Source organism: Streptomyces sp. NPDC005566, from assembly GCF_040605575.1.
Lineage (GTDB): Bacteria > Actinomycetota > Actinomycetes > Streptomycetales > Streptomycetaceae > Streptomyces.
This window is the reverse complement of record NZ_JBEXDB010000024.1, coordinates 56873-108273: the sequence shown is the minus strand read 5'-3', so window position 1 is coordinate 108273 and position 51401 is coordinate 56873. Positions and strand designations below refer to the sequence as shown.

Here is a 51401-nt window from a genome sequence, read left to right as displayed (position 1 = left end):
GGCTCCATCACTACAATCACCACCGCCCCCACACCGCAACCGGCGGCAAACCGCCCATCACCAGATTGACCAACGTCCCTGGGCAGTACACCTAGGCGTGGATGTCCGGACAAACAGGGGAGCGTGAGTACCTGATTTCAGCCGAGCCGGTCGTGCATCTAATCTGACTGCATCCAGTGGCTCGTGGCTACGACGGGGGAGAACAAAGATGGTCAGGCGCAGGCTCAGGTCGGGCACCGTGGTGCTCGGTGGTATGGGGGTGCTCGCGGCGACGCTCACCTCCTGCAGTTCGGAACCGGACCGGCGGTGCGTCGACCGGGTGACCCAGGAAATACTGCCGAGTTACGAGTGCAGCGACAAGAACGGCAGCGGTTCGTACTACTACGGCGGCAGCAGTTCCCACAACAAGGTCTCCGGCGGCAGTTTCAACAAGTCCGCGGTCGAGCGCGACGGATTCGGATCCTCCGGCTCCGGCGGCGGCTGAGCCGTCATGGAGCGCCGCACCATCGAGCCGCGTCCCGGCTGGCAGGAGACCGTGGAGGAGCAGGGACTGATCTACCCCCTGACCCGCTACCCGGACGGATCCCTGCGCCCCTACTGGGACGAGAGCGCCTACTACGTCTTCTCGCTGCCGGAGGTCGAGGCGCTCGAAGAGGTCGTGGAGGAGCTGCACACGATGTGCCTGGCCGCCGCCGGGCACATCGTCGACCAGGACCGCTTCGCCGATCTGGGCATCACCGACCGCCGGCTGGCGGGACTGATCGCCGAGTCATGGCGTCGCCGCGCCGAACTCCCCTCCCTGTACGGCCGGTTCGACCTGCGTTACGACGGGACCGGTCCGGCGAAGATGCTGGAGTACAACGCCGATACCCCGACCTCGTTGGTGGAGGCCGCCAGCTCCCAGTGGTTCTGGATGGAGGACCGCTTCCCGGGGGCCGACCAGTGGAACTCCCTTCACGAGCGTCTCGTCGACGGATGGAAGCGGCAGGCCCCACTGCTGCCGCCCGGGCCGCTGTACTTTGCCCACTCCGACGGCGACGAACTGGGCGAGGACCTGATGACGGTCGCCTATCTGCGCGAGACCGCCGCGCAGGCGGGCATCGAGACCGAGGCACTCTCCGTCGAACAGATCGGCTGGGACCGGCTGGCCGGCCGGTTCGTGGACGAGCGGCTCCGCTTCATCCGCAGTTGCTTCAAGCTCTACCCGTGGGAGTGGCTGGCGACCGACCGGTTCGGGCCGCATGTCCTGGACACCCTCGACAACGGGGGCGGAACCGGCACCACCTGCTGGATCGAGCCCGCCTGGAAGATGCTCCTCTCCAACAAGGCCCTGTTGGCCGTCCTGTGGGAGCTGTATCCCGGTCACCCCAACCTGCTGCCCTCCTATCTCGACGGACCCCGCGAGCTGGCCGGGCCCGGTGCAGCGGGCTATGTCGCCAAGCCCTTGCTCGGCCGGGAGGGCGCCGGAGTCACCATCCACGAGCCGGGCAGCGAGCCGGTGCTGCGCGACGAACCCTGCTGCTACCAGGAACTGGCGCCGCTGGCCGACTTCGCGGGCAACCGCGTAGTCCTCGGCGCCTGGGTCGTCGAAAACGAGGCGGCCGGGCTCGGGATCCGCGAATCGGCAGGGCTGGTCACGGACGAATACGCCCGCTTCCTGCCCCACGTCATCCTCTGAGAGTCCACGGGCAGCTGCCCGGGCCGCGTCGCCCGGAGCCCTGCCCGGGTGGCCAGCGCTCCGGGAGGCCGGACCCCCTGTTGTCGAGCCTCCCCGCGCCGGGCCCGGAGGTCCGGTTCCCGGGGGCCGGCCCCCGGGCGTCCGGACGTGGTGCAGCCGGCCCTTCCGGACGGGCGGGCCCCGGCCGGCTCGGTCAGGTGCTCAGGACACCTCCGCCCTCAGGCACTCAGCACTCCGCGGAGCTGGTCCAGGCCCCAGTTCAGATCCTCCTTGCTGATCACCAGAGGAGGGGCGATCCGGATCGTCGAACCATGGGTGTCCTTGACCAGCACCCCGCGATCCATCAGCTTCTCCGAGATCTCCCTGCCCGTCCCGAGACCCGGGGAGATATCGACCCCCGCCCATAGACCGCGGCCCCGGACGGCTTCCACCGCCCCCTCGCCGGCCAGCAGCCCCAGCTCGTGGTGGAGGTGGTCACCCAACTCCGCCGCCCGCTGCTGGAACTCACCGGTGCGCAGCATCGCCACCACCTCCAGCCCGACCGCGCAGGCCAGAGGGTTCCCGCCGAACGTCGATCCGTGCTCGCCCGGCCGGTAGACACCGAGCACCGCGGCCGACGAGACCACGGCTGACACCGGAACGACACCACCACCCAGCGCCTTGCCCAGCACATACATGTCGGGAACCACGCCCTCGTGCTCACACGCGAAGGTCTTCCCGGTACGGCCGAGCCCCGACTGGATCTCGTCCGCGATGAACAGGACGTTCCGCTCCCGGGTCAGCTCCCGGACCCCCGGCAGATAGCCCGGCGGCGGCACCAGCACCCCGGCCTCACCCTGGATCGGCTCGATCAGCACCGCCACGGTGTTCTCGGTCATCGCCTCACTGAGCGCGGTCAGGTCCCCGTACGGCACGATCTCGAACCCCGGCGTGTACGGGCCGAAGTCCGCCCGCGCCTCCGCGTCCGTGGAGAAGCTGACGATCGTGGTCGTCCTGCCGTGGAAGTTGCCGGCGGCAACGATGATCTTCGCCATGCCGTCCGGGACACCCTTGACGCGATACCCCCACTTGCGCGCGGTCTTCACCGCCGTCTCCACCGCCTCCGCTCCGGTGTTCATGGGCAGCACCATCTCCATGCCGCACAGCTCGGCGAGCTGCGTACAGAAGTCGGCGAACCGGTCGTGGTGGAAGGCGCGCGAGGTCAGCGTCACGCGCTCCAGCTGGGCCTTGGCCGCGTCGATGAGGCGCCTGTTGCCGTGTCCGAAGTTGAGGGCGGAGTAACCGGCGAGCATGTCGAGGTAGCGGCGGCCCTCGACATCGGTCATCCAGGCTCCGTCCGCGGAGGCGACGACGACCGGCAACGGGTGGTAGTTGTGTGCGCTGTGCGCCTCGGCGGAGGCGATGGCAGTTTCCGTGGTCGACACGGGATCTCCGTTCGTCGTGCGGCGTGGGCGGGGTGTGCCCACTTTGTATCGTCGGTCGGATCCGGCACGAGGAAACCTCTCCTGTGCGGCGCGCCTCCGAGCCCCGGTGCACCGCCTCCTGTCGCTTCCCCCTCGCCGCTCAGCGGTCGAGCAGCTCCTGGCGCCGCCCCGGCTCCCGCCTCCCACCCTTCGAACGCAGGACCGGCGCAAGCACCGCGCCGACCGCGAGCCCGGGTATCGCCCACCACCAGTGGTCGAGGCGCTCGTACGGCCCCGCATCCCCTGCTACGGCCGCAGCAGCGGTCGTCCGGCCGGAGGAGGGCGCGTCATCCGGCCGGGCCTCTACGGAGGGCGCCTGGGCGCTCTCGACGTCCCAGGGGCGGGGATACAGCGCGGGCCCCCCCTTCTCCGGGCTTGTCCGGCCCATCAGGCCCAGGTCGCCCAGGAGGGCCACCAGTTTCCTGGGCTCGGCGGCGCGGTGCCAGAGACCCCTATAGGTGGCCGGCACCTGCGCGGCCGTGTGTATCCAGACGGTGTCGGGGTCGGACCCGGGGAACACCCGGTCCGTCCGGGTCGGCTGCAGGTCGAGCGCCATCCATGTCACGTTGATCTGCCGGGTCGCCACGGAGCCGTCCAGCGACGGAGGCTGGAGACGGTCGCCCTTGTCCGGCGGGCCCAGCAGACGGGACAACCGGCCGAATTTCGGATCCGATACGTAGAGGGCGGCAGCCTCGCCGCTCGACGGCGAGGTGACCAGCACGCTCGTCCGCCCGCCCGCCACCGCGCCGGGCGCGAGCAGCACGCCCAGCCCGAGGACCGTCACCAGAACGGCAAGACGCCGCACCCACCCCCGCCGCTCCTGTCGTTTTCGCATGTCGTCCCCGTCCCCCTGCCTGTGTCCGGTGCGGACCCTCCGGACCGGACACATCTGATACACCGCCGGGCCCTTGGAGGTTCCGTCCGGAAGCCGGCTTCTTTCCGGTCCGCCCAGAGATCAGAGAGTGGACTCGGCGACGGCGCGCGCCCGCTCCTGCGAGTCCACGCCTTCCAGCCGCAGCGTCATCTGCCCGCCCCGGACCCACAACAGCGTCGGTCCTGCGGTCCGTTCGGACCGGACCCACCGCAGGCCGTCCTTCCCGACCATCCCGAACGTCAATTCATGAGGCTGCGCAAACCACAGCGCCTTCGTTCCAGGGCCTTCTTCGTCCGTGCCCAGCTCCAGCCACTGCGGCTGTACGCGGACCTGCTTGGTGACGTACGGATCGAGACCGGACGCGAACTCATCGAGCCGAATGGTCCGCCCCCGCTCGTGCCAGCACAGCGTGACCATCCACCGGCTCTCCGGCAGGCCCGTCACGGCCACCGCGTCCGGTGGACCGAGCTCTCGGGGGACCACCGGCCGGAAGCCCGCCTGCCGGGCCGCCTCGGAGATCGGCACCGACGCGGTGCAGTCCGGGGCATCCCGCTCCTCGGCCGCATCCGGCGCGCCGGTGCTGCCCGCCTCCGGTGTCCGCGACGCGCCGGCCGGGCCCGGGGGCTCCGCCGACGGTGCGTACCGCACCTGGACCCCGCCGAAGTCGAACCACTCCACGACCGCCGCCCTGACGGGAGGCGTGAGGACCAGCACGACGAGCAGACCCGAGAGGGCAGCGGTCAGTATCCGTGCGTGCCTGCGGGCCCACGCCCCGGTCCGCTGCCGCAGCCCCGGAGGCTCGCGCACAGGTGTGGGCACCGCCTCGGCGACGATCTGCGACAGCACCCGCTCGGCCATCGTGCTGCCATCGGTCGCCGGCGCGTCCAGGCTGCGGCCCAGGGCCAGCAGCTCCGCCCGCAGTCGCGCCCGGTCGTCATCGCGCTCCGACCCCGGGCGCACCGGACCGTCCATCTCAGCCATCCCTCCCACCTCCCTCCGGTCCCGGATCCGGGCCCAACTGCCCGCCGAGCCGCTGTTCCAGCTTCTTCAGCCCGCGGTTCAGGCGGGACTTCACCGTCCCGCGCGGCCAGCCCAGCGCCTGCGCGGTCTCCGCCTCGTCCATCTCGAGCAGATAGCGGCAGGTCACCACCTGCCGCTGCTCCTCGGTGAGCCCTTCCAGCGCGGCCGACAGCAGGGTCCGCCGCTCCTCCGCCAGCGCCGCCACCGCTGGATCCGCCGAGTCGGGTATCAACGGAGCAGCCCCCTGATATCTGGCCTCGCGCCCAGCCACCGCCCGCGCCCGCCCCGCCGACCTGACTGTGTTTCTCGTCTCATTCACCACGATCCGCAGCAGCCACGGACGGAAGGACGCGCCGTCCCGGAAACGCCCGAGCGCTTGGTAGGCCTTGAAGAAGGCGGACTGCACCACGTCCTCAGCCTCGGCTCCCGCGCCGAAGGCGACAGCCGCCCGCAGCGCGACACCTGTGTGGGCGCGCACGAGCTGCGCGTATGCCTCCGCCTCGCCGGCGCGCACACGAGCGATCACCGCAGCCTCGCCGTCGGCCGTGTCCCCCGCCGGCTCCCCGGACTGATCCCCGGCACGCCCGACGACACCGCTCCCGGCCCTGTCGTCGACGGTGCGGCCCCCCTCCGGCCCTGGCTGCAGGGCCCCCTCCCGCGTCCTCACACCTTTCATACACCGGTTGCCGGAGATCGGTTCCACACCTGAGACAATGAGTTCATGGCCTCTGATCGACCTCGTGTGCTCTCCGGAATCCAGCCCACCGCAGGCTCGTTCCACCTCGGCAACTACCTCGGCGCGGTCCGCCAGTGGGTGGCGCTCCAGGAATCCCACGACGCGTTCTACATGGTGGTGGACCTGCACGCGATCACCGTGCCGCAGGACCCCGCGGAGCTGCGTGGGAACACCCGGCTCGCCGTCGCCCAGCTGCTCGCGGCCGGCGTCGACCCGGATCGCTGCACGCTCTTCGTCCAGAGCCATGTGCCCGAGCACGCCCAGCTCGGCTGGATCATGAACTGCCTCACCGGCTTCGGCGAGGCGTCCCGCATGACGCAGTTCAAGGACAAGTCCGCCAAGCAGGGTGCCGACCGGGCGACCGTGGGCCTCTTCACCTACCCGGTGCTCCAGGTGGCCGACATCCTGCTCTACCAGGCCAACCAGGTCCCGGTCGGCGAGGACCAGCGTCAGCACATCGAGCTCACCCGTGACCTGGCCGAGCGTTTCAACGGCCGCTTCGGGCAGACGTTCACCATCCCGGCGCCGTACATCCTGAAGGAGACGGCGAAGATCTTCGACCTCCAGGACCCGGCGGTCAAGATGAGCAAGTCGGCGTCCACGCCGAAGGGCCTGATCAACCTGCTGGACGAACCGAAGGTCACCGCGAAGAAGGTCAGGAGCGCGGTCACCGACACGGACACCGTCATCCGCTTCGACGCGGAGAAGAAGCCCGGCGTCAGCAACCTCCTGACCATCTACTCCACCCTCACCGGAACCGCCGTCGCGGATCTCGAACGGAAGTATGAGGGTCAGGGCTACGGCGCGCTGAAGACGGACCTCGCGGAGGTCATGGTGGAGTTCGTCACCCCGTTCCGGACCCGCACCCAGGAATATCTGGACGACCCGGAGACGCTGGACTCCATCCTGGCAAAGGGAGCGGAGAAGGCCAGGGCCGTCGCCGCCGAGACGCTGGCGCAGACGTACGACCGGATGGGCCTTCTGCCGGCGAAGCACTGAGTCCAAGGACCCTGGCGAGATCACGGCCCGCGGGTCACACTGGCGTCGACACGACCGAAAACCGACCATCGACGATTGAGGAGAACGATGTGGGGACCGTAACGCTTGGCGTTTCGATCGCGGTCCCGGAGCCCTACGGCAGCCTGCTCCAGGAGCGGCGCGCGAGCTTCGGGGACCCTGCCGCGTACGGCATTCCCACCCACGTCACCCTCCTCCCGCCGACGCAGGCCGAGGGGGCCGACCTGTCGGCGATCGAGGCGCATCTCGCCCAGATCGCCACGGCCGGCCGCCCCTTCCCGATGAGGCTGTCCGGAACGGGTACCTTCCGCCCGCTGTCACCGGTCGTCTTCGTCCAGGTCGTCGAAGGCGCCTCGGCCTGCTCCTGGCTCCAGAAGCGGGTCCGGGAGCCCTCGGGGCCGCTGGTGCGCGAGCTCCAGTTCCCGTACCACCCGCATGTGACCGTGGCCCACGGCATCGCTGAGGACGCGATGGACCGCGCGTACGAGGAGCTCGCCTCGTACGAGGCGGCGTGGACCTGCGGTTCCTTCGCGCTGTACGAGCAGGGCGCGGACAGCGTCTGGCGCAAGATCCACGAGTTCCCGTTCGGGGCCGGCGGCGGCACACCCGCCGTGCCGGCCCAGGGCGGCTACTCCGTGGACCAGCCGTCCCTGCAGCCCTGACCAGTCGGCCGGGGCCACCGTCCCCGCGGCCCGGACCGCCCGCCCAGGGTCTTTCGTCCGGATCAGGCTGGACCAGGGAGCGGTGCCAGGGCACGCGAGCCCAGCAAGATCCGGACGAGAGGCCCTATACCGGCAGCCGCCGGAACAGCGGGCGCGGAACGTGCCGCAGCGCCGACATCACCACCCGCAGGGCGCCGGGCACCCACACCGTTTCCGAGCGCCGCCGCAGCCCCGTCACGATCGCGTCGGCGACCGCGCCCGGCGTCGTCGCGAGCGGCGTCTCCTGACGGCCTTCCGTCATCTTCGACCGTACGAAGCCGGGGCGTACGACCATCACATGCACCCCCGTACCGTGCAGCGCGTCCCCGAGTCCCTGCGCGAAGGCGTCCAGGCCCGCCTTGCTGGAGCCGTAGATGAAGTCGGCGCGCCGGGCGCGCTCGCCCGCCACCGAGGAGAGCACCACCAGCGATCCGTGGCCCTGCGCCTGGAGTGCGCCGGCGCACACCAGGCCGGCGGAAACCGCCCCCGTGTAGTTGGTCTGGGCGACCCGGACCGCGGAGAGCGGATCCTCCTCGTCGCGCGCCTGGTCGCCGAGGATGCCGAAAGTCAGCAGCACCGTGTCGATGTCGCCTTCGGTGAAGAGTTTTCCGAGCACCTCCTCGTGCGATTCGGTGTCGAGCGCGTCGAAGGCGACGGTACGCACGTCCGCCCCCAGCTCACGCAGCTCCGTGGCGGCCCGCTCCAGAGCGGGTGAAGGCCGGCCGGCCAGCCGGACCGTGCGGGTGCGGCGGGAGATCAGGCGGCGCGCGGTGGCCAGACCGATCTCCGAGGTGCCGCCGAGGACGAGCAGGGACTGCGGGGCACCGAAGGCGTCCTTCACGAGAAATCTCCTAGCAACGGCAGAGTGGACGGCGGAGCGAACGGCAGGGCGAACGGCAGGGGGGGCGGCGGAAACGGACTGCGGAGACGGACTGCGGCATACGTGCAGGCGGGCAGTCGGACAGACGTGCCATCGGGCAGCCGTGCCATCGGGTAGCCGTGCCATCGGACGGACGGTCAGAGCGCGAGACGGCGCGACAGATCCGACCGGAAGGCCCCCCGCGGGTCCAGCTCCGCCCGCAGGGTGCGGAATTCGGGCAGCCGCGGGTACATCGTGGCCAGCATGTCCGGCTGCAGCCGTGCGTCCTTGGCCAGGCAGACCCGGCCACCGGCCGCCGCAACCTCGTCGTCGAGACCGTCCAGGAGGCGCGCCAGGCCGGGCAGCCCGGCGGGCAGGCCGAAGGAGAGCGTCCAGCCTGGCGCGGGGAACGACAGCCAGCCCGGACCGGCTTCGCCGAACCGCCCGAGCACGGCGTGGAACGCGGGGCACCGGCGCGCGGAGATCCGCCCGACGATGCGGTGCAGGGTCTCCTCCTGGCCGTATCCGACGGCGAACTGGTAGTGCACGGAACCGCCGCGTCCGTAGAGGCGGTTCCAGTGCGGGACGGCGTCCATGGGGTGGAAGAAGGCGGAGAGCTTCTGCAGCTCCCCGGAACGGAACACGGGTGCGCTGCGGTAGCGGAGTTCGTTGAAGAGCGCTGCGGAGGTCCGCCCGAGCAGTCCCTCCGGCACGAGGGCGGGCGGCGTGGCGGACAGCTGTCCCGGGCGGAACGGCAGCGGTGTGCGCCGGGCGCGCGCCGGGAGCGCATCGAGCGGTGCGTGCTCCCCTCGTGTGAGGACGGCGCGCCCTCTCGCCTTCCCCCGCGCCAGAAGATCGATCCAGGCCGTCGCATAGGGCGCGCTGTGCCCGGAGGACGCGAGACGGGCCAGTGCCTCGTCCAGATCGGCGGCCCGCTCGGTGTCGACCGTCATGAACGAGGTCGCGACGCGGCGGAACCGGAGTGTCGCGGAAAGGACGACCCCGGTCAGGCCCAGGCCGCCCGCGGTCGCGTCGAACAGCTCGGTGCCGGGCAGCACCGTCCGAACCTCGCCGTCGGCGGTCAGCAGTTCCAGCGCGCGCACATGCCGCGTGAAGGAGCCGGCGGCCGGGTGGTTGCTCCCGTGGACGTCGGCGCCGATCGCCCCGCCGACGGTGACGTAGCGGGTCCGGGGGGTGACCGGCACGAACCAGCCGAGCGGCAGCAGGACGGTCATCAGCCGGTGCAGACTCACCCCGGCATCGCAGACCACCGTGCCGGTGTCGGCGTCGAACGAGCGGATCCGGTCCAACGCGGTCATGTCGACGACGGAGCCGCCCGCGTTCTGGGCCGCGTCGCCGTGGGCGCGGCCCAGCCCGCGGGCGACGACACCGCGGGGCCCGCAGCCGCGCACGGCGGCGACGGCCTCTTCGTAGGTACGGGGGCGAAACCGCAGAGCGGTCGTCGGGGCGGTGCGGCCCCAGCCGGTCATGGACACCGTGTCGACAGACATGAGGGTGACCGTATCGCCCGAGAAAACCCATTTGAGGGATTTGTTACAGCACTCACCGAAATGGGTGATTGATGGCTCCAGGGGACCCCGGCACCGGTTTTCTCCGCCCAGAGGGGTACGCGTACGTCATGGACTGGCTGAAAAATCTCCCCGTCATCGGGCCGCTCGTCGCACGGCTGATGATGACGCACGCCTGGCGCTCCTACGAGACGCTGGATCGGGTCCACTGGACGAGGCTCGCCGCGGCCATCACCTTCATCAGTTTCCTCGCGCTCTTCCCGCTCATCGCGGTCGGCGCGGCGATCGGTGCCGCGCTGCTCTCCGACGAGCAGCTGGACAAGATCAAGGACAAGGTGGCCGAGCAGGTGCCGGGTATCTCGGACCAGCTCGGCATCGACAATCTGGTGGCCCACGCGGGCACCGTCGGGCTCGTCGCCGGTGCGCTGCTGCTCTTCACCGGCATCGGCTGGGTCGGCGCGATGCGGGACTGTCTGCGCGCCGTCTGGGAGAAGGACGACGTGGACGAGGGCAATCCGGTCATCCGCAAACTCAAGGACGCCGGCCTGCTGTTCGGCCTCGGTGGTGCGGCGCTCGTGACACTCGCCGCCTCGACCGTCGGTTCGACCGCCATCGGCTGGACGGCCGATCTGCTGGGCATCCCCGAGGGCGGCGCCGGCGGCATCCTGCTCCAGGTGGCCGCCGTGACGGTCGCGGTGTTCGCCGACTTCCTGCTGCTGATCTACTTGCTGACCCTGCTGCCCGGCGTGGAGCCGCCGCGCCGTCGGCTGATCGTCGCGGGGCTTGTCGGTGCGGTCGGCTTCGAGCTGCTCAAGCTGCTGCTGGGCAGCTACATGAAGGGCGTCGCGGCCAAGAGCATGTACGGCGCCTTCGGTGTGCCGGTCGCACTGCTCCTCTGGATCAACTTCACCGCGAAGCTGCTCCTGCTCTGCGCCGCCTGGACGGCGACGCCGAGCAAGGAGGAGGGCGCTACCGGTTCCGTCAGCGACGGGGGAGGCGACGCACCAGATCGGGCAGCGGCCAGCGCCGGTTGACCAGGAACACGCCGGCCCCGAGGACCACCAGCAGCCCACCGACGATCGACAGGGCCGTCCACACCCCGCTGGTGCCGGTGGCGGCGGTGGTCGCCGCATGCTTCCTCCCGGACCCGGTCCCGGTCCCGGCCCCCGGCCCGTCCTTGCCGGCGTCCGTGGCGCCTTCCTGCTGCGCGCCCTTGCCGGTTCCGGTGGCGGCGGACTTCGGAGGGACCAGCTCGCCGACCGGGGTCACTTTGCCGCTCGACGCGAAGCCCCAGTCGAGAAGGCTTGCGGCCTCCTTGTAGACGGCGTGGCTCTCCTCCGACGACGGGTTCATGACGGTGACGAGCAGTACCTTGCCGTTGCGCTCGGCGACTCCGGTGAAGGTGTTGCCCGCGTGCGAGGTGTAGCCGTTCTTGACGCCCGCGATGCCCTTGTACGGTTCCACGCCGATGTCACCGGTGATCAGCCGGTTGGTGTTCTGGATCTCGAAGGACTTCCGCTTCTTGCCCTTCTTCTGCTCCCCGGGGAACTCGGCGGTCGCCGTCGCGCTGTACTCCCGGAAGTCGGCCTTCTGGAGACCGCTGCGGGCGAACAGCGTCAGGTCGTACGCGCTGGAGACCTGCTTCGGGGAGTCGTAGCCGTCCGGCGAGACGACCGTTGTGTCGAGCGCCTGGAGTTCCTCGGCGTGTCGCTGCATGGCCGCGACCGTCGCCGGCACACCGCCGTACATCGAGGACAGCACATGCACCGCGTCGTTGCCGGAGCGCAGGAACACACCGAGCCACAGGTCGTGGACCGTGTAGGCGTGGTCCTCCTTGATGCCCACCAGGCTGCTGCCCTGACCGACACCGGCGAGCTCCTCCTCCGTCACCATGTGCGTCATGGTCTTCGGCTGGAGTGCGGGCAGGACCGTGTCGGCGAAGAGCATCTTCAGGGTGGAGGCGGGCGGCAGCCGCCAGTGGGAGTTGTGGGCCGCGAGCACCTGGCCGTTCTCCGCGTCCGCGACGATCCACGAGCGGGCGGTGAGGTCCTTGGGCAGGACCGGTGCGCCGCCGCCCAGGTTGACCTGGGTGCCGACCTCCCCGAGCTGCTTGCCGCCGACCGTCGACAGCGGACCGGTCGGCTTGGGCTGTTTGTCGTCGGTCTTGTCCTTATCGGCCGCGACCGCGGGACTGACGACACATACGGACAGCAACGCGGCGGAGAGGACCGTCAATACGGTCTTTTTCAGAGCAGGCACGGTCGGAAACGTACATGGCGAAGCTGAGGATGGGGACCCGGATGGTCTGACCCGCCGTGCAGACCGCCGAGACAGCCCACCCCGGGCGACCGGGCCGGAGGGCGGCGGCGATATTGGATCCATGAAGCTCAGCCGCCCCGTCTCCTGGTTCCTGCTCGCGTTCGGGGTGTGGAGCTGGTTCATCTGGATCACTTTCCATGCGTAACTAACCCTTACGAGGGAACCTTCAGAGCGCACAGGTCAGAGCCCATGACAACAAGCAGCATGGTGGCGTGGCCCCTTTCCTGTCCCCCGTGGACCCCCAGAAGCTAGACACCGTACGCGTAGCGTTGTATGCACGGCAGTCCAAAGCGCGTCCCGACTCCTCCGAAGCGTCTCCCGAGGATCAGCTTCACAAGGGCGAGGCGCTGTCGGACTCGCGCGGGTGGCGAGTCGTGCGCCGATTCAAGGACATTGGCCGATCCGGGTGGGACCCCAAGGCGGTACGGCCAGGGTTCGACGACCTGATGATCGCCGTACGCGCGGGCGAAGTCGACGTAGTCGTCGTCACTGAACTGTCACGCCTCACGCGGAAGGGCGCCCACGACGCGTTGGAGATCGACAAGCAGCTCAAGAAGTACGGAGTCCGCTTCGTCTCCGTACAAGAACCCTTCCTGGACACAAGCATCCCCATCGGCGTCGCGATCTTCGCGCTGATCGCAGCACTCGCCAAGCAGGACAGCGATATCAAGGCCGAACGACTGAAGGGAGCCAAAGGCGAGATCTCGGCCCTCGGCGGGCGCCACTCCTCAAGTGCCCCCTACGGCCTGCACGCCGTACGCAGGCAAGTGGACAACCTCGTGATCTCGGTTCTCGAACCGGACGCAGGTAACCCCGAACACGTCGCCACCGTGGAACGCATGGTGAAGATGTGCCTGGACGGCACGTCGGACAACGCCATCGCCACCGAGCTTGAGGCCGACGGTGTACCCGCGCCCGGACTCGCCCGACGACGGGCAACCCCCAAGCGGATGGAGTCCATCAAGAAACGGCGCGTCGCAGGCGACGACAGCCCCATCCGCTGGCGCGCGCAGACAGTCGCGTGGATCCTGAATCACCCTGCCATCGGTGGATTCGCCAGTGAGCGTGTCCCGCGCGGGAAGCATCACATCAACGTGATTCAGCGCGACGCCACGGGAGCGCCCGTCACCCCGCACATGGGCATCATCAGCGGTGGCATGTGGCTTGAGCTGCAAGAGCTGCGGCAGGACCGCACCCCCGCCAACAGGAAGCCCGGAGGGGAAACGGTGTCAACCCTCCTCAGCGGATGGCGGTTCACGCGCTGCGGACTGTGCGACGGTTCCATGGGGCAGAGCAAGAACAATGGTGGACAGGACTACTACATGTGCGCCAACCCGAAGGGTCACGGCGGACTCTCCATCAAACGCAAGGACGCGGATGAGTATGTCGCCGAACGCGTATGGGCCCGCCTGGTTCGCGCCGACATGGGTAAGGAGGAAGACCGCGACTGGGTCGAAGCCGCGGCAGCGCGTTTCGCGGCACAGCAAGATCTGGCCGGAGTCCAGGCGGAACGGGAGGGGACAGCCGCGCACCTCGAACACGTGCGGGCGTCCATCACAGAGCTTCAAGCGGACCGCAAGGCGGGGCTCTACCGAGGAGCAATCGAACTCGCCACATGGCGTGCGACTGTGCGGCAATACCGGGCGTACGAGTCGGCGTGTGAACAACGCATCGTGCAACTCGACGCCCGGACCGCTGACTCGGTCAGCATCCCATCCGAGTGGTTCGCCGCTGACGCCGAACAGCCGACGGGCTCCGGAACACCGTGGGCCGAGTGGGACGTGGTCAAGCGGCGCGAATTTCTGGCGCTTTTCCTCGAAGGCGTATCCGTCGGCCCGGGGCGCGACCCCGAGACGCGGAAGCTGATCCCCGTTGAAGCGCGCGTGATGCTCGGCTGGCGCAAGAAGGCGGAAGACAGCCAGGAAGGGGAGGATTCCGTCGACCCCCTTGGCTGGTCAGTCGGGTGCCAGTCACATACTGGTAGGGACCACCCTGCCGCAGCGAAGGACACTGACACCCCATGAAGCTCACACGCCCCGTTTCCTGGTTCCTCACGGTGTTCGGCGTCTGGTCTTGGGTGATCTGGGCCACTTTCGCCAAGAACTTGTGGAAGGACGGCAGCGGACTGGCGTTCGATGACGCGGGTGACCCGACTGCGTACTTCTGGGTCCATCTCCTGCTCACCATCACGTCGTTTCTTCTGGGGACGGCCGTCGGAGTCATCGGGTTCCGTGGTGTCAGGGCTTCGCGCGGCGAACGCACATGACAAGCCGGACAAAGGCGAAGGTCCGGGCGCGGGTGGGAGCAGGCTCACAGGTGGGCGGGGGAGCGTAAGTGGTTGTGGTCTTCGCAGGGGCGGCTGTCGCGGTTCTCGCGCTGCTCGTAGGCGTGCACCGTTATGTGTGGCGCCGGTTCGTCGGTGACACGACGGCGAAGGGCGGTGCCGCGCGCCGCGTCGGCACGGTCGCGATGTTCGTGCTGCCGCTGCTGAGCGTCGGCGCTCTGGTCTCGAGCCGTGCGGGGGTCCCGTTCCGGGTGCAGCAGGTGCTGGCCTGGCCGGGCTATCTGTGGCTGGCCGCGCTGCTGTACCTGACGCTGGCTCTGCTGGTGGGCGAGGCCGTACGTCCGGTCCTGCGCCGAGTGCTCGCTAGGAGGAACGCCAGGAGCGCGGCCGCGGGGGACGCTGCTGCGGGGACCGACACGCCTGCCGTCACCACCACAGCCACGACAGCCACGACAGCCACGACAGCCACAGCATCCGCGGACGACGCCGTGCCGCGTGCCGAGCCGGGCACGGCCTCCAGCACCGAAGCCGCCTCCGCCCCCGCCTCCGGGACCCGCACCGAAACCGAGCCCCGCACCGAAACCGAGGCTCCAGCCGCCCCGTCCGTCGCCGACCCCTCGCGGCGGCTGTTCGTTGCCCGCGCCGTCGGTGGCGCCGCCGCCCTCGCCGGGCTTGGCACGGTCGGTTACGGCACGTACGGCGTCCTGCGCGGCCCCCGGGTCAAGCGGATCACCGTGCCCCTGGCCAAGCTTCCGCGCTCCGCCCACGGCTTCCGGATCGCCGTCGTCAGCGACATCCATCTCGGTCCCATCCTGGGCCGGGCGCACACCCAGCGCATCGTCGACTCCATCAACGCCACCCGGCCCGATATGGTCGCGGTCGTCGGCGACCTCGTCGACGGATCGGTCGCCGACCTGGGCCGCGCCGCCGAGCCGCTGGCCGGGCTCGAGGCACGGCACGGCAGCTACTTCGTCACCGGCAACCACGAGTACTTCTCCGGTGCCGCCGAGTGGGTCGACCACGTGCGTGAGCTGGGTCTGCACCCGCTCGAGAACGCCCGGGTCGAGATCGGAAGCTTCGACCTCGCCGGGGTCAACGACGTCGCGGGCGAAAGCGAGGGCCAGGGACCCGACTTCGTCGCAGCGCTCGGTGACCGCGACCGAGGACGCGCCTCCGTCCTGCTCGCACACCAGCCCGTCGTCATCCACGACGCCGTCGAGCACGGCGTCGACCTGCAGCTCTCCGGCCACACCCACGGTGGTCAGCTCTGGCCCGGCAATTTCCTTGCCGAGCTGGCCAATCCCACGGTCGCGGGGCTGGAGCGCTACGGCGACACCCAGCTCTACGTCTCGCGCGGTGCGGGCGCCTGGGGCCCGCCGGTCCGCGTCGGGGCAGCCTCCGACATCACCGTGGTGGAGCTCGCTTCCAAGCAGGCCTGACCGGCGCATCGAGCGACGCGTCGACGGCCACCCTGCTGAGGACCTGGGAGCTCAGCCGGATGTGGCGTCCGGTGCCGGGCGGGCCGCCGCGCCCGGCATGAACTCCACGAGTACGTCATGGAGTTGCCGCACGAGAGGCCGCAGCACCCGGAAACGGGACAGTGCGATCGCCCGTGCGGCGATCGGGGCGGTGCGCTCCACGAGCCGCCGGCTGCGCTCGGTGCCCTCGGTCCGGTCGTAGACCCAGAACAGCACCAGCCCCATCTGCATCAGCCACATCAGCTGCGGAAGCAGTTCGGCGAGTTCCGGGTCGTGCTTGGTACTGGACCCGGCCAGGCACCGCTCGTGCACGGAGATGGCGGCCTGGCGTGCGGCGACGGACTCCTCCGAGAACGGGGACAGCGGACTGTCGGGGTCGGCGGCGTTCTTGAAGAACTGGGCGGCGAAGCGGTGGTACTGCTCCGCCACGTCCAGCCAGCCGAGCAGGACGCCCCTGATGCGTACGGTGAGATCCGGGTCCCCCGCGAGAATCGGCCGGACCGCCGCCTCGTGCTCGGCGGCGATCCGGTCGTAGAAGCCCTGGACCAGGTGTTCCTTGGAGGAGAAGTAGTAGTAGGCGTTCCCGACGGAGACACCGGCCTCCTGGGCGATGGCCCGCATCGTCGTCCTGTCGTAACCGCGCTCCTCGAAGAGTCTGAGTGCGGTCTCGAGAATCAGAGTGCGGGTCTGCTCACTCTTCTGGGCCTTGACCGCCTTGGCGGTCTTGCCCTCTCCGGCCGGCTTCGCCGCGTTCGCGTCAGCCACGTTCTTCGCTTCCTTCACCACGGTCCCAAGGCTAACCGGGAGATCCGTCCGCCGGACCCGGCACTGCGCAGCGCCCGTCGCCCTCGCCGCACGGCTGTGCCGTCACGGACCGGTACTTCGCCGCGGCGAGCACGGTCGCACGGGCGAACGGCCGGCCCATAGGCGTGGCCAGCCAGTGGGCCCTCGGCCGGTGTTCGGCCAGCGCCCAGAGGCAGACGATCCAGGCGTCGGTGGAGCGGTAGACCTGTCCCCGGTCACCGACCACCGTGATCTCGTCGAGCGTGCCCGCGTGGTCGAGCCCGGGGAAGCGGCGCTGCGCCTCCTGGGAACCGGCCGGGACCAGATCGAGCGGTACGAGCTGACGCCTGCTCTGCAGCCACTGCCGCAGATGGAGGCAGAGCGAGCACCGGTCGTCGTAGAGCACGGTGAGCCGGGTCACCGGGGCGGACAGGACCTGCCCCGGTGCAAGCGTGACGGGGATGTGCGTCACGGCCCCGCTCACTTCCCGGTGGCGGGTGCGGCCCACGGCCCCTGGCCGCCCGGACCCACCCAGCCCTGCGGCGGCACGGGCGGCGTCTGCTCCCGCTCCATGAGGCCGCGGCGGCGGATCTTGTTCAGTACGTAGACGTTCCCGAGGTGCATCACGCCCAGGACGAGCAGGACGACGCCGACCTTCACGGACAGGGCCTCGAAGAGCTGGCGGGCGTCGGCGACCCCGTCGGCGTTCTTCAGATAGAGGGTCACGAAGCCCAGGTTGACGAGGTAGAAGCCGACCACCAGCAGGTGGTTCACGGCGTCGGCGAGCTTCTCGTTCCCCTGGAGCACATCGGCGAGGAAGACCTTGCCGTTGCGGCTGAGCGTGCGGGCGACCCAGATGGTCAGCGCCACGCTGATGAGTAGGTAGATGACGTACGCGAGCACAGTGAGGTCCATGCCCCACCCTCCCTTGAACGCGTTCAAAAGCTGATGACAGTGACTGTAGACCTGCCTTTGAACATGTTCAAGTGGCGCCCGGTGGACGCCGGAACACTGGAAGGAGCAAGGGAGGGCCGAGCGGGGCCGAGGGAGGGTCGAGCAGCGCCGAGGAAGGGCCGAGGGAGGAAGCGAGGGAAAGGGTGAAGGACGGGCAGGGGTGACGCGGGATCAGCCGCTGAGGGCCTTGCGGAGCTCGGCCCGCAGTGCATCCGGGTCCGGGAGCGGTTCGGAGCCCAGGGCCTCGTTCCACCGGGCGGCCGCCTGGTCGACACCGGACCGGAAGGCCCGCCGCAGCGGCACCTGGCCGAAGAACAGCGCGAGCGCGGCCACCGGCCGCAGCAGCGACCGACCGCGCACGGTCAGCGTGACGCCGATTTCCCACGCGCCCTCGGCGGCCGGACGCGGAGTGACGGTGAGACGCGCCCGCCCGAGCCGGTGCTTGGCGCGGGCCGTCAGCGGAGCACGGGCCGGCGGGAGGGAGCCGGGACGGGCAGCCGCGGCCGCCCACCACGCGGGCAGGGCGACTTTTGCGCGGCCCGAGACCCGCTGCAGCGAACCCCCGCCGGGATTGCGCAGGTCGAAGCGCACGTTCAGCGCTCCGGGCCGGTCGGGACTGAGCAGCCGCGCGGCCAGCAGGACGGTCAGGTCGGCGGACTTGACGAGCTGCTCGACCGCGATCGCGGTCGAGCGCCGCCACTCCCGTACGGTGACGACGACCACCTGGTCCGAGGGGATGCCGGAGGCGTCGGCCGCCTCATCGGCGTCCGGGCCGATCTTGTACCGGGCCCCCGGCCGCAGATGACGGCCTTTCAGCAACCGGGCGCCGGGGACCGGAGGTCCGTCGCCGCCCCCCAGCACGATGCGGCCGCCGCGTACCTGCGTGGACTCGGCGGCGTCCAGGACGAGCGACGCGCACTCCTCGAACCAGGCGCGGTCCACGGGCACGACGGCGACCGTGTGATCGAAGCGGGCCATGCGGGTGCGCTACCCGGGTTCAGGCGCTCATCGAACGGGCGGTGTTGAGCTGGGCCATCACCATCTGGAAGGTCTGCGGACCCGTGGCCGGAATCATCGTCGAGTGGTGGCGGCCCCCGCTGGTGACCGTGACCTGGATGAAGCCGGTCGTCTTCTTCTCCTTCATCAGAAGGAAGAGCAGACCGATCAGACACAGCAGCGCGAAGATGATCGCCAGCACGATAGCCACGGTCGGAATCTTCTCCTCCGTGCGCGACATGTCGGTCGCCGTCCACACCGCACCCTTGAGGGGCATCGTGCCGGACGGCGTCACGATCGAGTCGTTCATGACGGTGATGTCACCGAACGACAGCATCGGAACCCCGCCCCCGTGCTGCATCCCGTGCTGCACCGGCAGGTTGAAGCCGGGCTGGGTGGGCTGTCCGGCGGCCGGATAGCCGTACCCCGGACCGGGCTGCACCGCCGAATCGGGCAGCGGCTGCGGATAGCCGTACGCCGGAGTGGCACCCGGCGCCGCCGGGTAGCCGTAGCCCTGTCCGTCCGGCATCGTGGGCGGGTTGCCCGGCTGCTGGGGCGGGCCCCACTTGTATGAGTCGTCCGCGTACGGATTCGGATCGCTCACAACGTTCCCCGTTCTCCATCAAGACTTCGTCCCCCGTGCTGTGCCGCGCCGGGAGTGTCGAGCCGGTCACCGACTCCGCATGACCGTACCGTCCACGCCCCCGCGACGCACCAAGAGGCCCCGCTTCGCGCGCAGTCCGTGCGCGGAACGGGGCCTCTCGGTGACAACCTGCGGAGCCGGAGCGGCCCGTGGGTCAGAAGCGACGCGTGATCAGCGCGCGCTTCACTTCCTGGATCGCCTTGGTGACCTCGATGCCGCGCGGGCAGGCGTCCGTGCAGTTGAACGTCGTGCGGCAACGCCACACACCGTCACGGTCGTTGAGGATCTCCAGGCGCTGCTCGCCGCCCTCGTCACGCGAGTCGAAGATGAAGCGGTGCGCGTTGACGATGGCCGCCGGGCCGAAGTACTGGCCGTCGTTCCAGAACACCGGGCACGAGGACGTGCACGCGGCGCACAGGATGCACTTGGTGGTGTCGTCGAAGCGCTCGCGGTCCTCGGAGGACTGCAGACGCTCACGGGTCGGCTCGTTCCCCTTGGTGATGAGGAAGGGCATGACATCGCGGTAGGCCTGGAAGAACGGGTCCATGTCGACCACGAGGTCCTTGAGGACCGTGAGGCCCTTGATGGCCTCGACCGTGATCGGCTTGTCCGGGTTGATGTCCTTGATCAGCGTCTTGCAGGCGAGCCTGTTCTTGCCGTTGATCCGCATCGCGTCGGAGCCGCAGATACCGTGCGCGCAGGAGCGCCGGAAGGTCAGTGTGCCGTCCAGCTCCCACTTGATCTTGTGGAGGGCGTCGAGGACACGCTCCTTCGGGTCGATCAGGATCTGGAAGTCCTGCCACTGCGCCTCGTCGGAGACCTCCGGGTTGAAGCGGCGGATCCGGAACGTGGCCGTGATGTACGGGGTGTCGGCGAAGCCGGCCTCGGGCTCGGGAGCCTTGTCCGACTTCTCCAGGGTGGGGGTAGCCATCAGTACTTACGCTCCATCGGCTGGTAGCGGGTCGTGACGACCGGCTTGTAGTCGAGCCTGATCGACTCGGTGCCGTCGGCGGTGACCTCGCGGTACGCCATGGTGTGGCGCATGAAGTTGACGTCGTCGCGGTTCGGGTAGTCCTCGCGGTAGTGACCGCCGCGGGACTCCTTGCGGGCCAGCGCGGAGGTCGCCATGACCTCGGCCAGGTCGAGCAGGTTGCCCAGCTCGACGGCTTCCAGCAGGTCGGTGTTGAACCGCTTGCCCTTGTCCTGGATGGACACGCTGAGGTAGCGCTTGCGCAGCTCGGCGATCTTGTCGACCGCCGTTTTGATCGTCTGCTCGGTGCGGAACACCATCACGTTGGCGTCCATGCACTCCTGCAGCTCCAGGCGGAGCGTGGCGACGCGTTCGGTGCCCGTGGAGTTGCGCAGCCGCTCGACCTGGTCGATGACCTGCTGCGCCGGGTTCTCGGGAAGCTCGACGTAGTCGTTCTTCGCGGAGTACTCGGCGGCGGCGATGCCCGACCGGCGTCCGAAGACGTTGATGTCGAGGAGCGAGTTGGTGCCGAGGCGGTTGGCGCCGTGCACGGAGACACAGGCGACCTCGCCGGCGGCGTACAGGCCCGGGACGACGGTCGTGTTGTCGGCGAGCACCTCGCCCTCGACGTTGGTCGGGATGCCGCCCATGGCGTAGTGGGCGGTCGGCTGGATCGGGATCGGGTCCGTGTAGGGCTCGATGCCGAGGTACGTACGCGCGAACTCGGTGATGTCCGGGAGCTTGGCGTCCAGCTGCTCCGGCGGGAGGTGCGTGAGGTCGAGGTAGACGTGGTCTCCCTCGGGCCCGCAGCCGCGGCCCTCGCGGATCTCCGTGTAGATGGAGCGGGACACGACGTCACGGGACGCGAGGTCCTTCATGACGGGCGCGTACTTCTCCATGAAGCGCTCGCCGTCCTTGTTGCGGAGGATGCCGCCCTCACCACGGGCGCCCTCCGTCAGCAGGATGCCCATGCGCCAGATGCCCGTCGGGTGGAACTGGAAGAACTCCATGTCCTCCAGCGGCAGACCGCGGCGGTACGCGGCGGCCTGGCCGTCACCGGTCAGGGTGTGGGCGTTGGAGGTCACCTTGAAGAACTTGCCGGTGCCGCCGGAGGCGAAGATGACCGACTTCGCCTGGAAGACGTGGATCTCACCGGTGGCCAGCTCGTACGCGACGACGCCGGCGGACTTCTTGACGCCGTCGACCTCCTGGAGCAGGAGGTCCAGGACGTAGAACTCGTTGAAGAACTCCACGCCCTCCTTGACGCAGTTCTGGTACAGCGTCTGGAGGATCATGTGGCCGGTGCGGTCCGAGGCGTAGCAGGACCGGCGGACGGGGGCCTCGCCGTGGTTACGGCTGTGGCCGCCGAAGCGTCGCTGGTCGATCTTGCCTTCGGGCGTGCGGTTGAACGGAAGGCCCATCTTCTCCAGGTCGAGAACGGAGTCGATGGCCTCCTTCGCCAGGATCTCGGCGGCGTCCTGGTCGACCAGGTAGTCGCCGCCCTTGATCGTGTCGAAGGTGTGCCACTCCCAGTTGTCCTCTTCCACGTTGGCGAGCGCGGCGGCCATGCCGCCCTGCGCCGCGCCCGTGTGGGAGCGGGTGGGGTAGAGCTTCGTCAGCACGGCGGTACGGCTGCGCTTGGTCGACTCGATGGCCGCGCGCATGCCGGCGCCGCCGGCGCCGACGATGACGGTGTCGTACTTGTGGATCTGCATGGTTTCCTCTGGTCCCTCTGTCCCGGCGCCTAGCGGATGTTCGGGTCGAAGGTGAAGATCACCAGCGTGCCCAGCAGGACGGTGAACACCGTGGCGGTGTACAGGAGCATCTTCAGCCAGAAGCGGGTGGTGTCCCGTTCGGCGTAGTCGTTGATGACCGTACGGAGGCCGTTGGCACCGTGGAGCATGGCGAGCCACAGCATCGCCAGGTCCCAGACCTGCCAGAACGGCGAGGCCCAGCGGCCCGCCACGAAGGCGAAGCCGATCTTGGAGACGCCGCCGTCCAGCACCAGCTGGATCAGCAGGTGGCCGATGACGAGAACGACCAGCACGATGCCCGACAGGCGCATGAAGAGCCAGGCGTACATCTCGAAGTTGGTGCGTGAGCCCTTGGGGGTCTTGCCCGTGCGCTTGCGCGGGGGCTCGATCACCGGAGCGGGGTTGTCGACGTCGTACAGGCTTACCGCCTCGACGTCACCGATCGCGGAGGAGGAGGTCTCGATGGACATTGGCCTCAGCTCCCGAAGACTTCGCGTACGGCGTGACCGAGGACGGGGTACAGGGCCCCGACCATCAGCACGACCCAGATACCCAGGACGGCCCAGAGCATCTGCTTCTGAACGCGCGGGCCCTTGGACCAGAAGTCCACGGCGACGATACGGAGACCGTTCAGCGCGTGGAAGAGAATCGCGGCCACCAGGCCGTACTCGAGCAGCGCGACGATCGGGGTCTTGTAGGTGGCCACGACCTCGTCGTACGCCTCGGGGGAGACACGCACGAGTGACGTGTCAAGGACGTGTACGAACAGGAAGAAGAAAATGAGGACACCGGTGACTCGATGAGCCACCCAGGACCACATGCCTTCCCGGCCGCGGTACAGCGTTCCAGCCGGCACGGAAGAACCCTCCGGGAGCGGGGATTGGGGTCGGCCGGCTTGACTGTCGGTCTGACCCGGCCGGGTACGGTCCACCGGCCCTGGCCATCGTAGCGACGCTTTGTCGGTTCCATGGCGGCGGGGCCTCTGGTGTGATCAAAGTGGCAATCAAACAGGCACGGACGGGCTACCGCAGTCCATATGCCACCTTTCAGAACGGGCTCCGTGCCCGCCCCGCGTCCGTCACCAGCTCGATGATGCGGCCCCGGGCGAGTCGCCGCATTTCCTCGGCCGTGAGGGCCCGCTCCTCGTCGGGATCGTGCGCCAGCCGGGTACGGATCGCGGCCAGCACCTGGTCAACGTGCTGCGAGGGCCGCCACCCGTCCAGGCAGATCACGAACGCATGGCCGAAGCGACTCTCGTACGCGGCATGCGCCGCCCGTAGCGCCAGATGGGCGGCGCGGGGCGCGTCGTGGTGCAGGCAGGGGGCGCTCTCGGCCGCGAGCGCCTCGGCGATGTCGGTGGGAGTGAGGTCGTAACCCGCCTCGTCGGACGCGGCGAGAGCCGCGCCGAGGTCCGGGAAGGGCCGGTGGGCGGCCATGCGAACGGCCCAGCGTCGGCTGCCGCAGCACTCCAGCAGGGCGGCCTCGGCGGCCTCGCGGGGCCATGTGTTGAAGCGGTCGAGTCCGCTCGAGTGGGCACTCGTGCGCGTACTCACCGAGACTGGATCCGGAACCGGGGCTTCCACCGGTGCCTGGGCGGCACCGCGGCTCTGGGCGGGTATGGCTGTCCGCCCGGCCTGCTGCGGCGGTTTCGGCAGGCCGGCGTGGGACTCGCTGGACCTGGACAGCTGGACTCCTCGGTTGAACGACGACGTCGACCCTGGAGAGGGGCCGGAGAGCAACGAGGTTGCGTGGGGGGAGAGAGCGAACAGTGAGACGTATGTGTTGCCACGCTAGCGAGGCAGGGCTTCGGGTACCCGAGGCATGCGCGAAGTTCACCCGGACGGGAGAGTTTCGGAACGCTTGATGGACGTTTCGCTGAGGAGAATGCCCGACTATCCCCCCATCTTTGACCTGTTTCTCCCCTCGATCCGGAGGATTCTGACCGATGTCGCCCTCACGCGGAGCCCTGGTGGCCGGAGCCGCCGTCACGGCGGCAGCCGCCGTCACCCTCACCGTCATCGTCTGGCCCGAGAACTCCGGCCCCGGGAACCAGGGCGGCGCGCAGTCCTCCTCCCGCACATCCGCCTCCCCCTCGCCGAGCCGGAGCTACCCGCTCTCCACGGCGCCCGGGACCGTACCCGCGGTGCGTTCGCACACCGCCGCCCGCGGCCCCGGCTGGAAGCCTGGCGAGAACAGCACGGTCGTCGTCGCCGACGGTGACGAGGAGCTCGCCGACGAGGCGAAACTGCTCGCCGAGGAACTGAAGATCCGTTACCGGGGTGAGGCCGCGGCCCGCGCCGGAGACGTCGAGCTGGCACTCGGGGCCAAGGGTGCTCCCGAGTCGTACACCCTGAAGGCGGCGGGCGGCCGGGTCACGATCAGCGGCCACGACCAGGCGGGTGTCTTCTACGGAACCCGCACGCTCAAGCAGTCGCTGAACGCCGCCGGGACCATGCCGGAGGGCGTGGTGCGCGACACCCCGGACCGGCCGCAGCGCGGCCTCAACCTCGACATCGCGCGCAAGCACTACAGCGCCGAATGGATCGAGGACCGGCTGCACGAGATGGCCGACATCAAGCTCAACCAGCTCGGCCTGCACTTCTCCGACGACCAGGCCTTCCGGATCGAGTCCGATACGCACCCCGAGATCGTCTCCGAGGAACACCTCACCAAGGCCGAGGTCCGCCGGATCGTGAAGCTCGCCCAGAGCCTCCACATCACGGTCGTCGGCGAGATCGACTCCCCGGGACATCTGGGCGCGGTCCTGCGTGCCCACCCCGACCTCCAGCTGCGCAACACGCAGGGCGAGGCCCGGCCGGGGGCCATCGACATCTCCGATCCCGAATCGGCACAGATCGTCGACGACCTGCTGAACGAGTACGCCGAGCTCTTCCCCGGCGACTGGTTCCACGTCGGAGCGGACGAGTACCAGGCGCTCACGGTGAGCAGTCCGCAGGCCTCGTTCCCGCAGCTCGCCGCGGCCGCGCGGGAGAAGTACGGCGACGACGCCACCATCCAGGACCTGGCGGAAGGCTGGCTGAACGACCGCGCCGCGGTCATCCGTAAGGCGGACAAGATCCCCAAGGCCTGGAACGACGGCTTCTTCAGCGGAGGGACCGTCACCGCCCACAAGGGCATCGAGGTCGAGTACTGGACGGGCAAGGAGATCGGCGCCCGGCCGCCCGAGGAGTACCTGGCCGAGGGCCGCGATGTGATCAACCTCAACGACGAGTACCTCTACTACGTACTCGGCCAGCCCAACCAATTCGTCTACCCGACAGGGGAGCGGATCTACGAGCAGTGGACCCCGTTCGTCCTGCGGGGCACCGAGCCGGTACCCGAGCGCTACTCGAAGCAGATCCTCGGCGGCCGGTTCGCGGTCTGGGGCGACCTGCCGAACGCACAGACCCCGCAGCAGGTGGCCGACGGCATCCGGATGCCGCTCAACGCGGTCTCCCAGAAGCTGTGGGATCCACGCAAACCGGCGCTGACCTGGGCACAGTTCCAGCAGTTGGCGGACGAGGTCGACACGTCGAACTGATCGGCAACTCCGTGGACAGCGACGCCGCGGGAGGTTAGGTTCCGCTAGCCGCGCGCCCTGGGGAGGGGCGTGCGGCTCATGCGTTCCCGACGAATCCTGGGGGGTTCACTTCATGCTGTGCACCACATGCCGTACGAGACCCGCCGCCTCCGCCGACGGTCTGTGCACCCGCTGTGCGGCGCTGTATCCCTCACCGGAGGACAGGCCCGTTTCCGTTACTCCGGGACCGACGCAGGAAACGTGGCACCGGCTGCGATCGCCCGTCGGGCTAGGCAGGGCAGTCGTCGTCCTGCTCGGGATCGTCATCGCCACCGACCTGATAGCGGTGGGCGCCGGACTGATCGTCCGCAACGCATACACCTCGACCATGTTCGCCGACCGCGTGTACGTCACCAACGACGCGCAGGCCTACGCCAACGTGTTGTACGGCGCGGCGGGCGCCCTGCAGAGCCTGGTGATGCTGGCCACCGCTGTCCTCTTCATCCTCTGGTTCCAGCGGGTCCGGCTCAACGCCGAGGTGTTCGACGCGGATGAGCAGCGTATGAAGCCCGGCTGGGCGATCGGAGCCTGGTTCGTCCCCATCGGCAACCTCTGGCTGCCGCGCCGGATCGCCGCCGGGATCTGGGCGGCGAGCGGCTTCACCCACACCGACGGCAGTCGGCGCCCCGTCTCCCAGGCACCACTGAATCTCTGGTGGACGGCATGGGTGATCAACCTTGTCCTCGTCCGCTATGCCACCCGGAGATATGAGCAGGCCGATGCACCGCAGGAGATCGTGGACGCTGCCGGGTTGGCTGTCGCCTCCGACGTGCTCGACATCGTCGCCGCTGTCCTCGCGATCCTCTTCGTGCGCCGGCTGACCGCGATGCAGGGGGAGCGGGCGGCCCTCGGTCCGTACCCGCACGCGGAGCCGGCGGCAACCGGTGCCGTCCCGTCCTGAGTTGACCCGATTTCGCGCTTCCCCGGCGCGTCCGCCGGGCAGAATGGCACCCCGGACCGCGGGGGGAGCGCGATGTGGGTTTCTGGGGCTATTACTTGGTGGGCCGCAGCGGTGAGCCGCTTTCCGGCCACCCGGCACTGCGGTACGTGGCGGACCGGCTGACCCTGCGGCAGTACCGGGCGGACGGCTGGCAGGTCTGGTCCCACCCGAGCGAGCCGCCCCTCGGCTCCATGGCCGCACTGGCCGCGTCCTTACGGGCGCCCGTCCTCTTCGGGTTCGTCATGAACAGTGCCTGCGTGGTCGTGGAGGCGGCGGCGCCGCTGAGCGGATCCTGGTACGCCTGTCTGGGGCGGGCACCCATGGCCGCGCATCTCGGTCCGGAGGGCATCACGCTCGAGGACCTGTTCCTGCCGCCCGAGGACGCGGCCGCCCGGGCAGTCCAGTGGGCGTCGGAATCAGGCCGCGGCGTCCTCGAAGGACCTCTGCTCGAACTCCTGCGCGTCGAACATCCCGAGTCGTTCGCCGAGCCGCTTTTCTTCGCTTTTCTGGACCGTCTGGGCATCGAGAGCCCGTCTGACTGAGTCTCAGCGTGTTCTCCCGTGTCGCGAGAGTGACGCTTTTCAGCCATCTGGCGCAGTACGCGGTAACAGGAAGCACAGCGTCCCGCTGTGTCCTGACCGAGGGGAGACGCCGATGAGCCTGCTGGAGCTGATCGCTCTTGCCGACGAGCGAGGGCTGGCGGCGAGCGGGCTCGCATGCCTGGACCGCTGCCTGCCGCCCCCGGCCGGAGGCGGTGAACCGGAGCCACTGCGCCCGCTCTGGGCGAGTTGCGGGAGTGGTGAGGAGTGGGCCACGCGGCTCGCGGCCGTCCGTGCGGCGCTGGACAGCGATGCCGCCGGGGCGGAGGACGCGCCCGCGGCCGGAGACACCCCCGCGATCCGTGTCCGCGCGATGCTTGCTGCCGCGCCCGGCGAATTCGCCGCGGCGCCCCTGCGAGCGTGGGCCGACGCCTGCTCGCTCGTCGCGCTGGACATCCACCGTGCGTTCGACTTCCCGGCCGCCGGTGGCGCCGAGCAGTTGGAGCGCTGCCGTAGCGGCGACCTCGAAGGCAGCGGGCCGCTCGTCGCGGGTGAGGTCCGCCGCCAGATCGAGATCCTGGAGACCCTCGCGGAGACCGCGGGAACCGTGGGCGGCGGAGCGGGCCTGCGCCGCGCGCTCGATCTGTCGACCGAGGGCCAGCGGGTGCTGCGTGCGGTGATGTCACGCAGGGCGCGCGGCCGGGTCTGACTCTGCGGCGCCCGAGGACAGGAGAAATCCGGGGACAGGAGAGAGGGGACGACGACCGGGGCCGCCACCCCCCACAGGAGAGGCCCCGGTCGTCTTCCACGGGGCCGCAGTGCGACCCCGTACTCATCTCAGCGCCGTGGGTGCGTTTTCTGTCACACCGCGCTGCGTCAGGAGACAGTTGCGGGTTGTACAAGTCATGGACGTGGCACCGTCCGACCACGTAGCGTGCTGAGTCGCGCAGAGTGGCGCAGCAGTGGTGACCAGCTGCGATTCAAATCAGCAGGGCGGGTTGAGGGAGTGCTGGGGGACGACGCGGAGCTGACTGCCGCGGTGCTCGCGGCGCAGGACGGGGACGAGGACGCCTTCCGTACTGTGTACCGCGCTGTGCAGCCGCGCCTGTTGGGCTACATACGGACGCTGGTGGGGGAACCGGACGCCGAGGACGTCGCTTCGGAGTCCTGGCTGCAGATAGCGCGTGACCTCGACCGATTCAGCGGGGATGCCGACCGGTTCCGCGGCTGGGCCGCCCGGATCGCGCGCAACCGCTCGCTGGACCACATCCGGATGCGTGGCCGACGGCCCGCCATCGGCGGCGACGAGACCGAGCTGGCCGGGAAGGCCGCCGAGTCCGATACGGCGGGCGAGGCGCTGGAGTCGCTGGGCACCGGCCGTACTCTTTCGCTCATCGCCCAGCTTCCGCAGGACCAGGCCGAGGCCGTCGTGCTCCGTGTGGTGGTCGGGCTGGATGCGAAGAGCGCCGCGCAGACACTCGGCAAGCGTCCCGGTGCGGTGCGCACGGCGGCCCACCGGGGACTGAAGAGGCTGGCGGAGCTGGTCGGCGCGGACGACGGCCCGGACGACGAGATTCCGGCGGCGGGTACCGGACTCGGTGCCGTGCCCGCGCAGCGCCCCGCCCGCAACGGTGTGGCGGCGCCCGCCGGTGTGACGCATTCGCGTCCGTGGACGCAGAAGGACATGTGATGGCCGACGAGCAGTACGAGTGGCTTGACGCGGACGCGGCGGAGATTCTGCTCCGTGGCGAATCCGTGGAGCCCGTCGACGATCACGCCCGCGACGAGGCCCGGCGGCTGGAGGCCGCGCTGCGGTCCGCGCGTACCCCGCGCCCTTCCGGTGCCGAACTGCCCGGTGAGGCGACCGTGCTGGCCGCTTTCCGCGAGACCTCCCGTGCCAGGAAGCGGGACGGCGCGGTGAGAGCCGGAATCGCGGGGGAACAGGACGCCCTGCACGCCGTACGGATCGGTGCCACGCGCTCCGCCCCGTCCCGGCGCCCGCGCTGGAGCCGGCCCGTGCGCTACGGCCTCGCCGTCTCGCTCGCCGGGTGCGCGCTCGGCGGGGTGGCGGTCGCCGCGGGTACCGGTGTGCTCCCGGCGCCGTTCGGCGGCCAGTTCTCCCCGGTCCCGGCCACGTCCGTATCGGCGGCCTCCCCGGAGGAGTTGGGGGCCGAGCTGCCCGACAGTGGCAGGCCCTCGCCCCTGCCGTCCGGTTCGCCCGCCTCTCCGGACGCTTCCGGGACACCCGGCGGGGCGGCCACGGGAACGGACCCGGGCGACGGGCCGGCCGGCGAGGACGGCAGCGGAACGGGCAGCGGTACGGACCGGGGCGACGGCGACCGGGACGGCAGCGCGGACCAGGACGGCTCCGAGGGTGGTGGGGCCGGCCGGGAGACACCTGACGGCTCCGGTGGCCCGGTCGGTTCCGACGGCACCGACTCCGAGAAGGCCCGTGAACTGTACGAGAGGTCCGTCCGGGCCTGCCGTGCCTACCGCGAGGGAACCCTCAGCGCCGCGAGCGAGCGCTGGCTCATCCGGCTGGCCAAGGGCGAACGCAACCTCGACCGTTTCTGCGACCGCCTCCTCGACGGGGACGGCAGCAGTGGCGGGGACGGTCCGGACGGTGGCGAAGGCGGCAAGGACCCGGGAGACGGTTCCGAGGGCTCGCTCCCGTCGATCTCCTTCCGTACGCCGCCCGCGCAGGACGAGCCGCAGGACGGCTCGGACATGCGGTCATCGTCGACCGACGCCGCCTCATCTGCCCGCTGACCTGCGCGGATGCCGCCCGGGAGTGGTCCCCGGCCGACAAGTGTGACGTTTTTCGAAGCCCTGACGCAGTAGTAAGTGAGCCGACTGGTCATCGGCCGCGCATTGAGCCGGGGTTCCCCCCGTACCTTCGGCTCGGCGCATCCGGCGCGGGCGGGACACGTTCCCCCGGTCCCGCCCGCGCCCTCTTTTTGGTTGAAGCCGCTACCAATAAATGACGACCTTGTCGCCGTTCCTCACCTGGGCGAAGAGCGAGGCGATCTTCCCCTCGTCCCGGACGTTCACGCAGCCGTGAGAGGCTCCGCTGTAGCCGCGGGCCGCGAAGTCCGAGGAGTAGTGCACCGCCTGGCCCCCGCTGAAGAACATCGCGTACGGCATGGGCGAGTCGTAGATGGTCGACACGTGGTGACGGGACTTCCAGTACACCGAGAACGTGCCCTCACGGGTGGGCGTGTACTGCGAACCGAACCGCACGTCCATCGAGGAGACGACCCGGCCGTCGATCATCCAGGACAGGGTGCGGCTGTTCTTGCTGATGCACAGGACCCGGCCCGTCATGCACCGCGCGTCCGGCTCGGCCGCCGGCCTGTCGGTCGGCGGATCCAGCTCCTGGGCGGTCGGCTTCCGCGTCATCCCGACCAGCCGCTGCCAGGTGACCGTGTCGGTCCTCCCCGTCCGCGACAGGCCCCGCTTGCCCTGGAAGGACTTCACGGACGCGACGGTCGCGGTGCCGTAGTACCCGGTGGGGCTGCGGTCGAAGTGGCCGATCTGGCGCAGCCGGGCCTGGAGCTCCCGAACCTGCTTGCTCCGGTCTCCGACGGACATCAGGGTCTTCGGTCGTGGTGCGGGCTTCTTGCTCGGCTTCGCCTCGGGGGAGGACGGAGTCGCCGGGCTGCTCGGCTTGGCGTCGTCCGCGGGGCTCGCGGCCGTCGAGGGGGCCTTCGGTGCGGCCGTAGGCTCGGCGGCGCCGACCGTCTCGGCCCTGCAGCCCGCCGTCAGCAGGGCGAGGGAGAGGACGCCGACGAATGCCGTTGCCGCCGTGCGCGTTCTGCCTGCACGGCTGTTCGTACCTATGCGTCTCATCCTCGTCCCCCTGGTTCGCCCATTGTTTCCCGGTATCTCATGGCGCGGATATCTCATGAGACGGATTGCCGTCCTGCCCGGTTGCCGAATCCTGCGCATGATGGGGAAGGTGAGTCCAGGCCCCGGAGCGTGCTGTGAGCAAGGTCCCGGCGCCCGGACCCCCGACCCGGCACGTCGGTGGCGACGTCGGTGGCCGAACAGTGGCTTGAGCGGAGGCGCAGGACGACATGACGCGTGAGTCCGAGTCGGGGTTCCCCATCGAGCCGGTGTACGGGCCGGACGCGCTCGACGGCTGGCAGGCCCCGGAGAAGCTGGGCGAGCCGGGCGCGTACCCCTTCACGCGCGGGGTCTACCCGACGATGTACACCGGCCGCCCGTGGACGATGCGGCAGTACGCGGGATTCGGCACGGCCACCGAGTCGAACGCCCGCTACCGGCAGTTGATCGCCCACGGCACCACGGGCCTGTCGGTCGCGTTCGACCTGCCCACCCAGATGGGGCACGACTCGGACGCCCCGATCTCCTCCGGTGAGGTCGGCAAGGTCGGTGTGGCGATCGACTCCATCGACGACATGCGCGTCCTGTTCGGCGGGATCCCGCTGGGCGAGGTCTCCACCTCGATGACCATCAACGCACCCGCCGCCCTCCTCCTGCTGCTCTACCAGCTGGTTGCTGAGGAGCAGGGCGTCCCGGCGGACGCGCTGACCGGCACCATCCAGAACGATGTCCTCAAGGAGTACATCGCCCGCGGCACCTACATCTTCCCGCCGAAGCCGTCGCTGCGGCTGATCGCCGACATCTTCAAGTACTGCCGGGCCGAGATCCCGAAGTGGAACACCATTTCGATCTCCGGTTACCACATGGCGGAGGCGGGCGCCTCGCCCGCGCAGGAGATCGCGTTCACCCTGGCCGACGGCATCGAGTACGTCCGTACCGCCGTCGCGGCCGGCATGGACGTGGACGACTTCGCCCCGCGCCTCTCCTTCTTCTTCGTGGCCCGCACGACGATCCTGGAGGAGGTCGCCAAGTTCCGTGCCGCGCGCCGGATCTGGGCGAAGGTGATGAGGGAGGAGTTCGGCGCGAAGAACCCCAAGTCGCTGATGCTGCGCTTCCACACCCAGACCGCGGGCGTGCAGCTCACCGCCCAGCAGCCCGAGGTCAATCTGGTCAGGGTCGCCGTACAGGGCCTGGGCGCGGTACTGGGCGGCACGCAGTCGCTGCACACCAACTCCTTCGACGAGGCCCTCGCCCTGCCCACCGACAAGTCGGCCCGCCTGGCCCTGCGCACCCAGCAGGTCCTGGCGTACGAGACGGACGTGACGGCGACGGTGGACCCCTTCGCGGGTTCGTACGTCGTGGAGAGGATGACCGACGACGTCGAGGCCGCAGCCCTGGAACTGATGCTCAAGGTCGAGGACATGGGCGGCGCGGTCGACGCCATCGAACGCGGCTTCCAGAAGGGCGAGATCGAGCGCAGCGCCTACCGGATCGCGCAGGAGACCGACAGCGGCGAACGTGTCGTCGTCGGAGTCAACCGCTTCCGCCTCGACGAGGAGGAGCCGTACGAACCCCTCCGCGTCGATCCGGCCATCGAGGCCCAGCAGGCTGCCCGGCTGGCGAGACTCCGGGCCGAACGCGACCAGGGGGCGGTGGACGCGGCGCTGGCCGAGCTGAAGGAGGCGGCGGGGAGCGAGGCGGGCACAGTGAACGTCCTCTATCCGATGAAGGACGCGCTGAGGGCGCGGGCGACGGTGGGCGAGGTCTGCAACGCGTTGCGGGAGGTCTGGGGGACGTACGTCCCGACGGACGCGTTCTGAGCGGAGGGGTCCGCCCTCTCGGGTGCTCTCCTGCCGATCGGCCACCCGTGGACAGACCGGTCCGCGGACCGGTCCGCGGTAGTCCGGTCCGGCGCAGTCCGGAGTGCCATATTCCGGACTGCCTAACCGGAGTGTCGTACCCGCATGCGAGACTCCCCACATGCTAGGTGTCACCGATCTTCCGACCTATCTCGCCGGCCTCGTGCTGATCATTCTGCTGCCGGGGCCGAACTCGCTGTACGTGCTGTCCGTCGCCGCCCGGCGCGGTGTGCGGACCGGTTATGTGGCCGCCGCGGGCGTGTGGACCGGGGACACCGTCCTGATGACGCTGTCCGCCATGGGCGCCGCGTCCCTGCTGCAGACGACGCCGCTGCTCTTCGCCGTCGTCAAGTACGCGGGTGCGGGATATCTGACCTGGCTGGCCATCGGAATGCTGAGGGCCGCCGTGTCGACGTGGCGTGAGCGTCATCAGCGGGTCGCCGAGCTGACCGAGGCGGGCCCGTCGCCCGCCACGGCCGTCGAGCGTCCCTACCGACGGGCGCTCGTGGTCAGCCTGTTCAACCCGAAGGCCATCCTGTTCCTGATCTCCTTCTTCGTGCAGTTCGTCGACCCGGGCTACGCCTACCCGGCCCTGTCCTTCCTGCTGCTGGGTGTCCTGCTGCAGATCGGCAGCTTCCTGTACCTCTCGATGCTCATATTCGGCGGCACCCGCCTGGCCACCGCGTTCCGCCGCCGCAAGCGGCTGTCGGCGGGGGCCACTTCGGTGGCGGGTGTGCTGTTCCTCGGCTTCGCGGCGAAGCTCACCCTCAGCGGCGTCTGAGCGGGCCGGGGCCGCCCCGGGCGTTCAGTGGTGCCATGCCTTGCCGCCCACGTTGTGGATCATGCGCTGGAGCACCTTGAGGGCGGCGACGAACTCCTCGTCCGGGATACCGGCGTGGATCTCCGCCCTGGCCCGGCCGACCCGTTCGTACACCTTGTCGTGCAGCGCGTGCCCCTCGGCGGTCAGCCGCAGGCGGGTGGTGTCGTCCTGGGTGACCAGGCCCCGTGCGACGAGGGTGTCGATCTCGGGCTCCAGTCCGTCCCCGACGTGCAGGTAGCCGCGGAGCATCGCGACCACCTCCGCGCGGGGCCGTCCCTCGTCGTCCGCGTCGACCAGCTGGTTGATCACCCACCAGGGCGGCTGGGTGAGACCGTGCTCGGCGAGGGCGGCCCGGATGTGGGTCACGGTCGCTTCGTGGGCGGCCCAGCTCCAGTAGCCGATGGGCTGCCGTGCGAGTCCTGCGTCGTCATGTGAGTAGTCCATGTCCCCGAACGTAGGACCTCAATCAAGCTTGAGGTCAAGGCCCATGGTCGCGGCGTACTCCGCGAGCCCCGAGGTGTCGTCGCCGGCCCAGCCGATGTAGCCGTCGGGGCGGACGAGGAACAGGCCCTGGCCGTAGGCCTCGCAGGCCGCCGCCCGGTGGCAGCGCAGCAACGCACCGCCGGGCGCGGGCAGTCCGGCGTCGGTGCCGACGGCGAGCAGGGTGAAGTGCGGCCCCCGGAACACGTCGAAGAGGCGCTGCCCGTCGCCCGCCGGCCCGTCCGGTGCCCGGTCCCCGGCTTCCAGGAGGCCGGCCCGGCCGCGGGACAGGGGGCCCTCGCGGTAGCCGAGACCCAGCTGTTGGGTGGCGGCGCCGCGCTCCTGCTCGCCCCGGTGGATCCGGGTCGAGAGGCCCAGCATGTCGGCGGCCACGGGGCGCCGCTCCTCCTCGTAACTGTCCAGCAGTGCGGGCGGCGCGCCGTGCCGCAGGACCTGGCCGAGCTTCCAGCCGAGGTTGTACGCGTCCTGGATGCTGGTGTTCAGGCCCTGTCCGCCGGCCGGGGAGTGGACATGGGCGGCGTCACCCACGAGGAAGACGCGGCCCGCGCGGAAGCGCTCGGCCAGTGCGGCGCGCGGCCGGAAGTCCGAGCACCAGCGCACCTCGGTGACGTCCTGCGGGTCGAGGTGGGTGCGGGCGGCGACAAGCTCCCGTACGGCCTCCGGCGAGGTGTCCGGCTCGCCGTGCTTGAACTGGGCGACGAGCTGGAAGTCGGCTGTTCCGGGAAGCGGGCACAGTGTGGTGTAGCCCGCGTCGCCGATGAAGATGTGCCAGTTCAGCCGGTCGAGGGCCGTGTCCGCCACCCGGACGTCGGCGACCAGCATGGGGGCGGGGTCGACGCTCTCGCCGTTCATCGGGATGCCGAGCGTGCGCCGGACCGTGGAGCGCCCGCCGTCCGCGGCGACCAGGTAGGACGTGCGCACCGGGCCCGTGGACAGTTCGGCGGTGACTCCGTCGGGGTCCTGGGCGAGGCCGGCCAGGGCGGCCGAGAAGGTGACGTCGCCGCCGAGCTCGCGCAGCCGGGCGAGCAGGATCTCCTGGGTCCGCCACTGCGGCATCGTCCACGGTTCCCCGTAAGGCTCCGCTTCCGTCGGTGCCGCGCGGCGGAACATGTCGTACGGGCCCTGCCGCTCGCCGTCGCGCCATGTCATGCCGACGGGGGCGGCGGCGCCGTACGTGCGCACCGCTTCGCCCACCCCGAGGTCGTCGAGCACCTCCCTCGTGCGCGGCTGGATGCCCTTGCCCCGTGAGCCCGGGAAGAGCGTGGCGGCCTGCTCGACGACGAGGGTGCGCACACCTCGGCGTGCCAGATCGCAGGCGAGGGCCAGGCCGCTGGGGCCGGCGCCGACGATCAGCACCTCAGTTTCCTTAACGCTGTTAAGTTCCATGGTTCGGAGTTTGCGCTTAACGCTGTTAAATTGTCAAGGTGGGTACGACGAAGATCGACAGGGCGCGAGTCGCCGACACGGCGCTGCGCCTGCTGAACGAGGTGGGCCTCGACGGGCTGACCCTGCGCGCCATCGCCAAGGAGCTGGACGTCAAGGCCCCGGCCCTGTACTGGCACTTCAAGGACAAGCAGGCGCTGCTCGACGAGATGGCGACCGTGATGTACCGGCGGATGCTCGACGAGGAACTGCCCGGCCCCGCCGCGGACACCTGGCAGCGGCAGCTCGTCGCGTACAACAGCGGTCTGCGTGCCGCGCTGCTGCGCTACCGGGACGGCGCGAAGGTCTACAGCGGCGCCAGGTTCACCGGCACCGACCATGCCGAAGGACTCGAAACCCATCTGCGGACCATGGTCGGCGCGGGCTTCGAACTGCGGCAGGCGGTACGGGCCGGCATCACCGCGTACTCGTACACGATGGGCTTCGTCACCGAGGAGCAGGGCGTCCAGCCGATGCCGGACGAGCGCCGGGAGGGCTTCGACATCGGCGAGCGGGCCCAGCGGATGGAGCGGTTCCCGCTCGCCGCGGCAGCCGGCGCGGAGATCTTCGCCGGCTACGACGAGCGCTTCCAGGACGGCCTGTGGATCATCGTCGCGGGCATCGAGGTGCGCTACGGGGTGCGGTGAGGCGCAGCGCCCCCGAGGCCGGTCATCACGCGGATGCCCAGAGTTCACCGCTCGTCGGGCCGGAGGACACCCGCTCCTCGACGTGACTCATTAGCGTGTGTGGACCAAGATCGAAGGTGAGTCCCCGCGTGCCGAACCTGTCCGTCGTCGTTCCCTTCCACAATGTCGCGGCCTTCGCCGACGCGGCGCTGAGCAGCCTGGCCCGCAACGCGGGCCCGGATGTGGAGTTCCTGCTGGTCGACGACTGCTCGACGGACGACACGCCGTCCGTCATCGACCGGTGGGCGGAGAGACTTCCGCAGGCCGAGGTCATCCGGCACGGCACGAACGTGGGCATCGCCGCAGCCCGTAACAGCGGCATCGACGCGGCCCGCGGCGACTTCGTCACCTTCCTCGACGGCGACGACTGGTACGCGCCCGGCCACCTCGCCCGTCTGCTGCACGCCGCGCAGGAACTCGACTGCGACTTCGCCCGCACCGACCACGTGCAGTCCACCGGCACCAGCCGTGTCGTGCGCCGCGCGCCGGCCCGGCTCCGCGACACCGTGCTCGACCCGCGGGAGGGCATCGCGGCCCCCGAGCGCGAGACGATGGTCGACTACCCGTTCGTATGGGCGGGGATCTACCACCGGCGGCTCTTCGAGGACGGCACCCTGCGGTTCGCCACCGAACTGCGCACCGCCGAGGACCGGTTGTTCATCTGGCGGCTCCACCTGCACGCCCGTACCTACGCCGCCCTGGGCCTCTACGGCATCTTCTACCGGCGCGGAGTCACCACGTCCCTCACCCAGATCAAGGACTCCCGGCAGCTCGACTTCTTCCCCGCCTACGACGCGCTCGTCGAGGAGATCGGCCAGGACCGGGACGCGGAACTCCTTCTGCCCAAGGCGGTCCGCACCTACTGCGCGATGATCGCGTTCCACAACGAGAAGGCGGACGTGTACGACCCCGCCACCGCCCGGCGGCTGCGCCACGAGTCGACCGCCGCACTGCACCGCATGCCGCAGCCGGTGCTCGACACGACCCTGACGATGATGGACACCAGGCGCAGCACCCTGCTCAACCGCCTGCGTGACAAGCAGAAGGCCGCCTGACCCATGCCCACACGCACCCAGATCTTCCAGGTCTCCACCCTGTACGGGGCGGCCACGCTCGCGGCAGCCCTGGACGCCGGCCGGTTCGGACCCGGCCGGGACAGCCACCGCATCCTGCTCGTCTCCAACAACGCGGAGATCCCCGAAACCGCCCTCCAGCTGGCGGAGATGCGGGGCTACGGAGACATCGCCGCCCGCTTCGACTCCGTCGTCGACTGGAACGAGGCGATCAGCCCTCACCACCCGAGCGGCTGGGGCCCCCGCCCGGAGGAGACCGAGCTGTGGCAGCGCGCCTTCCGGCTCGCCTGGGGGATCCCCCCGCAGGACCCCGTCGACCTGGCCGTCGAATCCATCCAGGTCAACCCGGCCCGCGCACTGGCGGCGATCTTCGCCGAGAGCGCGCTGCACGTGTACGCGGACGGCCTGATGAGCTACGGGCCCACCCGGAACAAGGTGCCGGTGTCGATCGCCTGCCGCATCCAGCGCGTGCTCCACCTGGACCTGGTGACCGGATTGAAGCCGCTGCTGCTCGCGGAGGCCGGCGTCGAGCCCGAACTCGTACCGGACGACGCCTTCCGCAAGGTCCTCGGCGAGATCGCCCGCGCGGCCGACGGCGACCGCGGGCTCGCGGCGGTCGAGGCCGAGGCACCCACCGCCGTACTCCTGGGGCAGTACCTCGCCGCCCTGAACATCCTCACGCCCGAGGAGGAGGAGGACCTGCACATCCGCATGCTGCGCGGTGCGGCACGCGCGGGTCACACCTCCATCCTCTTCAAGCCGCACCCCACCGCACCGGCCCGCTACTCCCGGGCCCTGGACGACGCGGCAGCCGCCGCGGGGGTGCGCCTGAGCACACTGGACAGCCCGCTGCTCGCCGAGACGCTCTACGAACGGTGCGCACCCACGCTCGTCGTCGGCTGCTTCTCCACCGCGATGTTCACGGCCGCCGCGTACTACGGCATCCCCGTCGCCCGGGTCGGCACCCGTCTCGTCCTGGACCGCATCACCCCGTACGAGAACAGCAACCGCATCCCGCTGACCATCGTCGACCACCTCGTGCCCGATCTGGACGAGCAGGGGAGCGAGCCCGTCCCTGAGCTGTCCTCCACCGCCCCGGACACCCTCGCACCACTGGTCCGGACGGTCGGCTACTGCATGCAGTCCGGCCTCCACCCCGCACTGCGCGGCGAGGCCGAGTCGTGGCTGCGCGGCGGGCTCGACGCGACGACCCAGCACTACTTCAAGCGCCGCCGTCTGCAGAAGCTCCTCCTGCCCGGCGGCGGCGGACCCGGAGGAGCGGCGGTCCGGCTGCGCCGCACCGTACGGCGCACACGCAGCAGCCTCGGACTCTGACCCGGCCCCGGGGCGCTGTCCCCGGCCGGGCACCGATCACAGAACGGCGGGATCGAGCATGGGCCAGACCTTCACGGGGCTGCTCAAGGCCGTACGGACCAGGACCGCGACGGGCGGCCCCGGGCAGCAGGTGCCTGCCGCACCGGCCGTGCTGCGCCTGTGCGGCGACCACCTCGCGGCCCTCGCCGCCTCCGGCGCCATGGACGACGCCCGGAAGACCCGCCTGGTCGCCTCCATCGGCACGCTCACCACGGCCTGTTCCCCCGGAGCGGACGGCATGTTCGACGCACTGCTGCGGACCGGGCAGCACGCCCTGGAAGCCGGCGGCGACGCGCAGGCGCGCTTCGCCCTCGGCATCGCGGTCGAGGCGACCGGGATGCGGGACAGGTCCAAGGGGGCGTGGCGGCTGCGCGGACGCGCGCTGGACGCCCTCGGACGGACCGAGGAGGCCGAACAGGCCTACGAGCGCCACCTGACGCTGCAGCAGGAACTCTCCTCGTCACCGGACATAGCGCGACGTCTCGCGACCCTGCGGGACCTCCGCCGCTGCCTGGACGACGCCGCCGGACTCCTGCCCGACGGTGAGGACGCCGCCCGGCTGCGGGCCCTGCGCGACGCGCCGGCCGCGGAGGCGGGGGCCGGCTTCGCCGACGTCGTACGGCAGCGGACCGCCGGCCGGGGCATGTCCGACCCGGCCGTCCGGAAACCCGCCGGTGCGTACGCCGCCCACCGGCGGCTGCTGGACCGGGACAGGATGGCCGACCCGCTGCTCGGCGGCACCGAGCCGATCGGGGTTCCGGCCCTGCGCCGTCTCGTCGAGGGCCGCTCCGTGTGCGTGGTCGCCGGAGCGCCACGGGTCCTGGAGGAGGAGCGGTCCGCGGGCAGTCCGCTCGGGAAGCTGATCGACGGGTACGACCTGGTGGTGCGCTGCGACGCCCCTCCCACCGGCGGGGACTCCTCCGCGCTCGTGCGCACCGACCTGCACGCCCTCACCCTGCGCGGCCACACACCCTGGAGCGGCCCGGGCTGGGACCGCCGGGCCGCCACCCGCCTGGTCTTCGGCGACCGGCTCGCCGACTGGCGCCGGGCGCTGCGCGCACGGCTCGTCCCCGATGCCCAGGACCACATCGGCGACGCCTCGTTGCGCCGGCCGCTGAGCGATCCGGCGCTGATGGGGGAGGACGGCTGGGGACCCCGTACCACCACGGCCTTCACCGTGCTGCGGCTCCTGGACTTCCTGGACGCCGACCGCCTGGACCTCATCGGGTTCGGCCTGCCGGGACAGCTGCTGCCGCGGGAGCACGCGTGGGTCACCGCCCGCGCGACCCATGAGGACGAGACCGACCTGAGGACCCAGCTGAGATGAACGCTCCCGCCGATTCCGCCGCCGCGGACGCCGACGACAGACGCGCCGTCACCGGGAGGCGGAGGATCGCCTTCGCCGCCTGCACCGACGAGGACGGGATGCCCGGCCTCCTGGTGCTGCTGCGCAGCCTCGTCCTGACCAACCCGGCCGTCTGCGAGGACTTCCTCGTCCTGCACCCCGGCCTTCCCGACGCCTCCTTCGACGCCGCGCGCCGACTGCACCCCCGGATAGTCCCGTACGAGGCCGCCGACCGCCTCGACGTCTTCCGGGCGGACGCCTACGACACCGTCGTCGCCTTCGGCTCCGGCACGGTCGTGCTCGGCCCGCTGCTGCCCCTGCTGCAGTTGCGTACCGGGGTGGGCGCCGTGCCGCAGCCCGGCCCCGACGGCCTGCGGACCGTCCGGGACGACGGCCTGCTGGTGATCCAGCGCCAGGACACCGACGGCACGTTCCTCGCCGGCCTCACCGCCCCGGAGCACGGCGGTGAAGCGCACGGCGGCGACGAGCGGGTGCATCGCGCGCTGGGACGGGAACCCGGGCTGCTCACGGCCGTCGATTCCCGGTACGACTTCCTCGTCGGCCGGCTCTACGACGACACCCCTGTGCCCGACAGCACCGCCGTACTGCGCTTCACGGACACCGGCCGTGCCGGATACGCCCCGGCGTACGAGGCCCGCGACCGCTACGAGCTGGACGACGGCGCGTTCCGGGCCGCGTACTGCGCCCTGTCCGGCCCCAAGCACCCCGAACTGCTCCTGCACCACGCGCTTCCGTTCCCGGCCGGGGGGAACACCCCGGTGGAGCTGGTCCGCCAGGTCGCCGACGTCCTCCGGCAGCAGGGCCGCTACGAGGAGGCGGTCACGCTGCTGACCGCGGCCGTGGACGACCGGCCCGACCTGCCGCGCTGCCACGAGACGCTGGGCATCTGCCTGATGGCGCTGTCCAGGTACGAGGAGGCCGAGGCGCACCTCCTGCTGGCCACCGTGTCACCGGACTTCGCCGCTCGCGCGTACGGGCAGCTGGCGCGGCTGGCCTGGCTGCTCGGCCGGACGCGGGACGCACACGGCTACGCCCGCGAAGGCCTGGACGCCGACCCCACCGACGCCAACTGCCGCGCATGGTACGTGCGCACCCGGGAGCACGGCATGTCCGCGCCTGCCACCCCCGCTGCCGCGCCGGCCGAACAGCTCGCGCACGTCGCGCTGTTCGCCGACGGCCAGGAGAACGCGGGCGACAAGGTGCTGCCCGAAGCCGTCCGTATGTGCTTCGACGCCGACACCGGTCCGCGCCGCTGGCACCAGCAGTCCGTGCACCGACTGGTGGACGAGCCGGTCCTGGAGGAGCTCAACGCCCGTCGCGGGGTGATCGTCGGCGGCGGCGGGCTCTTCCTCCCCGACACCGCGCCCAACAGCAACAGCGGCTGGCAGTGGAACATCGCGGACGACGTCCTGGGCCGGATCACCGTGCCGCTGGCCGTCTTCGCGGTCGGCTACAACGTGTTCGACGGCCAGCGCTACCGCCGTGACAGATTCGCGGCGAGTCTGCGCGTCCTGGTCGAACGGTCGGCCTTCTTCGGACTGCGCAACCAGGGGTCCGTCGCCCGGGTCAGGGAACTCCTGCCGGACGACCTGCGCGACCGGGTGCGCTACCAGCCCTGCCCGACCACCGTCGCCCGCCACCTCGACCCCGACTGGACCGATCCGGTGCGACGCGACGACACCGTACTGGTCAACTGCGCCTATGACCGGGCCAATCTGCGCTTCGGGCACGACTACGGGCACTTCCTGGCCGAGATGGACGCCGCCGTACGCGCGATAGGTGAACGTGCCGAGGTCCGTTACGCGGCCCACATGCCGGCGGACGAGAAGTTCGTGCAGGACCTGCGCCGCGAGCACGGGACCTCCCTGCCGGTGGAGCCGCTGTACCTGCGCTCCAACGAACAGATCCGCGACCTCTACCGGCGTACCCGCTTGGTGATCGGGATGCGCGGGCACGCGGGCATGATCCCGTTCGGCTGCGGCACACCCGTCATCAGTCTGGTCTCGCACCCCAAACTCGCCTACTTCCTCACCGACATCGAGCGCCCCGAGTGGGGCGTTTCCGTCCACGACCGGGCGCTGGGCGCCCGCCTCTCCGAGCGGGCGACGACGGTGCTGGAGAATCACCGGGCCGCCGTGGCCGACGTCCACGGCAGGCAGAAGCGCCTCTGGTCGGTGACCCGCACCAACCTCACCGCACTGCGCGAGGTCTTCGGTCTGCCCCTGCCCGGCCCGCGCATTCCGGGCCCGCGGAGCGCCGAGGGAGCACACGGCCTTCACCTGCCCGACACCCGGACGAAGTGACTGTTCACCTGACCGGAGTTCACCCCGGACACGTGCGTTCGTAGCCTTCGATGACCATGCCATCCTCTGCTTCTCCGGCCGGAACGCCGGCCACCGCACCGGCCACCGCACCGCCCCCGGAGGCCGCCCCCGGGACCGCGCCGCAGCCCCTCCCTGTCCGTGAGCACCGGTACGACGTCGATCTGATCCGGCTGCTCTGCTCGGTCGGCGTGATCTTGTGCCACACGGGCTCAGCGTTCGTGAACACGGCAGGCCGCGAGGCCTCCAACGGCCCCGGTACCTACTGGGCCGGCCTGGTGGCGGACTCGGCGGGCCGCTTCGCGGTGCCCCTGTTCTTCGCCGTCGCCGGCTGGGTGGTTCTGGTGGGAGCCCCGGTCAGGGACGGCCGCCGGCTGTGGAAGCGCATCGTGCGGATCGTGGTGCCGCTCGCCGTGTGGACGGCGCTGTACCTGGCGTGGGGCCGGCTGCGCTCCACCAACGACGACCCGATCGGCGCCCTGGCACTCGACTCGCTGTTCGCCTCGGTCCGCCCGGCGTACCACCTCTGGTACCTGTACGCCTACCTTCCCGTCATCATGCTGCTGGCCTTCGCCGCCCTGGTAAAGGCGGGCAGACGCCCCTGGGGACTCGGCGCCGCCCTGCTCGTCCTCGGAGCGGCCCCGTCCCTGTCCGGCGACATCGCCCGGGTCACGGACCTGGATCTGCCGCGGTTCGGCTGGGGCTTCGGCCCGTACCAGCTGATCTACGCGGTACTCGGCGCCCTGCTCCTCGCGGTGCCCGCCGGCACGTTCGGCAGGCGCCGCCTGTGGTGGCTCCTCCCGGGGGGTGCGGCGCTGGCCGCGACCGTCGCGTACCAGCACGAGGTGCACTACGCGATCCCGTACGCGAGCGTCCCGGTCGCCCTGTTCAGTGCCGCAGTGCTGCTCTCCCTGCACCGCCTGCACGTCCCGGATCGGTTGAGGCCTGCGCTGACCCGGCTGTCCGACGCCTCGTTCGGCGCGTACATGATCCACGTCCTCGTCCTGGGCGTTCTCACCGATGCCCTGGTCACCGCCGACCTCACGTGGGTGGCGGCCGCGGCCCTCGTGGTCGGGGTGACGGCAGCCACCACCGTGCTCTCCTTCGGCGCGGCCGTCCTGTGGGCCCGTCTCGGCCTGACCCGGCTGCTCGGCTGAGAGCCGGCGGTCACCGGTCGCGTACGCAGCCGACGGTCACCGGTCGCGTACGCGGCGGGCGAGGCGGCGCAGCGTCGGGTTGCGGCGGATGAAAGCGAGGCGCGGGGGCACCACGCCCGGGAGCGCGAGCGCTGCCAGCCGACGGCGCTTGAAGTAGCGCCAGGTGTGCCCGTCCAGGCGCTCGGAGAGGTAGCGCTCGGCGGTCGGGCGGAGGTCCGGGCGCACCCGGGGCTGCATGGCGAAGCCGACCGCGGGCAGGAGGCCGCCCAGCTTCCGGGCCACGGCCGCCTCCGTGGGTGGCTTCTGACAGGTGACCGCGGCGGCGTCCTCGAGGTCCGGGAGCAGTGCGTCGGTGATCGTGACCGGCACCCTGGCGGTGTTCTCGAACGGGGTCAGGCGCTCGAGGAGCGTTCCGGTGCCGGTCCTTGCCACGGGCAGCTCGTACAGGGTGGCCGCCGTGAGCAGTTCGGTCGCCGAACAGCCGACGACGAGCGCGGGCCGTATCCGCTGGTAGAGGACTTCCGGGGGGACGGGGACGCCGAGCGGCCCGCTGTCGAGCACCGTCAGTCCGGCGCCGAGGCGGGACGCCTCACGTGCGAGGGCGGCCGACAACGGGACCGGGGCGTGGGGGTGGGGTACGAGGAGGAGCCGGGTGTGGCCGAGGGCGACGGTGCCGCGCACCATCCGCAGGTGCAGTTCCCTCGTCTCCTCCGGGGAGAGGAGGCCGGCCCCGGCGAGGCGCTCGCCCAGGAGCAGCGCAGGGCCGTCCGGGAACGGGAACTCCGGTGCGGCGTCCGCCAGTTCGGCGAAGACCTTCAGCAGGGCCGCGGTGGGCAGGGGGACGTGGTCCACACCGAACTCGGCCAGCAGCAGCGGCTGCAGGCCGGGGAGCAGATCCGGGTGGAGCACGCGCCGGACCCGGGTGCCGATCAGCGGCGGGATCCTGCTGCCGGTCGGGCCGTAGCCGGCCAGATCGTCCACGTACACGGTGAGGGGTCCGCCGCCGAGGATCTGGGCGAGCGCCTGGGCGGGCGCGGCGTGCGGTGACGCGAACACCAGCTCGACCTCGTCGTCCCCGAGGTGCCAGGCCCGCCGCAGGTGGCGTTCCCACAGGGGCGTGTCGTCGGCGCGCGGGGTCCACTCGGCCGGGTGCTGGGGGGAGATGGTGTCGTTCCAGGAGAGCACCTCGTCGAAACGGGCGCGCAGCAGGCCGGAACCGGGCATCGAGTCGGCGGGAGGCGCCGCCTCCGGGATCGCCGAGGTGTCGCACAGCAGCAGGATGCGGCGGTCGGCGTCGTCGAAGCAGTTCGCGTCGAGGGCGGCGACGAGCACGGCCGTGCCGAGCGGAGTCGAGGCGACGAAGATCTGAGTGGTCACGCGGCAGCCGGTCCCTTCGCGGCGACCGGCCGGCGGCGCAGTCTGCGCAGCAGGGTCGCCCGGTGTACGTCCATGGCGTCGAGGGTGTCGTCGAGGATCGGCTGAGGCATGTCCGCGAGCGCCGCCGCAGTCAGCGATTTCAGTCGGTGGGCCACGGACGGCTCGAATTTCCCTATGGAGCCGACGTGGTGGGCGATGACCGCACAGTACGTACGCACCGCTTTCGGCAGCAGCGCGTCCGCGTCGCGGTCGGCCGCCGTCTCACCCACGACCTGGTTGTAGGCGCGCACGAAATCGAGCCGGCGCTCGTCGCTGATCTGTGTGAGCGATGACGCGACACCCCGGCGGTAGAAATGGCCCAGTGTTCCCAGGACCGCGAAAGAATCCGCTTCGCGGTGCAGCCGCCATATCCACGGCCGGTCCTCGGCGGTGCGCAGACCGTCGGCGAAATGCAGCAGACCTCGGTCCAGGAGGCTCCGGTGGTAGAGCCCGGCCCAGGCGTACGCGTAGTCCACCGAGGTGGTCCGGGAGGCCGGCAGGATCGCGTCCCGGGGGGAGCTCACCGCACCGCGCCGGCCGTGCGGGACACGGTGCACGGTGCGGGACCTGCCCGTGACCTGGACGTGGTCCGTACGGACGAAGGAGCAGCCGAGGGCCTCCGTCTGCGCGAGCAGGCGGGCGTAGTGGCCCGGTGCGAGCCAGTCGTCGCCGTCCAGGAAGGCGATGTACTGCCCGCGGGCCGCGTCCAGGCCGGTGTTGCGGGCCGTGGCCAGACCCGCGTTCCGTTCGTGCCTGCGGACGACCACCCCCTCGATGTCGTCCTCGGCCCGGCGCAGGAGCTCCGCCGTACCGTCGGTCGAACCATCGTCGACGAGGATGAACTCGAAGTCCTCGCGGGCGTTGGCGCGCAGGCTTCGGAGCGTATCGGGGGCGTATGTCCGCACGTTGTAGAACGGCACGATGACGGAGAGCTTGACCACCCGATTCACGCTAAGGGCGGGCCCGGCATTTCCCTTGTCCCCGAAGAGGACTGAGGGTGAACGACGCATGTCGGATCAGTGAATCGGTGTGAATTCGCGGCTCTTCGGGATGCTCCGCAGGTCATATCCCCAACCGTCGGCGGGCTGTTAACCATTTGTTGCCCCCGCGTTGGGCCGCCCATAGAAATGCCTTCCTAGCTTTTGATGCGTGCCTCCACGTACCAGTAATTCGGCTGATCCGGCCGACACCGCAGCAGCAGCCTCCCCGGCGCTCAGGGTTGCCGTACTCGCCGACTCCGACACCCGGTGGAAGTGGGGCGCGCTCACCGCGCGCCGCCTGACCGCAGGGGCCGGCGGGACCACCCGCACCGGCGAGGGCGAACGCCCCGTCGAGGTCACCGGACTGCTGCTGCGCGGCCGTGCCACCCCGACCCCCCGGCAGCTCGCCGAGGTCGGGGAGGTGGGCGTGGACGCCGGCCGGGTGCGTGAGGTGACGGCCGTCGAGTTCCTGCACGCGGTGCGGGACGAGGCGTACGACGTCGTCGTGCTCGCCCTCGTCGGCGGCGCCGTCCAGGCGATGCTGCACGGCCTGGCCGCCCTGGGCCTGCCCCGCAGGCCGGTGATCGTCACCGGGTACGTGGGGGTCGTCTACGAGAAGCTCGCCGACGGACTCCTGCTGCGGCACGGCGCGGACATCGTCCTCGCCAACTCCCGTCACGACGCGCAGCGTTTCCGAGCGGTGTACGAGGGAGTGGGCGCCGACGCCTCGTCCGTCACGGAGGCCGCTCTGCCCTTCCTCGGCGGGGCGCCGTACCGCCCGGAAGAGGGCCGCGACACGGTCGTGTTCGCCGCCCAGCCCTCCGTGCCGGCCTCCCGCGCGGACCGTACGTACCTGCTGCGCAGGCTCGTCGAGCACGCGAGGCTGCACCCGGGCCGCGAGGTGCTGCTGAAGCTGCGCTCGAAGCCGGGTGAGCACACGACCCATATCGAGGAACTGCCCTACCAGCGGCTCGCGGAGCGCCTCCCGGGCGGGCTGCCGCCCAACTTCCGCCTGGTGTACGGGCACATGGGCGAGGTCCTGGACCGCACCGACCTGCTGGTCACGGTCTCCTCGACGGCGGCGCTGGAGTCCCTGCACCGTCGTATCCCGACCGCGATCCTCTCCGACCTCGGCGTACGGGAAGCCCTCGGAAACCACCACTTCATCGGCTCCGGGCTGGTCACCTCCTGGGACCGGCTCGACGGCGGACACCGCCCGGAGCCCGACGAGGAATGGGTGTCCGGCCAGGGCGTCGCCGCCGACGGTTCGTACGACACGGCCTACGACACCGCGCGCACCAGGGTCGCCGTCCTGCTCGAACGCGGCACCCTTCCCGACCTCGCCCCCTACTACACCCCCGCCACCGCCCCCGGGTACCTCCCCGGCATCCTCGCCCGCCACCACCTGGCCACCGACGGCCGCCCGCTGCCGGGCGCCGCGGCACCCAGAGAGACCGGCCGGGTCAGGGGCGCGGTGCGCGAGACCGTCCGCAACGCGGCGCGCGGCGCGTACCGCCACGGAGTCCAGCGCGTCGCCCCCGTGATCCGCCGGATGGGCGAGCTGTGACCGCCGACCCCGCCGCCACGCCCACCGCTTCAGGAGCAGCCATGACCCCGCCACCGGCCCCGACCGTGCTCGCCGTGATCCCCGCCCGCGGCGGATCCAAGGGCGTGCCCGCCAAGAACCTCGCCCAGGTCGGCGGCATCCCCCTGGTGGCCCGCGCGGTCCACGCCTGCCTCACCTCCCCGGAGGTCACGGACGTCGTCGTCACCACCGACGACCCGGCCGTCGCGGATGCGGCGCGGGCAGCGGGCCGGGCGCTGGGCGAGTCGGATCGGCTGCACTGCGTGCAACGCCCCGCCGCCATCGCTGGCGACACCGCGACCAGCGAGGCCGCCGTCCTGCACGCCCTCGACGCGTACGAGGCGATGCAGCCCGGCAGGACCGCCGACGTCGTGCTCCTGGTGCAGTGCACCAGCCCCTTCCTCACCCGTGAGGACATCGACGGCGTCGCCGCCGCGGTCTCCCGCGACGGTGCCGACACGGCCGTCACCGTCGCCCCGTTCCACGGGTTCGTCTGGCGCGACGGCAGCGCGGTGGAGGACGACACGTACGGCGTCAACCACGACAAGGCCGTTCGCCCCCGCCGCCAGGACCGTCCGCAGGACCTGCTGGAGACGGGCGCCGCGTACGCCATGGACGTCGAGGGCTTCCGCACCCACCGCCACCGCTTCTTCGGCCGCACCACGCTCGTACGGACCGACCCGGCGCGGGTGCTGGAGATCGACGACCCGCACGACCTGGCCCGCGCCCGCGCCCTCGCGCCGCTCCTGGACCCCTCACCGTTGCCGACCCGCGAGGACATCGACGCGGTCGTCCTCGACTTCGACGGCACGCAGACCGACGACCGCGTCCTCATCGACTCCGACGGGCACGAGATCGTCGCCGTGCACCGCGGTGACGGCCTCGGCATCGCCGCCCTGCGCAAGGCTGGTGTTCCGCTCCTGATCCTGTCCACGGAACAGAACCCGGTCGTCGCCGCCCGCGCCCGCAAGCTCCAGGTTCCCGTCCTGCACGGCATCGACCGCAAGGACCTGGCGCTCAAGCAGTGGTGCGAGGAACAGGGATTCGACCCCGACCGCGTGCTCTACGTCGGCAACGACGTCAACGACCTGCCCTGCTTCGGACTGGCGGGCTGGCCCGTCGCCGTGGCGAGCGCCCACGACTCGGTACGCGCCGCCGCGCGGGCCGTGACCACAACCCCGGGTGGCTTCGGCGCCATCCGCGAGATCGCGGCCTGGCTCCTGGGCCCGACCCTCACCACCGGTTCCACCCCTGCCACCACCACCCCCACCACGTAAGGAAGCACCACCATGAGCAGCACCTCCCGCCTGCGCACGCTCGGCACCCGCACCGCCGGCCCCGGCAACCCCGTCTACATCACGGGTGAGATCGGCATCAACCACAACGGCGACCTCGACAACGCACTCGCGCTGATCGACGTGGCCGCCGAAGCAGGCTGCGACGCCGTCAAGTTCCAGAAGCGCACCCCGGAGATCTGCACCCCGCGCGACCAGTGGGACATCGAGCGCGACACCCCCTGGGGCCGGATGACGTACATCGACTACCGCCACCGCGTCGAGTTCGGCGAGGCCGAGTACCGGGCCATCTCCGACCACTGCGCCAAGCGCGGCATCGACTGGTTCGCCTCCCCGTGGGACACCGAGGCCGTCGCCTTCCTCGAGAAGTTCGACGTCCCGGCGCACAAGGTCGCCTCCGCCTCCCTGACCGACGACGAACTCCTGCGCGCGCTGCGCGCCACGGGCCGCACAGTCATTCTCTCCACCGGCATGTCGACCCCCCGCCAGATCCGGCACGCGGTCGAGGTCCTCGGCAGCGACAACATCCTCCTCTGCCACGCCACATCGACGTACCCGGCCAAGGCCGAGGAGCTCAACCTGCGCGTCATCAACACCCTGCAGGGCGAGTTCCCGAACGTCCCGATCGGCTACAGCGGCCACGAGACGGGCCTGCAGACGACCCTCGCCGCCGTCGCGCTCGGCGCCGCGTTCGTCGAGCGCCACATCACGCTCGACCGCGCCATGTGGGGCTCCGACCAGGCCGCCTCCGTCGAGCCGCAGGGGCTCACCCGCCTCGTCCGCGACATCCGCACCATCGAGGCGTCCCTCGGTGACGGCGTCAAGAAGGTGTACGAGTCGGAGCTCGGCCCGATGAAGAAGCTCCGCCGGGTCACGGGCGTCGTCGCCGAGAACGACACCGAGACCGGGAACGCGCCGGCCGCCGAGCCGGTCGCGGTCTGACGGGCAGACCGGTGAACCTCGCCTTCGTCGAGAGCCCGGTCCAGCTCCTGAACGTCCTGGAGTGGACCCACACCCGGGGAGGCTCCGCCGACACCACGGTCGTCGTCCTCCCCCCGGTCGACCCGATGTCGCGCGGCCAGCTGCGCAGGATGGCGGAGCTGGCCCGCGACGAGGGCATGGCGGTTCGCTGGCAGGAGGCGCGCGGGGAGACCGGCGCGCCTCTGAAGGCCCTGCGCGCCCTGACGGGGCTGATCCGCAGGGCGGACCGCATCGTCATCGGGGACCCGTTCTCCCGTTACGTGCAATTGCTCCTCTGCCTGGTCCGCACCCGCCGGATCACGGTCGTCGACGACGGCACGGCCACCATGGAGTTCGTCGCCCAACTCGCGCGCGGCGAACGCCTGGTGCGCTGGCACCGCCGCGGCAGCCGGGGCCCGCGCGAACTGCTCCTGGCCCCGGTGACCTCCGCGGCCCGGCGCAGCTTCACGCCCTCGGCGACCCGCACGGTCGAGGTGTTCACCGCGATGCCGGTGGAGGCGCCGCAGGCCGTCGAGGTCACCTCCAACACCTTCGCCTGGACCCGTGACCGGTTCGGCCCGCCCTTGATCACCAAGGGCGCCGACCTGGTCGGCACGTCCCTGGTCGAGACGGGCGTGATCGACCCGGTCCCGTACCAGGAGGCGGTCACCGCCCTGGCCCGCGCCCACGGCGCGACCCGCTATTTCGCCCACCGCCGTGAATCCGCGGACAAGCTCCACGCCCTGGAAGCCGCCACCGGCCTGGAGATCGTCCGCCCGGACCTCCCCCTGGAACTCATCGCCCGCAGAGGCCCCATCGGCCACACGGTCCTGAGCTTCCCGTCGACGGTCGTCCACACCCTCCCGCTGGCCCTGGTCGGCACCGGAGTGAAGGTCGCGGTGTGCGACATAGCGCCGGAATGGCTCCGCGACTCGGCCTCGCCGCGCGCCCAGGGCTTCCTGAGCGGCGTCACGGAGACGGCCCGGGACGTGCAGCGGCTCTCGCCGTGGAGAGTCACGGCGGTGACGGCGGAGGGCTGAGGGAACCGGTCGCACACGGTGTGCGTGTGAGGTCAGGAGGCCGGCGTGCAACTGATGTCCGTGGGTTGTGCGTTGACCGTTCGATCCGGACACGTGTGAAGGAGCCCGCCGGGTGCCCAGTACTCTCACCCTGTACATGCCGCAGAAGCTGAGGACCGCACCTGACGGCGGGATCGACTGCCTGGTCAGCTTCTCCGACGGGCCGGGAGCCTCACGGCCGGTCGCCCATGGGGAACGCGAGCTGCCTCCCGAAGGCATCCCCGCCTACCTCGCGGCCCGCAAGAGCGGCGCCCGCTCCTTCGTCCTGTGGGCGGACGAGCACCGCCAGGCACGGGTCGCCACCCTGGTCACCCTCTCCACGAGCGGGGGACGGGCACAGTTCCAGGTGCTCGGCCCGCACGGTGAACCACTCGGTGTGCTGACGCGCGACAAGGCGTTCAGCCGGGGACTGCGCACCCGCTGGACCGTGAGCCGCCCCGGTGCCCCCGACGCGGTCGGCTACAAGGGCCGGCTCTTCTGGTGGTGCGTGTGGTGGTCCTGCACACCCCTGCTGCCGCTCATGCTCGTGGCCGTCCTCTTCGGC

The 51401-nt window shown here is 70.6% G+C and carries 49 protein-coding genes (1 of these 49 cut by a window edge); 27 read left to right on the top strand and 22 right to left on the bottom strand.

Annotation, left to right across the window (positions count from 1 at the left end; genetic code table 11):
• Positions 1 to 208: 208 nt before the first annotated feature.
• Both ABZS61_RS30810 and ABZS61_RS30805 read left to right on the top strand, forming a co-directional pair.
• Positions 209 to 484, top strand: a complete 276-nt coding sequence (locus ABZS61_RS30810) for a hypothetical protein (RefSeq protein ID WP_356428432.1) — start codon at positions 209 to 211, stop codon at positions 482 to 484.
• Positions 485 to 490: 6 nt separating this feature from the next.
• The gene (locus ABZS61_RS30805; RefSeq protein ID WP_356428429.1) at positions 491 to 1678 is read left to right on the top strand and encodes a glutathionylspermidine synthase family protein; all 1188 of its coding nucleotides are present in this window, start codon (positions 491 to 493) and stop codon (positions 1676 to 1678) included.
• A gap of 218 nt (positions 1679 to 1896) precedes the next feature.
• On the opposite strand, the gene rocD is transcribed toward ABZS61_RS30805, so the two are convergent.
• From rocD to ABZS61_RS30785, 4 genes are all read right to left on the bottom strand, one after another.
• Positions 1897 to 3102 (bottom strand): ornithine--oxo-acid transaminase, encoded by a 1206-nt coding sequence (gene rocD, locus ABZS61_RS30800; RefSeq protein WP_356428426.1) that lies wholly within the window; start codon positions 3100 to 3102, stop codon positions 1897 to 1899.
• Positions 3103 to 3241: 139 nt separating this feature from the next.
• Positions 3242 to 3976 carry a hypothetical protein gene (locus ABZS61_RS30795; protein ID WP_356428423.1) on the bottom strand — a complete coding sequence of 245 codons (735 nt, stop codon included), beginning with the start codon at positions 3974 to 3976 and terminating at the stop codon, positions 3242 to 3244.
• A gap of 120 nt (positions 3977 to 4096) precedes the next feature.
• Positions 4097 to 4996, bottom strand: coding sequence for a hypothetical protein (locus tag ABZS61_RS30790; protein WP_356428420.1), 900 nt, complete (start codon positions 4994 to 4996; stop codon positions 4097 to 4099).
• Complete coding sequence (locus ABZS61_RS30785) at positions 4989 to 5702, bottom strand: sigma-70 family RNA polymerase sigma factor (RefSeq protein WP_356428417.1); 714 nt, start codon at positions 5700 to 5702, stop codon at positions 4989 to 4991. The genes ABZS61_RS30790 and ABZS61_RS30785 overlap by 8 nt, the downstream gene beginning before the upstream one ends.
• 54 nt (positions 5703 to 5756) lie before the next feature.
• Between ABZS61_RS30785 and trpS the strand changes: the two genes are divergently transcribed.
• The gene (trpS, locus tag ABZS61_RS30780) at positions 5757 to 6770 is read left to right on the top strand and encodes a tryptophan--tRNA ligase (RefSeq protein ID WP_356428415.1); all 1014 of its coding nucleotides are present in this window, start codon (positions 5757 to 5759) and stop codon (positions 6768 to 6770) included.
• 89 nt (positions 6771 to 6859) lie between these two features.
• Positions 6860 to 7450, top strand: coding sequence for a 2'-5' RNA ligase family protein (locus ABZS61_RS30775; RefSeq protein ID WP_356428412.1), 591 nt, complete (start codon positions 6860 to 6862; stop codon positions 7448 to 7450).
• 124 nt (positions 7451 to 7574) lie between these two features.
• Here the strand turns inward: ABZS61_RS30775 and ABZS61_RS30770 are convergent, their stop codons facing one another.
• Together ABZS61_RS30770 and ABZS61_RS30765 are read right to left on the bottom strand one after the other, a co-directional pair.
• Positions 7575 to 8330 carry a decaprenylphospho-beta-D-erythro-pentofuranosid-2-ulose 2-reductase gene (locus ABZS61_RS30770; RefSeq protein ID WP_356428409.1) on the bottom strand — a complete coding sequence of 252 codons (756 nt, stop codon included), beginning with the start codon at positions 8328 to 8330 and terminating at the stop codon, positions 7575 to 7577.
• A 176-nt stretch (positions 8331 to 8506) separates the two neighbouring features.
• Complete coding sequence (locus ABZS61_RS30765) at positions 8507 to 9859, bottom strand: FAD-binding oxidoreductase (RefSeq protein ID WP_356428407.1); 1353 nt, start codon at positions 9857 to 9859, stop codon at positions 8507 to 8509.
• A 128-nt stretch (positions 9860 to 9987) separates the two neighbouring features.
• Here ABZS61_RS30765 and ABZS61_RS30760 point away from each other — a divergent pair, with 128 nt between their 5' ends.
• Positions 9988 to 10911 (top strand): YihY/virulence factor BrkB family protein, encoded by a 924-nt coding sequence (locus ABZS61_RS30760; RefSeq protein ID WP_356428405.1) that lies wholly within the window; start codon positions 9988 to 9990, stop codon positions 10909 to 10911.
• Here ABZS61_RS30760 and ABZS61_RS30755 read toward each other — a convergent pair.
• The gene (locus ABZS61_RS30755) at positions 10859 to 12136 is read right to left on the bottom strand and encodes a D-alanyl-D-alanine carboxypeptidase (RefSeq protein WP_356428402.1); all 1278 of its coding nucleotides are present in this window, start codon (positions 12134 to 12136) and stop codon (positions 10859 to 10861) included. The genes ABZS61_RS30760 and ABZS61_RS30755 overlap by 53 nt on opposite strands.
• A gap of 293 nt (positions 12137 to 12429) precedes the next feature.
• Between ABZS61_RS30755 and ABZS61_RS30750 the strand changes: the two genes are divergently transcribed.
• The 3 genes from ABZS61_RS30750 to ABZS61_RS30740 all read left to right on the top strand — a co-directional run bounded on the left by ABZS61_RS30750 (position 12430) and on the right by ABZS61_RS30740 (position 15919).
• Positions 12430 to 14220 carry a recombinase family protein gene (locus tag ABZS61_RS30750; protein WP_356428399.1) on the top strand — a complete coding sequence of 597 codons (1791 nt, stop codon included), beginning with the start codon at positions 12430 to 12432 and terminating at the stop codon, positions 14218 to 14220.
• Positions 14217 to 14462, top strand: a complete 246-nt coding sequence (locus ABZS61_RS30745; protein ID WP_356428396.1) for a hypothetical protein — start codon at positions 14217 to 14219, stop codon at positions 14460 to 14462. Before ABZS61_RS30750 ends, ABZS61_RS30745 begins: the two co-directional genes overlap by 4 nt.
• Positions 14463 to 14536: 74 nt before the next feature.
• A complete protein-coding gene (locus tag ABZS61_RS30740) occupies positions 14537 to 15919 on the top strand; it encodes a metallophosphoesterase (RefSeq protein ID WP_356428456.1) in 1383 nt (460 codons plus the stop codon).
• 51 nt (positions 15920 to 15970) lie between these two features.
• Here the strand turns inward: ABZS61_RS30740 and ABZS61_RS30735 are convergent, their stop codons facing one another.
• The 10 genes from ABZS61_RS30735 to ABZS61_RS30690 form a co-directional block, all read right to left on the bottom strand.
• A complete protein-coding gene (locus ABZS61_RS30735) occupies positions 15971 to 16723 on the bottom strand; it encodes a TetR family transcriptional regulator (RefSeq protein ID WP_356428453.1) in 753 nt (250 codons plus the stop codon).
• Positions 16724 to 16754: 31 nt separating this feature from the next.
• Positions 16755 to 17213, bottom strand: a complete 459-nt coding sequence (locus ABZS61_RS30730; RefSeq protein ID WP_356428393.1) for a DCC1-like thiol-disulfide oxidoreductase family protein — start codon at positions 17211 to 17213, stop codon at positions 16755 to 16757.
• A gap of 8 nt (positions 17214 to 17221) precedes the next feature.
• Positions 17222 to 17656: a hypothetical protein gene (locus ABZS61_RS30725; protein ID WP_356428391.1), complete on the bottom strand. Its 435-nt coding sequence runs from the start codon at positions 17654 to 17656 to the stop codon at positions 17222 to 17224.
• A gap of 210 nt (positions 17657 to 17866) precedes the next feature.
• The gene (locus ABZS61_RS30720; RefSeq protein WP_356428388.1) at positions 17867 to 18673 is read right to left on the bottom strand and encodes a hypothetical protein; all 807 of its coding nucleotides are present in this window, start codon (positions 18671 to 18673) and stop codon (positions 17867 to 17869) included.
• Positions 18674 to 18692: 19 nt separating this feature from the next.
• The gene (locus ABZS61_RS30715) at positions 18693 to 19295 is read right to left on the bottom strand and encodes a hypothetical protein (protein ID WP_356428386.1); all 603 of its coding nucleotides are present in this window, start codon (positions 19293 to 19295) and stop codon (positions 18693 to 18695) included.
• A gap of 193 nt (positions 19296 to 19488) precedes the next feature.
• Entirely contained in the window at positions 19489 to 20265 is a 777-nt protein-coding gene (locus ABZS61_RS30710) for a succinate dehydrogenase iron-sulfur subunit (protein ID WP_329208115.1), read from the bottom strand.
• On the bottom strand, positions 20265 to 22019 hold the full coding sequence (sdhA, locus tag ABZS61_RS30705; protein ID WP_356428382.1) for a succinate dehydrogenase flavoprotein subunit: 1755 nt from the start codon (positions 22017 to 22019) through the stop codon (positions 20265 to 20267). Before sdhA ends, ABZS61_RS30710 begins: the two co-directional genes overlap by 1 nt.
• Positions 22020 to 22048: 29 nt before the next feature.
• The gene (locus tag ABZS61_RS30700) at positions 22049 to 22528 is read right to left on the bottom strand and encodes a succinate dehydrogenase hydrophobic membrane anchor subunit (RefSeq protein ID WP_356428380.1); all 480 of its coding nucleotides are present in this window, start codon (positions 22526 to 22528) and stop codon (positions 22049 to 22051) included.
• A 5-nt stretch (positions 22529 to 22533) separates the two neighbouring features.
• Positions 22534 to 22914, bottom strand: coding sequence for a succinate dehydrogenase, cytochrome b556 subunit (gene sdhC / locus ABZS61_RS30695; protein WP_356428377.1), 381 nt, complete (start codon positions 22912 to 22914; stop codon positions 22534 to 22536).
• Between the two features lie 190 nt (positions 22915 to 23104).
• Positions 23105 to 23611 carry a 2-oxo-4-hydroxy-4-carboxy-5-ureidoimidazoline decarboxylase gene (locus tag ABZS61_RS30690; protein WP_356428374.1) on the bottom strand — a complete coding sequence of 169 codons (507 nt, stop codon included), beginning with the start codon at positions 23609 to 23611 and terminating at the stop codon, positions 23105 to 23107.
• Between the two features lie 392 nt (positions 23612 to 24003).
• On the opposite strand from ABZS61_RS30690, the gene ABZS61_RS30685 reads away from it, so the two are divergent.
• The 6 genes from ABZS61_RS30685 (at position 24004) to ABZS61_RS30660 (ending at position 29886) form a co-directional block, all read left to right on the top strand.
• A complete protein-coding gene (locus tag ABZS61_RS30685) occupies positions 24004 to 25599 on the top strand; it encodes a glycoside hydrolase family 20 protein (RefSeq protein ID WP_356428372.1) in 1596 nt (531 codons plus the stop codon).
• 112 nt (positions 25600 to 25711) lie between these two features.
• Positions 25712 to 26539 carry a DUF4328 domain-containing protein gene (locus ABZS61_RS30680; protein ID WP_356428369.1) on the top strand — a complete coding sequence of 276 codons (828 nt, stop codon included), beginning with the start codon at positions 25712 to 25714 and terminating at the stop codon, positions 26537 to 26539.
• A gap of 74 nt (positions 26540 to 26613) precedes the next feature.
• On the top strand, positions 26614 to 27120 hold the full coding sequence (locus ABZS61_RS30675) for a hypothetical protein (protein WP_356428366.1): 507 nt from the start codon (positions 26614 to 26616) through the stop codon (positions 27118 to 27120).
• Positions 27121 to 27232: 112 nt separating this feature from the next.
• Positions 27233 to 27826 carry a hypothetical protein gene (locus ABZS61_RS30670; RefSeq protein WP_356428363.1) on the top strand — a complete coding sequence of 198 codons (594 nt, stop codon included), beginning with the start codon at positions 27233 to 27235 and terminating at the stop codon, positions 27824 to 27826.
• A 297-nt stretch (positions 27827 to 28123) separates the two neighbouring features.
• Complete coding sequence (locus tag ABZS61_RS30665; protein ID WP_356428360.1) at positions 28124 to 28807, top strand: RNA polymerase sigma factor; 684 nt, start codon at positions 28124 to 28126, stop codon at positions 28805 to 28807.
• Positions 28807 to 29886 carry a hypothetical protein gene (locus ABZS61_RS30660; protein ID WP_356428357.1) on the top strand — a complete coding sequence of 360 codons (1080 nt, stop codon included), beginning with the start codon at positions 28807 to 28809 and terminating at the stop codon, positions 29884 to 29886. The genes ABZS61_RS30665 and ABZS61_RS30660 overlap by 1 nt, the downstream gene beginning before the upstream one ends.
• 201 nt (positions 29887 to 30087) lie before the next feature.
• Here ABZS61_RS30660 and ABZS61_RS30655 read toward each other — a convergent pair whose 3' ends face one another.
• Positions 30088 to 30966, bottom strand: a complete 879-nt coding sequence (locus ABZS61_RS30655; protein ID WP_356428354.1) for a L,D-transpeptidase family protein — start codon at positions 30964 to 30966, stop codon at positions 30088 to 30090.
• A gap of 227 nt (positions 30967 to 31193) precedes the next feature.
• Between ABZS61_RS30655 and ABZS61_RS30650 the strand changes: the two genes are divergently transcribed.
• Positions 31194 to 32783, top strand: a complete 1590-nt coding sequence (locus ABZS61_RS30650; RefSeq protein ID WP_356428351.1) for a methylmalonyl-CoA mutase family protein — start codon at positions 31194 to 31196, stop codon at positions 32781 to 32783.
• Positions 32784 to 32943: 160 nt separating this feature from the next.
• Positions 32944 to 33603 carry a leucine efflux protein LeuE gene (gene leuE / locus ABZS61_RS30645; protein ID WP_356428349.1) on the top strand — a complete coding sequence of 220 codons (660 nt, stop codon included), beginning with the start codon at positions 32944 to 32946 and terminating at the stop codon, positions 33601 to 33603.
• A gap of 24 nt (positions 33604 to 33627) precedes the next feature.
• On the opposite strand, the gene ABZS61_RS30640 is transcribed toward leuE, so the two are convergent.
• Both ABZS61_RS30640 and ABZS61_RS30635 read right to left on the bottom strand, forming a co-directional pair.
• Complete coding sequence (locus ABZS61_RS30640) at positions 33628 to 34086, bottom strand: MarR family winged helix-turn-helix transcriptional regulator (protein ID WP_356428346.1); 459 nt, start codon at positions 34084 to 34086, stop codon at positions 33628 to 33630.
• Between the two features lie 18 nt (positions 34087 to 34104).
• The gene (locus tag ABZS61_RS30635; protein WP_356428343.1) at positions 34105 to 35529 is read right to left on the bottom strand and encodes an FAD-dependent monooxygenase; all 1425 of its coding nucleotides are present in this window, start codon (positions 35527 to 35529) and stop codon (positions 34105 to 34107) included.
• A gap of 38 nt (positions 35530 to 35567) precedes the next feature.
• Between ABZS61_RS30635 and ABZS61_RS30630 the strand changes: the two genes are divergently transcribed.
• The 6 genes from ABZS61_RS30630 to ABZS61_RS30605 all read left to right on the top strand — a co-directional run bounded on the left by ABZS61_RS30630 (position 35568) and on the right by ABZS61_RS30605 (position 43542).
• A complete protein-coding gene (locus tag ABZS61_RS30630) occupies positions 35568 to 36212 on the top strand; it encodes a TetR/AcrR family transcriptional regulator C-terminal domain-containing protein (protein WP_356428341.1) in 645 nt (214 codons plus the stop codon).
• A 128-nt stretch (positions 36213 to 36340) separates the two neighbouring features.
• Entirely contained in the window at positions 36341 to 37306 is a 966-nt protein-coding gene (locus tag ABZS61_RS30625; RefSeq protein WP_356428338.1) for a glycosyltransferase family 2 protein, read from the top strand.
• 3 nt (positions 37307 to 37309) lie between these two features.
• On the top strand, positions 37310 to 38659 hold the full coding sequence (locus tag ABZS61_RS30620; protein WP_356428336.1) for a polysialyltransferase family glycosyltransferase: 1350 nt from the start codon (positions 37310 to 37312) through the stop codon (positions 38657 to 38659).
• Between the two features lie 58 nt (positions 38660 to 38717).
• Positions 38718 to 40025, top strand: coding sequence for a hypothetical protein (locus ABZS61_RS30615; protein WP_356428333.1), 1308 nt, complete (start codon positions 38718 to 38720; stop codon positions 40023 to 40025).
• Positions 40022 to 42367 (top strand): tetratricopeptide repeat-containing glycosyltransferase family protein, encoded by a 2346-nt coding sequence (locus ABZS61_RS30610; RefSeq protein WP_356428330.1) that lies wholly within the window; start codon positions 40022 to 40024, stop codon positions 42365 to 42367. Before ABZS61_RS30615 ends, ABZS61_RS30610 begins: the two co-directional genes overlap by 4 nt.
• A 50-nt stretch (positions 42368 to 42417) precedes the next feature.
• A complete protein-coding gene (locus ABZS61_RS30605) occupies positions 42418 to 43542 on the top strand; it encodes an acyltransferase (RefSeq protein ID WP_356428327.1) in 1125 nt (374 codons plus the stop codon).
• Positions 43543 to 43578: 36 nt separating this feature from the next.
• Here ABZS61_RS30605 and ABZS61_RS30600 read toward each other — a convergent pair whose 3' ends face one another.
• Together ABZS61_RS30600 and ABZS61_RS30595 are read right to left on the bottom strand one after the other, a co-directional pair.
• A complete protein-coding gene (locus ABZS61_RS30600; protein ID WP_356428325.1) occupies positions 43579 to 44919 on the bottom strand; it encodes a polysialyltransferase family glycosyltransferase in 1341 nt (446 codons plus the stop codon).
• Entirely contained in the window at positions 44916 to 45899 is a 984-nt protein-coding gene (locus ABZS61_RS30595) for a glycosyltransferase family 2 protein (RefSeq protein WP_356428322.1), read from the bottom strand. Before ABZS61_RS30595 ends, ABZS61_RS30600 begins: the two co-directional genes overlap by 4 nt.
• Before the next feature lie 208 nt (positions 45900 to 46107).
• On the opposite strand from ABZS61_RS30595, the gene ABZS61_RS30590 reads away from it, so the two are divergent.
• The 5 genes from ABZS61_RS30590 to ABZS61_RS30570 form a co-directional block, all read left to right on the top strand.
• Positions 46108 to 47505: a DUF6716 putative glycosyltransferase gene (locus ABZS61_RS30590; RefSeq protein WP_356428319.1), complete on the top strand. Its 1398-nt coding sequence runs from the start codon at positions 46108 to 46110 to the stop codon at positions 47503 to 47505.
• Between the two features lie 41 nt (positions 47506 to 47546).
• Entirely contained in the window at positions 47547 to 48800 is a 1254-nt protein-coding gene (locus ABZS61_RS30585) for an acylneuraminate cytidylyltransferase (RefSeq protein WP_356428316.1), read from the top strand.
• A gap of 12 nt (positions 48801 to 48812) precedes the next feature.
• Positions 48813 to 49760, top strand: a complete 948-nt coding sequence (locus ABZS61_RS30580; RefSeq protein WP_356428313.1) for an N-acetylneuraminate synthase family protein — start codon at positions 48813 to 48815, stop codon at positions 49758 to 49760.
• Between the two features lie 11 nt (positions 49761 to 49771).
• The gene (locus ABZS61_RS30575; protein WP_356428310.1) at positions 49772 to 50818 is read left to right on the top strand and encodes a hypothetical protein; all 1047 of its coding nucleotides are present in this window, start codon (positions 49772 to 49774) and stop codon (positions 50816 to 50818) included.
• Positions 50819 to 50930: 112 nt separating this feature from the next.
• A protein-coding gene (locus ABZS61_RS30570; RefSeq protein WP_356428307.1) for a hypothetical protein crosses the window boundary here: on the top strand, positions 50931 to 51401 show its 5' portion. It continues 207 nt past the right edge of the window; 471 of the gene's 678 nt are visible here — the first part of the coding sequence; it begins with the start codon at positions 50931 to 50933; its stop codon lies beyond the right edge, outside the window.

What these genes read in the sequence shown, in the direction of transcription:
- ABZS61_RS30620 (WP_356428336.1), top strand. Translation starts at nt 37,310, where the DNA reads ATGCCCACACGCACCCAGATCTTCCAGGTCTCCACCCTGTACGGGGCG.
- ABZS61_RS30725 (WP_356428391.1), bottom strand. Translation starts at nt 17,656, where the DNA reads ATGGACCTCACTGTGCTCGCGTACGTCATCTACCTACTCATCAGCGTG.
- ABZS61_RS30700 (WP_356428380.1), bottom strand. Translation starts at nt 22,528, where the DNA reads ATGTCCATCGAGACCTCCTCCTCCGCGATCGGTGACGTCGAGGCGGTA.
- ABZS61_RS30710 (WP_329208115.1), bottom strand. Translation starts at nt 20,265, where the DNA reads ATGGCTACCCCCACCCTGGAGAAGTCGGACAAGGCTCCCGAGCCCGAG.
- leuE (WP_356428349.1), top strand. Translation starts at nt 32,944, where the DNA reads ATGCTAGGTGTCACCGATCTTCCGACCTATCTCGCCGGCCTCGTGCTG.
- ABZS61_RS30670 (WP_356428363.1), top strand. Translation starts at nt 27,233, where the DNA reads ATGAGCCTGCTGGAGCTGATCGCTCTTGCCGACGAGCGAGGGCTGGCG.
- ABZS61_RS30765 (WP_356428407.1), bottom strand. Translation starts at nt 9,859, where the DNA reads ATGTCTGTCGACACGGTGTCCATGACCGGCTGGGGCCGCACCGCCCCG.
- ABZS61_RS30650 (WP_356428351.1), top strand. Translation starts at nt 31,194, where the DNA reads ATGACGCGTGAGTCCGAGTCGGGGTTCCCCATCGAGCCGGTGTACGGG.
- sdhA (WP_356428382.1), bottom strand. Translation starts at nt 22,019, where the DNA reads ATGCAGATCCACAAGTACGACACCGTCATCGTCGGCGCCGGCGGCGCC.
- ABZS61_RS30610 (WP_356428330.1), top strand. Translation starts at nt 40,022, where the DNA reads ATGAACGCTCCCGCCGATTCCGCCGCCGCGGACGCCGACGACAGACGC.
- ABZS61_RS30810 (WP_356428432.1), top strand. Translation starts at nt 209, where the DNA reads ATGGTCAGGCGCAGGCTCAGGTCGGGCACCGTGGTGCTCGGTGGTATG.
- ABZS61_RS30585 (WP_356428316.1), top strand. Translation starts at nt 47,547, where the DNA reads ATGACCCCGCCACCGGCCCCGACCGTGCTCGCCGTGATCCCCGCCCGC.
- ABZS61_RS30685 (WP_356428372.1), top strand. Translation starts at nt 24,004, where the DNA reads ATGTCGCCCTCACGCGGAGCCCTGGTGGCCGGAGCCGCCGTCACGGCG.
- ABZS61_RS30605 (WP_356428327.1), top strand. Translation starts at nt 42,418, where the DNA reads ATGACCATGCCATCCTCTGCTTCTCCGGCCGGAACGCCGGCCACCGCA.
- ABZS61_RS30745 (WP_356428396.1), top strand. Translation starts at nt 14,217, where the DNA reads ATGAAGCTCACACGCCCCGTTTCCTGGTTCCTCACGGTGTTCGGCGTC.
- ABZS61_RS30655 (WP_356428354.1), bottom strand. Translation starts at nt 30,966, where the DNA reads ATGAGACGCATAGGTACGAACAGCCGTGCAGGCAGAACGCGCACGGCG.
- ABZS61_RS30805 (WP_356428429.1), top strand. Translation starts at nt 491, where the DNA reads ATGGAGCGCCGCACCATCGAGCCGCGTCCCGGCTGGCAGGAGACCGTG.
- ABZS61_RS30640 (WP_356428346.1), bottom strand. Translation starts at nt 34,086, where the DNA reads ATGGACTACTCACATGACGACGCAGGACTCGCACGGCAGCCCATCGGC.
- ABZS61_RS30660 (WP_356428357.1), top strand. Translation starts at nt 28,807, where the DNA reads ATGGCCGACGAGCAGTACGAGTGGCTTGACGCGGACGCGGCGGAGATT.
- ABZS61_RS30795 (WP_356428423.1), bottom strand. Translation starts at nt 3,976, where the DNA reads ATGCGAAAACGACAGGAGCGGCGGGGGTGGGTGCGGCGTCTTGCCGTT.
- ABZS61_RS30635 (WP_356428343.1), bottom strand. Translation starts at nt 35,529, where the DNA reads ATGGAACTTAACAGCGTTAAGGAAACTGAGGTGCTGATCGTCGGCGCC.
- trpS (WP_356428415.1), top strand. Translation starts at nt 5,757, where the DNA reads ATGGCCTCTGATCGACCTCGTGTGCTCTCCGGAATCCAGCCCACCGCA.
- ABZS61_RS30720 (WP_356428388.1), bottom strand. Translation starts at nt 18,673, where the DNA reads ATGGCCCGCTTCGATCACACGGTCGCCGTCGTGCCCGTGGACCGCGCC.
- ABZS61_RS30790 (WP_356428420.1), bottom strand. Translation starts at nt 4,996, where the DNA reads ATGGCTGAGATGGACGGTCCGGTGCGCCCGGGGTCGGAGCGCGATGAC.
- ABZS61_RS30580 (WP_356428313.1), top strand. Translation starts at nt 48,813, where the DNA reads ATGAGCAGCACCTCCCGCCTGCGCACGCTCGGCACCCGCACCGCCGGC.
- ABZS61_RS30615 (WP_356428333.1), top strand. Translation starts at nt 38,718, where the DNA reads ATGGGCCAGACCTTCACGGGGCTGCTCAAGGCCGTACGGACCAGGACC.
- ABZS61_RS30760 (WP_356428405.1), top strand. Translation starts at nt 9,988, where the DNA reads ATGGACTGGCTGAAAAATCTCCCCGTCATCGGGCCGCTCGTCGCACGG.
- ABZS61_RS30680 (WP_356428369.1), top strand. Translation starts at nt 25,712, where the DNA reads ATGCTGTGCACCACATGCCGTACGAGACCCGCCGCCTCCGCCGACGGT.